General features: G+C 50.9%; 48 protein-coding genes and 1 tRNA gene (1 of these 49 running past the window's edge). 39 read left to right on the plus strand and 10 right to left on the minus strand.

What is annotated here, in order from left to right; translation table 11 throughout:
- Positions 1-1,623 (plus strand): ATP-binding protein (locus tag NNL21_RS30705; protein ID WP_256555593.1); only part of this gene is annotated, 1,623 nt, incomplete at its 5' end.
- Between the two features lie 26 nt (positions 1,624-1,649).
- Here NNL21_RS30705 and NNL21_RS30710 read toward each other — a convergent pair.
- On the minus strand, positions 1,650-2,690 hold the full coding sequence (locus NNL21_RS30710) for a YkvI family membrane protein (RefSeq protein WP_204819009.1): 1,041 nt from the start codon (positions 2,688-2,690) through the stop codon (positions 1,650-1,652).
- A gap of 181 nt (positions 2,691-2,871) precedes the next feature.
- Here NNL21_RS30710 and NNL21_RS30715 point away from each other — a divergent pair, with 181 nt between their 5' ends.
- The gene (locus tag NNL21_RS30715) at positions 2,872-2,997 is read left to right on the plus strand and encodes a hypothetical protein (RefSeq protein ID WP_256555594.1); all 126 of its coding nucleotides are present in this window, start codon (positions 2,872-2,874) and stop codon (positions 2,995-2,997) included.
- 105 nt (positions 2,998-3,102) lie between these two features.
- Here NNL21_RS30715 and NNL21_RS30720 read toward each other — a convergent pair whose 3' ends face one another.
- Positions 3,103-3,822 carry a hypothetical protein gene (locus NNL21_RS30720; RefSeq protein WP_204819010.1) on the minus strand — a complete coding sequence of 240 codons (720 nt, stop codon included), beginning with the start codon at positions 3,820-3,822 and terminating at the stop codon, positions 3,103-3,105.
- 190 nt (positions 3,823-4,012) lie between these two features.
- Here NNL21_RS30720 and NNL21_RS30725 point away from each other — a divergent pair, with 190 nt between their 5' ends.
- The 5 genes from NNL21_RS30725 to NNL21_RS30745 all read left to right on the plus strand — a co-directional run bounded on the left by NNL21_RS30725 (position 4,013) and on the right by NNL21_RS30745 (position 6,188).
- A complete protein-coding gene (locus NNL21_RS30725; RefSeq protein ID WP_204819011.1) occupies positions 4,013-4,582 on the plus strand; it encodes a xanthine phosphoribosyltransferase in 570 nt (189 codons plus the stop codon).
- 92 nt (positions 4,583-4,674) lie between these two features.
- Positions 4,675-4,995 carry a hypothetical protein gene (locus NNL21_RS30730; protein ID WP_204819012.1) on the plus strand — a complete coding sequence of 107 codons (321 nt, stop codon included), beginning with the start codon at positions 4,675-4,677 and terminating at the stop codon, positions 4,993-4,995.
- Between the two features lie 113 nt (positions 4,996-5,108).
- Entirely contained in the window at positions 5,109-5,339 is a 231-nt protein-coding gene (locus tag NNL21_RS30735; RefSeq protein WP_204819013.1) for a hypothetical protein, read from the plus strand.
- Positions 5,340-5,507: 168 nt separating this feature from the next.
- On the plus strand, positions 5,508-5,948 hold the full coding sequence (locus tag NNL21_RS36650; protein WP_204819014.1) for a zf-TFIIB domain-containing protein: 441 nt from the start codon (positions 5,508-5,510) through the stop codon (positions 5,946-5,948).
- 152 nt (positions 5,949-6,100) lie between these two features.
- Positions 6,101-6,188 (plus strand) — tRNA-Leu (locus NNL21_RS30745).
- A gap of 158 nt (positions 6,189-6,346) precedes the next feature.
- On the opposite strand, the gene NNL21_RS30750 is transcribed toward NNL21_RS30745, so the two are convergent.
- Entirely contained in the window at positions 6,347-6,850 is a 504-nt protein-coding gene (locus tag NNL21_RS30750; RefSeq protein WP_256555595.1) for a hypothetical protein, read from the minus strand.
- A gap of 329 nt (positions 6,851-7,179) precedes the next feature.
- Here NNL21_RS30750 and NNL21_RS30755 point away from each other — a divergent pair, with 329 nt between their 5' ends.
- The 22 genes from NNL21_RS30755 (at position 7,180) to NNL21_RS30860 (ending at position 35,760) form a co-directional block, all read left to right on the plus strand.
- Positions 7,180-8,241 carry a Gfo/Idh/MocA family protein gene (locus NNL21_RS30755; RefSeq protein WP_204819015.1) on the plus strand — a complete coding sequence of 354 codons (1,062 nt, stop codon included), beginning with the start codon at positions 7,180-7,182 and terminating at the stop codon, positions 8,239-8,241.
- 202 nt (positions 8,242-8,443) lie between these two features.
- Positions 8,444-9,355 carry a helix-turn-helix domain-containing protein gene (locus NNL21_RS30760; RefSeq protein ID WP_204819016.1) on the plus strand — a complete coding sequence of 304 codons (912 nt, stop codon included), beginning with the start codon at positions 8,444-8,446 and terminating at the stop codon, positions 9,353-9,355.
- Between the two features lie 281 nt (positions 9,356-9,636).
- Complete coding sequence (locus NNL21_RS30765) at positions 9,637-12,108, plus strand: alpha-glucuronidase family glycosyl hydrolase (RefSeq protein WP_204819017.1); 2,472 nt, start codon at positions 9,637-9,639, stop codon at positions 12,106-12,108.
- A gap of 17 nt (positions 12,109-12,125) precedes the next feature.
- Positions 12,126-13,316, plus strand: coding sequence for an ROK family transcriptional regulator (locus tag NNL21_RS30770; protein WP_204819018.1), 1,191 nt, complete (start codon positions 12,126-12,128; stop codon positions 13,314-13,316).
- Positions 13,317-13,541: 225 nt separating this feature from the next.
- Positions 13,542-14,591: a zinc-binding dehydrogenase gene (locus NNL21_RS30775; protein WP_204819019.1), complete on the plus strand. Its 1,050-nt coding sequence runs from the start codon at positions 13,542-13,544 to the stop codon at positions 14,589-14,591.
- 17 nt (positions 14,592-14,608) lie between these two features.
- Positions 14,609-15,283: an orotidine 5'-phosphate decarboxylase / HUMPS family protein gene (locus NNL21_RS30780; RefSeq protein ID WP_204819020.1), complete on the plus strand. Its 675-nt coding sequence runs from the start codon at positions 14,609-14,611 to the stop codon at positions 15,281-15,283.
- Between the two features lie 16 nt (positions 15,284-15,299).
- The gene (locus NNL21_RS30785) at positions 15,300-16,223 is read left to right on the plus strand and encodes a sugar phosphate isomerase/epimerase family protein (protein ID WP_204819021.1); all 924 of its coding nucleotides are present in this window, start codon (positions 15,300-15,302) and stop codon (positions 16,221-16,223) included.
- 24 nt (positions 16,224-16,247) lie between these two features.
- Complete coding sequence (locus NNL21_RS30790) at positions 16,248-17,279, plus strand: zinc-dependent alcohol dehydrogenase (RefSeq protein WP_204819022.1); 1,032 nt, start codon at positions 16,248-16,250, stop codon at positions 17,277-17,279.
- A 569-nt stretch (positions 17,280-17,848) separates the two neighbouring features.
- The gene (locus NNL21_RS30795) at positions 17,849-18,736 is read left to right on the plus strand and encodes a dihydrodipicolinate synthase family protein (protein WP_204819023.1); all 888 of its coding nucleotides are present in this window, start codon (positions 17,849-17,851) and stop codon (positions 18,734-18,736) included.
- Positions 18,737-18,867: 131 nt separating this feature from the next.
- Positions 18,868-21,825, plus strand: coding sequence for an extracellular solute-binding protein (locus tag NNL21_RS30800; protein ID WP_256555601.1), 2,958 nt, complete (start codon positions 18,868-18,870; stop codon positions 21,823-21,825).
- Positions 21,822-22,775 (plus strand): carbohydrate ABC transporter permease, encoded by a 954-nt coding sequence (locus tag NNL21_RS30805; protein WP_204819025.1) that lies wholly within the window; start codon positions 21,822-21,824, stop codon positions 22,773-22,775. The genes NNL21_RS30800 and NNL21_RS30805 overlap by 4 nt, the downstream gene beginning before the upstream one ends.
- A gap of 6 nt (positions 22,776-22,781) precedes the next feature.
- Positions 22,782-23,648 (plus strand): carbohydrate ABC transporter permease, encoded by an 867-nt coding sequence (locus NNL21_RS30810; protein ID WP_204819026.1) that lies wholly within the window; start codon positions 22,782-22,784, stop codon positions 23,646-23,648.
- Between the two features lie 11 nt (positions 23,649-23,659).
- Complete coding sequence (locus NNL21_RS30815; protein ID WP_204819027.1) at positions 23,660-25,141, plus strand: NHL repeat-containing protein; 1,482 nt, start codon at positions 23,660-23,662, stop codon at positions 25,139-25,141.
- Positions 25,141-25,755, plus strand: a complete 615-nt coding sequence (locus tag NNL21_RS30820; protein ID WP_204819028.1) for a YIP1 family protein — start codon at positions 25,141-25,143, stop codon at positions 25,753-25,755. Before NNL21_RS30815 ends, NNL21_RS30820 begins: the two co-directional genes overlap by 1 nt.
- Before the next feature lie 10 nt (positions 25,756-25,765).
- Positions 25,766-28,069 carry a DUF5696 domain-containing protein gene (locus NNL21_RS30825; protein ID WP_204819029.1) on the plus strand — a complete coding sequence of 768 codons (2,304 nt, stop codon included), beginning with the start codon at positions 25,766-25,768 and terminating at the stop codon, positions 28,067-28,069.
- 311 nt (positions 28,070-28,380) lie between these two features.
- Positions 28,381-28,941 carry a carbohydrate ABC transporter permease gene (locus tag NNL21_RS36895; protein WP_373567615.1) on the plus strand — a complete coding sequence of 187 codons (561 nt, stop codon included), beginning with the start codon at positions 28,381-28,383 and terminating at the stop codon, positions 28,939-28,941.
- 5 nt (positions 28,942-28,946) lie between these two features.
- Positions 28,947-29,942 carry a carbohydrate ABC transporter permease gene (locus NNL21_RS30835; RefSeq protein ID WP_204819031.1) on the plus strand — a complete coding sequence of 332 codons (996 nt, stop codon included), beginning with the start codon at positions 28,947-28,949 and terminating at the stop codon, positions 29,940-29,942.
- Positions 29,943-30,078: 136 nt separating this feature from the next.
- Complete coding sequence (locus NNL21_RS30840; protein ID WP_204819032.1) at positions 30,079-31,179, plus strand: Gfo/Idh/MocA family protein; 1,101 nt, start codon at positions 30,079-30,081, stop codon at positions 31,177-31,179.
- The gene (locus NNL21_RS30845; protein ID WP_204819033.1) at positions 31,176-32,048 is read left to right on the plus strand and encodes a sugar phosphate isomerase/epimerase family protein; all 873 of its coding nucleotides are present in this window, start codon (positions 31,176-31,178) and stop codon (positions 32,046-32,048) included. The genes NNL21_RS30840 and NNL21_RS30845 overlap by 4 nt, the downstream gene beginning before the upstream one ends.
- A gap of 90 nt (positions 32,049-32,138) precedes the next feature.
- Complete coding sequence (locus tag NNL21_RS30850) at positions 32,139-33,530, plus strand: ABC transporter substrate-binding protein (protein WP_204819034.1); 1,392 nt, start codon at positions 32,139-32,141, stop codon at positions 33,528-33,530.
- A complete protein-coding gene (locus NNL21_RS30855; protein WP_204819035.1) occupies positions 33,527-34,576 on the plus strand; it encodes a glycoside hydrolase family 88/105 protein in 1,050 nt (349 codons plus the stop codon). Before NNL21_RS30850 ends, NNL21_RS30855 begins: the two co-directional genes overlap by 4 nt.
- 140 nt (positions 34,577-34,716) lie before the next feature.
- Positions 34,717-35,760 (plus strand): beta-propeller domain-containing protein, encoded by a 1,044-nt coding sequence (locus NNL21_RS30860; protein WP_204819036.1) that lies wholly within the window; start codon positions 34,717-34,719, stop codon positions 35,758-35,760.
- A gap of 56 nt (positions 35,761-35,816) precedes the next feature.
- On the opposite strand, the gene NNL21_RS30865 is transcribed toward NNL21_RS30860, so the two are convergent.
- Positions 35,817-36,578 carry an AAA family ATPase gene (locus tag NNL21_RS30865; RefSeq protein ID WP_204819037.1) on the minus strand — a complete coding sequence of 254 codons (762 nt, stop codon included), beginning with the start codon at positions 36,576-36,578 and terminating at the stop codon, positions 35,817-35,819.
- A gap of 232 nt (positions 36,579-36,810) precedes the next feature.
- Here NNL21_RS30865 and NNL21_RS30870 point away from each other — a divergent pair, with 232 nt between their 5' ends.
- From NNL21_RS30870 to NNL21_RS30880, 3 genes are all read left to right on the plus strand, one after another.
- Positions 36,811-37,767 (plus strand): MraY family glycosyltransferase, encoded by a 957-nt coding sequence (locus NNL21_RS30870; protein ID WP_204819038.1) that lies wholly within the window; start codon positions 36,811-36,813, stop codon positions 37,765-37,767.
- A 387-nt stretch (positions 37,768-38,154) separates the two neighbouring features.
- Positions 38,155-38,571, plus strand: coding sequence for a tellurite resistance TerB family protein (locus tag NNL21_RS30875; RefSeq protein WP_256555596.1), 417 nt, complete (start codon positions 38,155-38,157; stop codon positions 38,569-38,571).
- Positions 38,572-38,698: 127 nt separating this feature from the next.
- Entirely contained in the window at positions 38,699-39,511 is an 813-nt protein-coding gene (locus tag NNL21_RS30880) for a divergent polysaccharide deacetylase family protein (RefSeq protein ID WP_204819039.1), read from the plus strand.
- Here NNL21_RS30880 and NNL21_RS30885 read toward each other — a convergent pair.
- Positions 39,467-40,234 (minus strand): N-acetylmuramoyl-L-alanine amidase family protein, encoded by a 768-nt coding sequence (locus NNL21_RS30885; RefSeq protein ID WP_256555597.1) that lies wholly within the window; start codon positions 40,232-40,234, stop codon positions 39,467-39,469. The genes NNL21_RS30880 and NNL21_RS30885 overlap by 45 nt on opposite strands.
- Before the next feature lie 127 nt (positions 40,235-40,361).
- On the opposite strand from NNL21_RS30885, the gene NNL21_RS30890 reads away from it, so the two are divergent.
- A complete protein-coding gene (locus NNL21_RS30890) occupies positions 40,362-40,553 on the plus strand; it encodes a YqzE family protein (protein ID WP_204819040.1) in 192 nt (63 codons plus the stop codon).
- Positions 40,554-40,570: 17 nt separating this feature from the next.
- On the opposite strand, the gene NNL21_RS30895 is transcribed toward NNL21_RS30890, so the two are convergent.
- The 3 genes from NNL21_RS30895 to NNL21_RS30905 all read right to left on the minus strand — a co-directional run bounded on the left by NNL21_RS30895 (position 40,571) and on the right by NNL21_RS30905 (position 44,479).
- Positions 40,571-41,461 (minus strand): hypothetical protein, encoded by an 891-nt coding sequence (locus NNL21_RS30895; RefSeq protein ID WP_204819041.1) that lies wholly within the window; start codon positions 41,459-41,461, stop codon positions 40,571-40,573.
- A 157-nt stretch (positions 41,462-41,618) separates the two neighbouring features.
- Positions 41,619-42,671 carry a YqhG family protein gene (locus tag NNL21_RS30900; protein ID WP_204819042.1) on the minus strand — a complete coding sequence of 351 codons (1,053 nt, stop codon included), beginning with the start codon at positions 42,669-42,671 and terminating at the stop codon, positions 41,619-41,621.
- The gene (locus NNL21_RS30905; RefSeq protein WP_204819043.1) at positions 42,668-44,479 is read right to left on the minus strand and encodes a DEAD/DEAH box helicase; all 1,812 of its coding nucleotides are present in this window, start codon (positions 44,477-44,479) and stop codon (positions 42,668-42,670) included. Before NNL21_RS30905 ends, NNL21_RS30900 begins: the two co-directional genes overlap by 4 nt.
- Positions 44,480-44,769: 290 nt before the next feature.
- Here NNL21_RS30905 and NNL21_RS30910 point away from each other — a divergent pair, with 290 nt between their 5' ends.
- Positions 44,770-47,400 carry an adenosylcobalamin-dependent ribonucleoside-diphosphate reductase gene (locus NNL21_RS30910; RefSeq protein WP_204819044.1) on the plus strand — a complete coding sequence of 877 codons (2,631 nt, stop codon included), beginning with the start codon at positions 44,770-44,772 and terminating at the stop codon, positions 47,398-47,400.
- Positions 47,401-47,793: 393 nt separating this feature from the next.
- On the plus strand, positions 47,794-48,306 hold the full coding sequence (locus tag NNL21_RS30915; protein ID WP_256555599.1) for a discoidin domain-containing protein: 513 nt from the start codon (positions 47,794-47,796) through the stop codon (positions 48,304-48,306).
- A 263-nt stretch (positions 48,307-48,569) separates the two neighbouring features.
- On the opposite strand, the gene NNL21_RS30920 is transcribed toward NNL21_RS30915, so the two are convergent.
- The gene (locus NNL21_RS30920; RefSeq protein WP_204819045.1) at positions 48,570-50,219 is read right to left on the minus strand and encodes a response regulator; all 1,650 of its coding nucleotides are present in this window, start codon (positions 50,217-50,219) and stop codon (positions 48,570-48,572) included.
- Entirely contained in the window at positions 50,207-51,970 is a 1,764-nt protein-coding gene (locus NNL21_RS30925; RefSeq protein WP_204819046.1) for a sensor histidine kinase, read from the minus strand. The genes NNL21_RS30920 and NNL21_RS30925 overlap by 13 nt, the downstream gene beginning before the upstream one ends.
- Positions 51,971-52,161: 191 nt before the next feature.
- Here NNL21_RS30925 and NNL21_RS30930 point away from each other — a divergent pair, with 191 nt between their 5' ends.
- The 4 genes from NNL21_RS30930 to NNL21_RS30945 form a co-directional block, all read left to right on the plus strand.
- On the plus strand, positions 52,162-53,865 hold the full coding sequence (locus tag NNL21_RS30930) for an extracellular solute-binding protein (RefSeq protein ID WP_204819047.1): 1,704 nt from the start codon (positions 52,162-52,164) through the stop codon (positions 53,863-53,865).
- Positions 53,866-53,965: 100 nt separating this feature from the next.
- On the plus strand, positions 53,966-54,862 hold the full coding sequence (locus NNL21_RS30935; RefSeq protein WP_204819048.1) for an ABC transporter permease: 897 nt from the start codon (positions 53,966-53,968) through the stop codon (positions 54,860-54,862).
- A 26-nt stretch (positions 54,863-54,888) separates the two neighbouring features.
- Positions 54,889-55,773, plus strand: coding sequence for a carbohydrate ABC transporter permease (locus NNL21_RS30940; RefSeq protein WP_256555600.1), 885 nt, complete (start codon positions 54,889-54,891; stop codon positions 55,771-55,773).
- Positions 55,774-55,808: 35 nt separating this feature from the next.
- Positions 55,809-57,671, plus strand: partial view of a hypothetical protein gene (locus NNL21_RS30945; protein WP_204819049.1) — the 5' portion only. The gene runs 162 nt beyond the window's last position; the window shows 1,863 of its 2,025 coding nt (coding positions 1-1,863); the start codon lies at positions 55,809-55,811; its stop codon lies off the right edge, out of view.

Consider the following 57,671-nt stretch of genomic DNA (forward strand, 5'->3'; position numbering starts at 1 on the left):
CACGCCGCCGGCGCGCCGCAGCCGCGGCCGCATGCGGGTGCCGCCGCTGCGGCTGCGAGCCTGGCGGCCGCTGAGCGACGTGTCGCGGCTGCGCTGCGGGCGCTCGTGCGCGAGCCGGAGGCTGTGCTCGGCGCCCTGTCCGCTGCGCATGCGCGAAGCCGCCGCGGCGGATTAGCGGCAGGCTATGCCTACGGCGAAGTCGCTGCAGCATCAGAAGTGGGGCCTGGTCGTTCTCTGCGGGAGGATCTGCTGGCAGCCGTCGATGCCCGGCTTGAAGCCTTGCGGGGAGATGAGAGAAGCCGGGAACGGAAGCAGGAGCTTGGGAGCCGTTTGAACCGTCTGCAGAAGCAGAAGGAAGATGCAGAAGCAGCGCTTCATGAGGCGGTGCAAAGGGAGAAGGCCATTAGCCAAGTCTGGCAGGAGTGGCTGCTGCAGCAAGGCTTGCCGGATTCGTTATCACCCGAAGCCGCTCTGGAAACCGTTGATTTGGCTGAGCAAGCGCTGCATCGGCAGCAAGCACGCGAGAGAGTCGTCGCGAAAGCGGAAGCGATTGATGTGCGCCTAGAGGAGTTTCATGCAGCGGTAACCGCTATTGCGAACGAATTTAAGGTGGGTGGTACCGGCCGTCAAAGTGATTCCATAGTAACGATTAGACTGCTGCATGCGGAGTCGATAAAACAAATTGCCATCCAGGAAGAAGCGGCTGCGCTTCAAGCGAAGTTGGCGGAGCAGGAACAGCGAATGAATGAACTGCTGCCGGAGATCGCCCGCTTAACGGCACAACGGGATGAATGGTTCCAGGCGGCGAATGCGGAGAGCGAGCTTGCGTTTCTGGATGCGCTCACCTCCTCCGAGCGTCTGCGCGAGGTTGAGAACGAGCTATATAAGCTGCAGGCCGAACTGGAAGCGGGTATGTCGCAGAATCAATTGAAGCAGCTGATGCAGTGGTATACGGATGAGGGCTTGCAGCAATTGCTTGCCATGAAATCGGAGGCCGAGGATCAACTGCGCGATGAAGAGCAGCTTGGCCGCCAGCGTCTTGAGAAGCTTGGACGGCACCGGCACGCACGGGATCAACTGATGCATGAGTCGGTTCGGCAGAAGCTGACCATGCAGCGCGAGTCTTCTTCGGCTGCCCTGGAGGAGCTGGTCTTCCGGTATGCGGTTCTATCCCATGGCTTGACGATGATCAATCGGACCAAGAGAGTCATGGAGGAACAACGCCAGCCGGCCGTTCTTCGCGATGCTTCGCGTTACATGTCCCTCTTATCGAATGGAAAATATAAACGGATCGCCGTTCCGGAGGGACTGGAGACGATCCGATTGGAAACGGCCGATAATCGCATCGTGGAAAGCGTATATTTGAGCAGAGGGACCGCGGAGCAGCTGTATCTTGCCATGCGCTTCGCCTTGGCGGATGAAGCGGCGACGACCGTGGAGCTGCCGATGATTCTCGATGATTTGTTCGTCAACTTCGATGCGGCCCGCTTGGAAGCGGCTGCTGATCTGCTGAGAGAGATATCCGGCCGCAGACAGCTTGTGCTGCTGACTTGCCACGATCATGTGCGCGATTTATTGATGAGCAAGTTGCCGGGCGCAAAGCTTGTGGAGTTATCCGGCTAGGCGCGTTGTTCAGCTCCGGCTCTTGGTCAACTGCCCTGTGGAGAACGTATCCGAATGAGCAGAATGAGCCATCCGAGACTGATCAAGCCGAACAATGGATAGAGCGTGGACAGCAGTGGACCGAAACCGATCTGGCTGGCCATATAGCAAATGAAGAGAATTGTTAACGTGAGTAGTGTACGGGATACCTTGATTCGTTCTTGGAGCTGAAGCGTCAAGCCGTATACATCCGCGACCAGGGTTGTGAAAATTTCGGCGAAGATGAGGAAGATATAAATCCATTGGACGCCTTGTCCCAGCTCGCGGGCTATACCGCCCATCGGGATCGCAAATTGCTGAATGCCGGGCATATACACCGATAAGGCGATATGACCGGTAAGCAGCATAAAACCAATTCCGATCCCGCCGATCCATGCGCCGTAGATGATGGTCTTCCGGTCTTTCATCTCCGCTCCCAGCGGAACGAGCACGGCTTGAGACATGGATAGATTGAATGCGGCATAGAGGAATGGGGAAGCCCATGCGGCCCATGGTGAATGATCGCTCGAGAGCATCATCCACCGGTCGGCGCCCGGCGTTTGGATCGTATCGATAATGATGAGCACGGTGAATAGCAGCATGATCGGGACGACGATGGTATTGAGGGTCAGGATCGCCTTCATACCTTTGCGCAGAAGAAGGAAGCATGCGCATAACGTAATGAGAAGTCCGGATTGATAGGAAATATTCCAATGCTCATTGAAGATAGATCCGGCGCCGGCAAGCATGACCGCGGTGACGCCAAGCAGGACGATCAGCATGAAATGGCTGACCCAGCTGCCTATACGGTCACCGAAGAGCACTTTGTTGACGGCTTCATATGATTTTGCCGAAACCTCGCTCGCAATAAGCATCATCTTGGCGCCCAGCCATATGAACATAGCGGTAGACAACAAGATCGTAAGGGCGCCCAAGTATCCGAATCTTGTGAAGAATTGCAATATTTCTTGGCCTGTCGCGAAGCCCGCTCCTACGATCGTTCCCATGTAAGTGAAGGCAATTTGCATCACTTTACCGGTTCTTTTCATATGACGTCTGCCTGCCTTTCGTTCCACCTTTGTTACTAAGGTATGTCCGAGAGTGGACAGGCATGACATATTTTGATGCAGGATGCAGTTAAATGGCACGTGGGTTGTATAGTTTGATGAAGATCGTTTATTAAAGGGGTTTGGTTTCAGAGAGGGAGTAACGCAGGGAGGCGCCGAAGCTGTGTCCATAACCAGCTTCGGTGATCAAGGAACAGGGGGAGTCACGTTTAACTTGGTGCAGATCGGGCTCATGAATCTGCGCGATAGCTATCAGCCGGCAGGTCTCTTGCTTCCCTGCGCCGACTGATAGCTTCTCTGCCGTGATGGTATAGGAATCGGTTGAAGGGAATATACAAAGTACGGAACAGTTCCCACATTCCACCTTCTAGCCGTAGTACTGATCATGCCCGGATTAACTGGCTTCATGAAAGAGCTTGATGGAGATAATCGTGCCGGTTTTAGGCTCCAGATCGATTTTGAGCAGCGCTTTAGCCGCTTTATAAGCGAGTACGCTGGACGTATTGGTATCAGGCTTTCCTAGTGCTTTAACAGCAGCGTCTTTGTTATCGCCAATATGCAGTCCGTTCAGCTCGGCAGACGCTTCCGCTTTGTAAACTTCAACGAACTTGACTTTGTTGTCCGCACCAAAGCCGACCGCAAAACCGTCGTACTCTTTCACATGCAGCTTCTCGGTCTCGTCCTCTAAATCGTAGCTGTCACTTGGTTTACCGAGCTTCCGGTCAAGAGCCGTTTCATTATCGCCTAATGCGATACCGTGAAGCTTCGGTGCTTTGGGATCCCATTTCTTCTCTTCCTTGACGGGAACGACATCCGGCTTGTTGTCCTTCTTGCCGGCTGACGATTGGGTTACCGCATCGGGCTGATCGGTCTTGTCCTTGTCCGAGATGGCATTGGCAACAGGAACGTCCCCTGAGTTCGATGCGCCATTGTATGTTTTTTGCGGGCTGTCGGGATTTGGTGACGGGTCAGGCTGTGACGGTCCATTAGCTTCAGCGCTCGTACCTGGTACGGGCGGGGGATCGTTCAGATCAGTCTGGCAGCCTGCAACAATAACGGATAGAAGGAGGACTGCAGACGTCTTGGCTGCAATTCTTGATGAGTAGCGTAACAACGGCGATGACACCTCCTAATGGTAAGAAGTCAGATATTGCGAGTATTCTCTTCCCTATATAGACGCCTATCACTTGGAAAAAGTTGCATGATTCTGGTGTGAAGCCGCATCTTTTTCAGGATTCCGGTTGCGAAGCCCGCCTACCTTATGGTACGTTTTACGAAAAAGATTTTTTCTGGAGGGAACGCGGGTGGATATACTAAAAGAGCGCATATTACGCGAGGCTTCCGTAATTAATAGCGATGTTCTGAAGTTGGATGCACTTCTCAATCATCAGGTGGATCCAGTACTTACAATGGAAATGGGCAAAGAATTCGCACGCCGCTTCGCGGAACAATCCGTTACGAAGGTGATTACCGTCGAATCGTCTGGAATCCCGGTCGCATTCGCGACTGCACTGGCACTGGACGTGCCGCTTGTATTTGCAAGACGCAAGAAAACATTGATTGCCGATCCGGATGCACTGACAGAGAGGGTTCCTTCCTTTACGAAAGGGATTGTGACGGACATCATGGTTTCGAAGCAGTTTCTTAGTTCCGATGATAACGTGCTGTTCATCGACGATATTATTGCGAACGGGGACGCGGCGCGAGGCTTAATTAAAATTATTGAGCGATCCGGCGCGCAGCTGGCAGGACTGGGTATCGTTGTGGAAAAATCTTTTCAGGCCGGCGCACGCACCATCCGCGAGCAAGGAATTGTCGTGGAATCGCTGGTTAAAGTGGCCTCATTGGAGGATGGAATCATCCGTTTCGAATAGGGTGACGTATAAAGTTTCCACAATCAGTCCCTTTTCGGGGTAATCTTTTTGTCTTATAATGTTCATAAGTGACCAAGGGGAGGCACAAGAACATGGGGAAATTTTCTGCTGATTATTTGCAATCCAAATTGTCCGACGCCAAAGTCCATTTCGAGCGTGCGCTCGACTGTAAACATACGGAATTCGATGATCTATATCCTTACATGATTGAGCACCCACAATTTTTCTGGTATAAACGATACGTAGCTTGGTCAGAATTGTTAACGATCGTTAAACTTTGCGGGGAGCTTGAGGTTGATTGGCTTCAGATGTTTACGGAGAAGCAAGCTGAGTATATTACCAGCCGTGTCATGTCCTCGCGCGTGTTAGACGAGTGGTATGAGACGAATGATTCGAAGGAGCATGTCGGCTAATCCTTATCATCGACTGCAGCTGAAGCTGGAATAAAGACCTCAATGAGTGCGATTAACGCGGCATTGAGGTCTTTTGTTATTGGCTCAACGAAACGAGGAGGTCCTGCATAATCATGATTACAGAGGAACAGCTTAATACATACAGACTGGAAGGGACCAAGCTAAGAGTCATACGGGATGCTCTTGAAATGAACGATGTCATTGGCATTGTCGTGGCATGGGATGAGGACAGCGTCGTGATTCGAAAGCACAATCGAAGGGTAGTGAAGTTAGGCAGGCAGTATATTTATGAGCTTGCCTCAGAGCCGCGTTCGGTTGCGACGGAAACCTCAGAAGGTGAATGACGATGTCAATCGGATGTACGTGCCGTAAGAAATAAGCGCTAAAGTGAAACGAAATCGGCCGAAACTCGTATTGAATAATAACGCTGGCTTATGGTTCCTAAGCGCGAAGAGCATATATTCACTCTTATTGAAACCAATAAGCATATCCAATCAAGGAGGGATTCGTTCATGAAATGTCCGGTTTGCGAAGGAGTTCGGATGCGGGAAGTAGAAAAGGATGGCGTACTGATCGATGTATGTCCGGATTGCAAGGGAGTATGGCTGGATCGGGGCGAGCTGGATAAGCTCATGCAGGGGATGCGTCAGATGCAGGACGATTACGACCGGTTGGAGCAGCAGTATTACGAAGGAGGTACTCGTGGCGGGAACACCCAAGCGCCTTCGGTACCGCCAGCAGGGGGTTATGGACAAGCTCCTCAGGGGGGATACGCGCCACAGCAGCATTCCCAGCCACCACAAGGCAGCTACGGGCAACAGCCGAACTACAATGGCAATTACGGTCAACATGGGAATGCTCATCACGGCAACGGCAAATACGGTTACGACAAATATGGCAGACCGAAGAAGAAGAAGACCATGTTAGACGTATTTGGCGACCTCTTCGACTAATTCGACCAGGTTAACTAAGCGTATGATTAGTAAATATATTTAAAATTTAAAACCTCTGTTTTGTTTCTTGACTTTAGTAGCTATCAGATGTTAATATGAAACACGTGATTGCGAAATGCACTAGCGATAACGCAATTCACTGCCAGCAAGATGCGGTCGTGGCGGAATTGGCAGACGCGCACGGTTCAGGTCCGTGTGGGCTAACCCCCCGTGGAGGTTCGAGTCCTCTCGACCGCACCAACTTATAAATTGAACGGCTCGTATATTCACCTTTACGGTGATATACGAGCTTTTTTTGTATGCAGAAAATTACAAGTTGTACACCTTACTTCAGCCGAAAGCAGCTCCTATTCATGATTGGATTGTGGCAGCAATCACTCTCACATTATGTCCTGCATTCATCGGCGTCCACGGAAGGTTCGGCGCAAGTCCTCAACCCACTGGTCCGGAACTTCCCAAGGAATGAAGTGTCCACCACGTGCGTGAGCGGTGATGTTGACGTGGTTATACCAAGGCGCGCGATCGCTGTTGAGAAAGTTCTGTACACGATTGTCCGTTGTGATACCCGGCGGATTCTCGTAGCCCACGAAGGTTATACCTGTTGGCGCTTCAATGACAGGCGAGCGATTATGGGCGGGTGTCCATGGATAACGGTTGGCGTTCGCATAGACGCGCATTGAGGTCTCGATGGCGTTGTTGACCCAGAAGATTGTCGCGTGTGTAAGGATGTCATCCTTCGAAAAGACGTTCTCGATGTTACCGTTATTGTCACTCCAACTGGCCCATCGTTCCAAGATCCATGCGAGCATTCCTACTGGCGAGTCGCTCAGTCCGTAGGCGAGTGTGCCGGGATCAAGAACATGTACGGCGAGATGTGAGGCGAAACGACGATCAAAATTCATAATCTCCGTACGGATTCGCTCAGGGATGTTGTCGGGTATGGGGCGGCCTCCGGCGAGATCCCAAGCACGATCCCCGTTGAATAAGCTCAGTTTTGAGCTGACCCGATATGAATGGCATAGAGCTCATCATGATATTTGTGTCCCAACTGACCGGTCACGAGAGCCCCTACATCGTTTATCGGTTAACCGGCGCAGTGAGCGTGTTCTCGCTGCCCATTTCGCAAAAAAGGAACAATACATGAACAAAAAGGGTTAAAGAGACTTGCCTGGATAGTTTGTTAAGATAGTACACGATTTACGAACAAAGCATATCAGGGAGGTTAATTAATATGACAACATCGCTGCGTATTGCCGTGATTGGCGCTGGCTCGATTTCATCTGTACATCTGCAAGCCTATGCGAATAATCCCGAAGCGAAGCTCGTCGCAGTATGCGACAAGAATGAAGCCCGTGCCCGGGAGAAAGCCGAGAGGTTCGGGGCTGCCCAAGTGTATACGGATTACAAGGAGCTGCTCGCAGATCCGAACATTGACGCGGTCAGCATCTGCACGTGGAATAATACACATGCGGAGATCAGCATTGCTGCGCTCGATGCAGGTAAGCATGTGCTCTGCGAGAAACCGCTATGCAAGACTGTGGCCGAAGCGAAGCTTGTGGAGGAAGCCGTTAGACGGTCAGGTAAGGTTCTTCAGGTTGGCTTTGTTAGACGTTATGCGGACAATACTCAAATCCTTCGCAAGTTTATCGAGGCGGGTGAGCTTGGCGATATTTATTATGCCAAAGCCTCCTGTTTGCGGCGTTTGGGCAATCCTGGCGGGTGGTTCTCCGATATTGAGAAATCAGGAGGAGGACCTCTTATCGATCTGGGGGTCCATGTCATTGATATTTGCTGGTATCTGATGGGCAAGCCGAAGGTGAAATCCGTTAGCGGGAACACCTATCGCAAGCTCGGAAACCGGGCGAATATTCAAAACTTAGCCTATTACCAAGCGGCGGATTACGATCCTACGCTAAACAATGTAGAGGATTTCTCCAATGCGCTCATCCGATTCGAGAACGGTGCCTCTCTTGCCGTTGAAGTTAGCTTCACCCTGCATGCCCTCAAGGATGAAATCGGTGTGAAAATTTATGGTGACAAGGGCGGGGCAGAGATTGAGCCTGAGCTGCAGATCATAACTGAAAAATATGATACGATCCTCAATGTGACACCACAGGTGGATCAGCTCGGTTTCGATGTCGTGAAGGGTTTCAGCAATGAAATCGCGCATTTCGTCAGCAGCTGCCAAGGTAACACCGAGACGCTGAGTCCGGTTGAGGACGGTCTGGAGATGATGAAAATTCTTTGTGGGATTTACGAATCAGCTGCCAAAGGGATGGAAGTGCAATTTTAGCGGATGTGAATCATTCGTTTGGTTAAAAGATAAGGAGACATACAAATGAACCGATTTGTATGTCTTTTTCTTGCTTGGGCGGCTGGATGATTCGATTCGGAAGCGGTAATCGGCTATATTTTCTTAATGATTGTCACATAAGGTTCTCATCCGTATACTGTTGATTATGACTGAAGCTTACATTCCTTGGAGGACGGTAATCGTGGAGATTAATCGTACGGAAGCTCAAAGTGTGAGACCGAATAAATTCCATTTTGATAATAAATACGCCAATAACCCACAGATCTATGAATCTATCATTCTGTATCAGATTGGTGATTTATGCTGCGAGAGTAATTATAGTATTAGTGAACATTTGCAGTACTGCTATGAAATCAGTTATGTGGTTTCAGGCAAAGGAGTCTTCTATACCAATGGCAAAGCCTTCCCGGTGCAGGAGGGAGATGTTTTTCTCAGCCTGCCGGGAGAGCTCCATGATGGTAAAGCGGATGCTTCGGAGCCTTTTCGTTTTTTTTACGTGGGCTTTAACTTTGATGCCGAGACCGATGAGCAGGGTGAAATGACTCATGTCCGTAAAATGTTTGATCAAATCGGCAACTCTCTGACTCCGGACAGTTTGGGCATGGAGGCTCCTTTCATTCATATTTTCAATGAGTTGATCAATCTGAAGAGTTATTCGACGCTCATGATCAATACCTATCTGCATCAGATCATCGTGCTGGCTTACCGCAACTTCTATGATAGCTGGGAGAGAGAATACGCATCGCTGCAGAAGAACGATGAGACGAAGAGGATCGTATATGAAATCATCAATTACATTGATGTCAACCTGCATAAGATTACGGAGCTCCCCCAGATCGCTGCAGAGCTGCACTATAGCTATTCACATCTGTCGCGTATCTTTTCCAAGGAAGTGGGGCTCACCATCAAGGATTACTACAACCGGAAGCGCTTTGAGAAGGCGATCGAGTGGTTGAAGAATGCGGAATTGAATGTTACCCAGATTTCCGAGAAGCTTCAGTACCAATCCATCCACACGTTCAGTAAGGCGTTCCGCAAGAACTTCGGATTTTCCCCAACCGAATACCAAACACTGTTCTTGAACCGGGAATAAAATTCAATGAAATCCATGAACAACAGCGATCGTAGGAATCCGCTCCATGTGCAGCGGGTTGGTTCCAAAGTGAGGAGTGATCCATGTAAAGTGGATCACTTCTTTTTTGCATTCTCAAATCGCAAACCATGTCATATTACGACTTCAGCAGATGTAAATATTTGATAAAAATATGGTTTACAATTTGGGCTTCTTTGATTATCATAGATATAAGTTAATCATTAAGTTAATGGTCGGCTTGATCAGTTTGGTGCTTAGTATCAGCGGGTGGAGGGTGCGGCATGGCGGACATAGGAATCGGCAGCCCCATGAGTACACAGGCGATAGATCTCACAAGAGCTGTAGTGCTCAGCGCCTCAGGGGCTGCTGGAGCGGAAGCGAAAGCGATTGAAGTACTGATTGAAGAGGTTGCCAAGCGTTCGGGCGTTATTTACCGGCGCATGCATGAGCTTCCGGGAGCAGCAAGCGGCAATGATCCGATCATCGTTGCAGGTTCTCGGGAATCGCTTCTTCCGCTGATGGGTTCGGATGGGAATCTTGTCGAAGCGGCCAATCTGTCTCCAGAGGGTTATATACTGCGTACCTCCGAGCTCAGGGGACATTCAGCGGTAATGGTCATTGGAGCTGACGCCCGCGGGGTCCTGTATGGAATTGGTAAGCTGCTGCGGCAAGTGTCTTTCAGGAGATGTTCGATTCAGTTGAGCGAAGAGCTGAATATCGTGACTTCTCCGCGGTTTGAACTGCGTGGGCATCAGCTCGGCTACCGCCCGAAAACGAATGCCTATGATGCTTGGACGCTCGAGCAGTACGATCAATACATACGGGAATTAGCCCTGTTCGGAGCGAACTGTATCGAAATATTACCTCCCCGCACTGACGATGCGAAGTCGGGGCCTCTCATGAAGGCCGATCCGCTAACCATGATGGTTCAGCTGTCGGAGACGATCCATTCTTATGGACTCGATACTTGGGTCTGGTATCCGAATATCGGTAATGATTATGTCAATCCGGCTTCGAGGGCCGAGGAGCTGGCGGAGCGGGAGGAAATTTTCCGTCTCGTACCGCACATCCAAGCGGTATTTATTCCAGGCAGCGATCCCGGGGATATGGAGCCGGATTTACTGTTTGAATGGACAGGACATATTGCAAGCATCCTAAGCCACTATCATCCGGAGGCGAAAATTTGGTTGTCCCCACAGGTTATGATGCATGAATCGCGGCCTTGGCTGGATTCGTTCTATGCGCATGTGGAGCGGGAGCCGGAATGGTTGGGCGGAATCGTATTCGGTCCGCATGTGGATGATCCTCTGCCCGAATTGCGGCGGCGAATACCTGCGAAATATCCAATCCGCCGGTATGAGGACATCACGCATAATTTCATCTGCCAGTATCCGGTCGCCGACTGGGATGTCGCCTTCGCCTTAACGCTCGGGCGTGAGTGCTACAATCCAAGGCCGCTCGCGCAGAAGCAGATCCACAATGTCATTGCATCGCATGCAAACGGCAGCATTTGCTATTCGGAAGGCATTAATGATGACGTCAATAAATTTATTTGGCTGGATCAGGACTGGAATCCAAGCACATCCGTTATGGAGACGCTGCGCGATTATGCAAGGGTTTTCATTGGCCCTGATTACGCGGATTCAATCGCATGCGGTCTAATGGCTCAGGAGGAAAACTGGGCCTTGCCGCTCGCGGTTAATGATCAAGTGGAAATTACGCTTCAGCAGTGGAGGCAGATGGAACGGCATGCTAATACGCATGTGCTCGGCAATTATCGTTTCCAAATGGGATTGCTTCGCGCCTATTACGACGCCTACACAAAACGGCGCCTGATCTACGAGACGGAGCTGGAATACCGTGCTAAGGATGCCCTGCGTATGGCGGATCAGAATGGCAGTCTAGCCGCATTGGAGAAGATGGAGCGTATTCTGGGGCTTGCAAGAGCTGAACCGGTCGCGCCAGATTATCAGCTTCGCTGTCAGCAGCTGGCTGACGAGCTATTCGCGGGCATCGGGTCGCAGTTGACGGTGAGCCGGCATTATGCAAGCCATCCGGAACGGGGAGCTTTCATCGAAGCGATCGACTTTCCGCTCAATGATATCAGGTGGCTGCGGCAGCAAAGTGAGATCATTCGCGAGGAGCCATCGGAAGCGGAGAGGCTGGTGCTCATCGAGCAGCTGCTCGACCGGACGAATCCCGGACCGGGAGGTTACTACGACAATCTGGGCTCACCGCGCAGCGCGAGCCGTATTGAATCGGGAACTCTTTGGGAGAATGATCCCGGTTACCTGAGCTCACCGCGAATTGCGCATATGCCGGGCATGATGATGATGATTAGCGATAAGCGGCAAAAGGAGCTTGGCGGGGTACCGCTTGCTTGGGAGAATACGGCGAACATCATGCTGGATACGCCGCTTACACTCAGCTATGATCATCTCTCACCCGGATGCCGCTATGCCGTGAAGATCACATACATTGGGGAGTCCAGAGGGGACGGATACTGGGTTACATTGACGGCGAATGACGAGCAGATCGTCCATGAAAACCTGCACATTCCCGCTGCATCGGTGATGACAGTACAGTCGGAAATACCGCCGTATGCGACGGCTAACGGCAAGCTGCAGCTCACGTTTCGGAGGGCAAAGGGGTTCAAGCGGCTGCACGTAGCGGAAATATGGCTTATTGTTGCAGCGGGGCACGAACCCCTTCAGGCACGCGGCTGCGAAGACAATTATCAATTGCGTTCATAATGACAAAGCATAATGGAGTGAAAGTTATCAATACGAATAAACAAGCCTACCTTCAGCAAGTTAAGCAGCAAAACATATCAACTGTGCTGAACGTGATTTGGGAGCAGCAGTCGATTTCGCGAGTAGAAATTATTGAGAAGACGGGTCTGACATCAGGGACGATTTCTAATTTGACGAAGGAACTGATTCAGCTCGGCATTATTCGTGAGTACGAAACGGTGTCCGGCGCGGTTGGACGCAGAAGGATAATGCTCGGCTTCAACCCGGATCCGTACCGGATTATCGGCATCGACATTGGACGATCGACTATTGAGGTAGTGCTGACGGATCTTACGGGCAATGTCTTACTCTCGGTAGAGGAGAACACGGCTCATTTGCGAGGACCCGATCAAATATTGGCGGTTATTGCTCCACATGTGAATCGAATGAAGGAGAAGGCGGCGGCGAGCGGAGGGCGAGTGCTCGGAATCGGCACCGCTGTACCGGGTCCGATGGATTTGGAGAAGGGGATCATTCTGAGTCCGCCTAATTTCCCGGGCTGGGACGGGTATCCGCTTCGGGAAGAATTAACGGAACGCTTCTCGCTTCCAACGCATATAGAAGACGATTCCTGTACCTGTGCGCTCGCGGAAAGATGGTACGGGGTCGGGAGGAACAGCAGGGATCTCGTATTCATCACGATGGGGATGGGAATCGGCGGAGGGGTTGTGACGAATGGCGAGCTCGTACGGGGAACGAATGGCCTCTACGCACAGGTGGGTCATATGTCCATCGTTCCACGCGGCGAAACTTGCGTTTGCGGAAACTACGGCTGCTGGGAAACGGTAGGAACCATTCAAGCGATTCTTAAGCGTTCAGGCGGAGCGAGGACGATGGACGAGTTGAAGCGGCTCGTTCGCGAAGGGAATCCTGAGGCAACCCGATGCATGGAGGATACGCTGGCTTATTTGGAAATGGCGATTATCAATGTGTTCGCTATGTACGATCCGGAGCAAGTCGTGCTCGGCGGGCGGTTGTATCCCTATCTGTCCGATTATATCGTGGAATTAAGGCAGCGGGTAAGACAGCGGACCTTCTCATTCGTCAAGGATCGGGTTCAGATCACGTCTGCTACATTCGGAACGTCTCAGAGCGTAATCGGGGCTGCCGCCGTTGTGTTCGGAAAGCTGCTGGCCGCGCCTCTTGATACACTCTTCGATGAACGATGATCCTTGTGCTATGACTCCGGTTGACGTTAAGGCGACTAAGCCAGCGTCAACTGGCAGCCAACGGCAGGGATAGGGTTATGCCGCGCAATTAACTTAATCATTGGTTAAATAAATTCAACGTCCAGCATATACTGAGTTGTGCCCGTTGAAGACTGGAAGTCTCTTCCTAAGAGACTTCTAAGATAGAACAGGATTACATAATGAAATGATGTGGGAGGAATAGAAATGAAAGCGGTTGTCAACTATCAATCCGGAGCTGGAAGCGTTGAGGTTCGTGACGTTCCGGTTCCGTCCGAGCTGGGGCCCAAGGACGTCTTAATTCAAGTGAGAGCTGCAGGCATTTGCGGCAGCGATCTGCATATGTACCACGACATTCAAGGGTTTCCGGTCAAACGGCCGGTGACGCTGGGCCATGAATATGCCGGAGTCGTAGCCGATGTCGGTTCGGAGGTGACTCTCTTCAAGAAAGGGGATCGCGTCGTAAGCGAGACCCCTGCCTATATATGCGAAACCTGCATTTACTGCCGGTCCGGTCAGTATAATCTATGCCCGGATCGAAGAGGCTTCGGTGTTCTCGAAGATGGCGCCATGGCAGAATACGTGAAAACCCGTGAAGCCATCGTTCATAAAGTGCCGGATAATGTTTCCTTCGAGAAAGCGGCCATGACCGAACCGACTTGCGTAGCATACAATGCGGTTGCCCATCATTCCCGCATTCGTCCAGGCGATTACGTTGTCGTATTCGGACCGGGCCCCATCGGATTGATGTGTGTGCAGATGGCTAAATTATTTTCCCCTGGAAAATTAACGATCGTCGGAACCAGCAAGGACAAGAACCGGCTTGAGATCGCCAAGCAATTCGGTGCGGATACGGTCATCATTGGCGATGAACAGGATGTGGTTCAAGAGATACTTTCTCATGGAGATGGATTCGGTCCTGATCTGGTGCTCGACGCGGTAGGCATATCCATTACACTGAAGCAGAGCATCGACGTCGTTCGCCCGGCCGGCCAAATTACCAAGATCGGATGGGGACCGGCTCCGGTTGGATTCACGCTCGATCCGTTGATTCAAAAGGCGGCCCGTCTGCAAGGATCCTTCAGCCATAATTATCCGATGTGGGAGAAAGTGCTGCTCATGATGGGTAAAGGCGAGATCGATCCGCTGCCGATGACGAAGTCCTATGATATCGATCAATGGAAAGCAGCCTTCGATGAAATGGATTCTCTGGCCATTGCCAAGTCGATTATTCTGCCCCATTCACCAAAAAATTGAGCGCGGGAGTGATAGATATGAAACCGATTGTACAAATTTCATTGGATTTAACCAATATCAAGGAAGCGCTCGAAATGGCTGAAATCGCCGTAGAGGCAGGAATCGATTGGATCGAAGCGGGAACTCCCCTGCTGCTTGGCGAAGGACTTCATGCCGTTGCGGCATTGCGTGAAGCATTTCCGAGCCATCCTATCGTTGCGGACTTGAAAACAATGGACGGCGGCTATCTGGAAGCGGAAATGATGGCGAAGGCTGGCGCGACCCATGTCGTTGTCATGGGCGTGGCACACCAGGCCACCATTCGAGCCGTAGTGAAAGCAGCAAGGGATTATAATATCAAGGTAATGGGAGATATTATGGCTTCCGCAGATCCCGTTGCATGCGCCAAAATGCTCGAAGCCAACGGGGTCGATTATATTATTGTTCATACCGGATTCGACGAAAGAGGTGAAGATCCGCAGCGGACTCCTTTCGACCATCTGCATGAGGTTGTCCAAGCGGTCTCCATTCCCGTCCAGGCTGTAGGAGGTTTGTCGGTCGCGCAGGCAGCAGAAATGCCTAAACACGGCGCCCCGCTGGTCGTTGTCGGAGCACCGCTCGTTATTGATCAGAAGGAGTTTCGCCCAAGCACGGACAAATCCGAACTAAAAGCCGTCCTGCAGGATCTAGTAGCACAAGTAAAGAGTGCCTAGGAAGAGGGGTTAGCGCATGAATACGAACAAAGGTGCCAGAATAGCCGTATTTCCGAAAGGATATATCGAAGAATTATCAGATGGAAGAATGGCATTGGAAGAGTGGATTGAAATGGCCGGAACGTTGGGTGCGGATGGATTGGAGCTATATCCATTGTTTCTGAAGCAGCTGGACGAAGCCTATTTGCAAAGCGTGAAGGAAGCGGCGCATAAACAAGGTTTGGAAATCCCCATGATGTGTGCTTCGCCGGATTTCACTCATCCGGATGCTGCTTTCCGGGCACAGGAAATTGTGAAAATGAAGCAAATGATTGACGTGATGGCTTATTTGGGACCGGAACCATTCCGAAGCTGCCGGGTACTATCCGGGCAGAAACGGCCGGAAGTATCCATAGAAGACGGGATACGCTGGACGGTGGAGTGCATCGAGACGCTGCTTCCATATGCCGAGGAGAAACAGGTCCATCTGGTCATGGAGAATCACTATAAGGACGGATTCTGGATTCATCCCGAGTTTGCCCAGCAATCCAACATCTATTTGGCTATCATACGGCAAATATCCTCCCCTTGGTTCGGTGTGAATTATGACCCTTCTAACGCGATCTTCGCAGGGGAAAATCCATTAGAGCTATTAAGTGAAGTCAAGGATAGAGTGATTACAATGCATGCCAGTGACCGTTATTTGAAGGATGGCTATTCCTTGGAGGACTTGAAGAATTATTCCTTGCAGGGGTACTCCGAAGCGCTGGCACACGGTGTAATCGGCAGGGGCATGAATGATTACGATACGATCTTCGCGGAGCTTGCGAGCGTTCATTTTCGGGGATGGATTTCGATCGAGGATGGCGTAAACGGCCTTGGGGATTTGCGCGAATCTGTTATTTTCTTAAGGGGAAAAGTAACGGAATATTTGGAAGACTCCCTCGAATCGACCAAGTAACGGTAATAGAAAAGGAGAATGACCTTGAAGGCATTTATGATCCATGAGCCCCATAATTACTCCGTTGTCGATATTCCCGTTGCCGAGCCAGAGGAGGGGCAGGTGCTTGTCCGCTCCATGTATGCCGGCATATGTGGGACGGATCTAGAACTGGTTAAAGGAATGGTACGCGCAGATGCGGTGAGCTATCCATGTATCCCCGGACATGAGTGGAGCGGTATCGTCGAGAAAGTCGGTCCTGGCGTAACGGGTCTCAAGCAAGGGGACAGAGTGGTTTCCGAAGGCGTCCAGCACTGCGGGCATTGCAGGTTCTGCAGACAGGGAGAAACCAACCTATGCGAGCACATGAAGGAGCTAGGCTTCACCATGCCAGGCGGATTATCCGAGTACGTGGTTGTCAATGCGAAAATGATTCACCGCTTGCCGGATAATTTCCCGCTGGATATGGCCGCATTAATTGAGCCGACTGCCGTAGTTACCCGGGGGGTATGGCGTGCGAAGCCGAAACCGGGCGAGACGATTGCGGTGATCGGTCCGGGAACCGTCGGTCTTCTAGCGATCATGATTTCCAAGCTGTTCTCTCCTCGTAAAATGATTCTGATCGGAGTCACTGAGGAGTCGTTATCGCTTGGCCTAAGTCTTGGAGCTACGGACATCGTCAATGTGACCAAGGAGGAAGCTGCCGGCAGAGTCGCTGAACTGACGGATGGATTCGGAGCAGATATCGTGATCGAGTGCGCTGGGAAGAGCAGTGCCGTTGATATGGCATTCTCCATCGTTCGCAGAGGCGGTAAAGTCGTCTTATTGGGGGCGGCCGGCAAGGATGCAACCATGGAGCTATACAGTGATATCTTCCATGTGAAGGACCTTGAAATTCACGGTATTCTATCTTACACCAAAGAGACTTGGCAGGATGCCGTCAATCTCGTTACCAACCGCTTGATTCCGGTAGAGAAATTGATTCGTTATCGATTTTCTCTGGATGAGGTTGATCAGGCGCTGGATGTGCTGGATTCCGGCAAAGGCGTAGGGAAATCGCTGATTGAGCTTCCCTAGCAAGAAGGAGAGAGCAAGGCTGAGAAACTTGCAAGTGCTGGCTTGAAGCTGCGGCGGGACATCGGAGCTGATGATCTTGGCATATGTTCATCCTCCGATGGACCGCCAAATGTTCAGGCAGAGTATGGTTTTCATTTTATTTAATCAATGATTAAACACTTCGCATATCGGATTCCTCTATATCCGGAAATCGGCGCGGGAGCTGGTATTTCCAGTTATCGATACCGGTTATTTCACCATACACTCCAACCCACAATGAATATACGACATAAGCCCGCAGAACCCCATCAAGAAACACTAGACATACATCCCATGAAGTGACAGAATTTTCGGATTCGCATCGAAATTAGTCGAAAAATATGACATAAAATACTAAATATAGAAATTGACGAGAGTTATCTAATGGGTTAAGATGGAATTAGCTTAATCAATAAGGATATAAAAGGAAGTTACTCCTTGTTACGTGATCAATGGAATTTGAAGCGGCGGAGACGATCCGACGCTTACAAAGGCACTCAGCGGTAATGAAGAATGTAATCGATTACAGGAAGTGGAGTGATCTCGTGTCAATGATTCATTCAAGTGGACCCAATGAACGGTTTGCCGGTGTTTACGCCTTACTGTTATCTCCCTTTACCGAGGATGGAGCACTGGATTGGAACGCTTATGACCGCTATGTGGATTGGCAGCTATCGATGCGCCCGCACGGATTGTTTGCCGTGTGCGGCAGCAGTGAGATGGGGCTCCTTACTGTGGAAGAACGAATTGCCTTAGCAAAACGAGCGGTAGAACGCGCAGGGAGCATCCCGGTGATCGCCACGGCAAACGTCGACGTCAATATCGACAATCATGTTCAGGAAATGCAGCGTATGGCAGAAACCGGCGTACAGGCGATCGTCCTCATTCCTCCGAGAGATATGGGGGTAAACCAGGAGCGCCTTGAGGAATACTTTGCCAACCTTGCGGACCGCTCGCCATTGCCTGTCCTCTTATACGAATGTCCGCTCTATAAGCCGCATCTTATCGATGCGAAGGTATACAGCAGCTTAGTTCACAACCACGGTATCGTCGGGATCAAAGACACGACCTGCACGGTAGAAGGGATTCAGGCGAAGATAACGGCTGCACCGGACGGGATTGTCTATCAGGCGAACACGGCGCTGATGCTTGAAGCGCTTCGTATGGGCGCACGCGGCATTATGGCTATTACGGCTACAGCTGCAGTGGATGTTGTCCTTCAGCTGTGGAATAGTGCTGCTTCCAGCTCCGATGATGCCACAGCAATCCATCAGAGTCTTATTCAATTAAACATAAGCTTGGAGATGGGCTATACCGCTACGGCGAAGTACCTTGCTTCTCTGCGCGGTGTACCTATGAGCTATGAGACGAGGTCGGGCAGGAAGCTGAGTCCGGAGGCTGCGGCTGCGATCCAGGCCTGGCATCGGTCCAACTGCTAAGCTAGCGGAAATACAGGCATGAAGCCCAAGCTACCCTCATGACAGAATGGAAGCGCATTCATGTTGTGGCGTTTCGCAAGAAAATGCCTGTATGCATGAAGGGCACGAAAGGAGGACTTATTTTGATTCGAGTGCTTCGCAAACACGTCCTTACAATCCTTATATTCATAGTTCTCATCATTGTTGTGGTGAACTGGATGAATTCCAGAGGGTTTAATGATACGGCAATGGCCGGGATTCCGACGTACAGCAATGTCGATGAGCAGTCTCTGCTGACGAACGTCAACTTTAAATTCCAGCAAGAATCCACTTATTTGCAATACCTGGACGATTTGCAGAAGAAGGGAATCACAGACACAAGCGGAGTACGAATCGCGATCGCAGGCAATCAATATTCGGCAATTAGCGCGTCCGGCGCTCACATAGAGCGGGACTTGGGAGACCGCAAAGGGGACGTTCTCGTCTTGAACGAGGAGAACAGCTGGGTGGAATATGCAGTGGAAATTCCAAGTGAAGGCTTCTATCAGATGGGGATTAGCTATTATGCCCTTGAAGGCAAGAGCGGGGCGATCCAGCGAAGCGTACAGGTCGATGGGGAATACCCGTTTGCACAGGCGAAACGCCAGACCTTCTCAAGAATGTGGCGGGAATCCGGACCAACCACACGCGACGATATGGGCAATGAGATGAACCCGGGCCATGATGAAGTGTTTGGCTGGCAGTACAGCGAGTTCCGCGATCCGGAAGCGAAGGTGGAGGAGCCGTTGCGCTTTTACTTGAAGCCCGGCAAGCATACGATACGGATCAACTTTCTGCGTGAACCTGCGGCCATAGGCGAATTGAATGTGTTTTCACCGGTTGTGTTACCTGATTATACGCAGGTGTCCGGAGAATACGGCAGTAAAGGTTATCCGGTTACGAAGGGCTTCTATCAAGAGTTCCAGGCGGAAGAAGCGGTGCTTAAATCCGGGCCTTCCATGCGCCGGCTGGAGAACCGCGATCCGGCAACCCAGCCCTATGACAGAGATGCGATCGCCTTGAATACGATCGGCGGCGATCCTTGGCGCGATGGAGGACAATGGTTGGAATGGGAGATCGAAGTCCCGGAATCCGGGCTGTACAATATCGGCACGCGTTTTCTGGCCAAATGGTTAAATCATGTTGCCGTTCAGCGGATGGTATACATAGACGGCCGGATCCCGTTTAAGGAAATGAACAAGGCTTCCTTCGCTTACTCGCTGACTTGGAAGGTCGGCGGGCTAGGAAATACGGAGAATCCGTATCTGTTTTATTTGGAGAAGGGCAAACACCGGATCCGGATGGAAGTGCAGGTCGGGGATTTGGGGAAGGTGTTTGAAGGGGTTCAAGTGGCCACGGGTAAAATGTCTCTGCTGGCCAGGGAAGTGTTGATGATAACCGGCTCTAATCCGGACCCGAACTATCAATGGGAGCTGGTGGAGAACATCCCGAATATTGTGCCTCGCCTTCATCTGATCGCTCGCGACCTTGATACCGCGATCAAGCGGATGTACGCCCTTGGCATCGAGAAGGGGAGCTCGGAAGTCGCGATCCTGGCTGCAGCGCGGGACCAGATGATCGACATGGCGGCTAAACCGGACAGCATTCCGAAGCGTCTGGACAATTTGTCGAGCACACAGTCTAGCCTGGGGTCTTGGATTACCGGTTTTTCGAGACATCGGCTGCAGCTTGATTACTTGATCATCAAGTCGCCGGAGCAGTCTTGGCCGGATGCCTCCTCGGGATTTGCGAAGAAGCTGTCCGCGAACGTCTATGACTTTTTCTCCTCGTTTACGAGAGATTATCGAGCAATCGGCAAAACCGAGCAGGACGATGAGAGAACCCTTGATGTGTGGGTTGCCCGTGGACGGGATTGGGTCCAGGTTCTGAAACAAATGATCGATAACGATTTCACCGCGAATACCGGAATTAAGGTGAACGTCAATCTCATTCCGGCGAATGCGATGAATCTGTTCATGCTGGCAATTTCGTCCGGCAATGCGCCAGATGTCGCGCTCGGTGTCGATCAGCAAGTACCGATCGACTTTGCGCTGCGGGGCGGGCTGCAGGATTTGGGCATCTTCCCTGATTATGCCGAAGTGGCCAGCCGATTCAAGCAGGGTGCGCTCACTCCTTATCGATTCGACGGCGGAAATTATGCTTTGCCGGAGACGCAAAATTTCAATATGATGTTTTACCGGAAAGATGTACTGCAGGAGATCGGCATCGATGAGCTGCCTGAAACCTGGCAGGAGGTATTCGATATTATTCCGATTCTGCAGCAGAAGGGTCTCGATTTCTACTTCACTCCAGATCTCAGCACGTTCTCCTCCTTCCTCTTTCAATTAAGCGGGGAATTTTACCGGGATCACGGGAAGGCTTCCAACCTCGATACGCCTGAAGGGCTGAAGGCGATGAAGATGTGGACGGGATTGTACACCAACTACAAGATATCGAAGGAAGCCAACTTCTATAACCGGTTCAGAACCGGGGAAATACCGATCGGCGTGGCCGATTATACCATGTATCTGCAGTTAATGACGGCGGCGCCTGAGCTGACGGGCTTATGGGAAATGCGACCAATGCCTGGGATTACACAGGAGGATGGCCAGATCAACCGCTCGATGGGCGGAGCCGGTCAATCGGCCGTTATCTTCAAGGATTCCAAGCTGAAGGACGAGGCTTGGGAGTTCGTGAAGTGGTGGACCAGCCAGCAGTCACAGGAGAGATACGGGGCGGATATCGAGATGTCATTGGGTTCTGCGGCTCGCTGGAACACAGCTAATGTTGAAGCGTTGAAGGATTTGCCGTGGGCGAAGAAGGATGTCGATGCGATTCTGGAGCAGTGGGAATGGTTTAAAGAACGCGAAATCGTACCGGGCGATTACTATACAACTCGTTATATCACGAACATCTGGAGCGAGATCGTGTTGAACGGAAAAAATATACGCGAGGCTCTTGAAGAGGGCGTTAAGGAAATTAATAAAGAAATCAGGAAGAAGCGGACAGAGTTCAATCTAGACGTTGAACCGGCTGCAAATTCATCTTCTAAAGGAGGGAGCGGAAAATGAGCGAGGTGATTGCCCGCACGAGTACCGGGAAGAAACAGAAGGCGGCCAGTCTAAAGCCGGGGTTATGGGCACAAATCGTCAGGTACCGGATGTCCTACCTGTTTCTCGCTCCCTTCATGCTGCTGTTCATCATGTTTACGGTCGTTCCGGTGTTTACCGCGATCGGGCTCAGCTTTACGTATTACAACATCCTGGAGTCTCCCCGCTGGGTGGGCTTGCTGAATTACAAGACGCTGTTCGTCAATGACGATATCTTCCTGAAAGCAGTCGGCAATACATTGAAATTTGCCGTGATTACCGGGCCGGTCGGCTATTGCATGTCGTTCGTGCTGGCCTGGTTAATCCACCAAATCCCGCATAAATACCGTTTCTTCTATACGTTGTGCTTCTACACGCCAGCGATTACGAGCGGGACGGCTGTAGCGGTCGTCTGGGCTTATCTCTTCTCAGGGGACCGTTATGGGATGATCAACAGCTGGGCCATCCGCTTAGGCATACTCGATGAACCCTGGCTTTGGCTCAAGGATGTAAAGACGATCCTGCCTGTGTTGATTCTCGTCTCGCTCTGGATGAGTATGGGGGTTGGGTTCCTGGCCTTTCTGGCCGGTCTTGCCAATGTATCACGGGAAATGTACGAAGCGGCAACCATTGACGGGGTGAAATACCGCTGGCAGGAGCTGTGGTATGTCACGCTGCCCGCCATGAAGCCGCAGCTGTTATTCGGCGCTGTACTGACGATCGTAAGCTCGCTGCAGGTGTTCGATATCAGCGTCGCGCTTGCCGGGAATCCGAGTACGCTGTACGCCGGTCATGTCATTATGACCCACTTGAACGATTATGCGTTTGTCCGATTCGAAATGGGATATGCCGCTGCCATAGCCGTCGTCCTGTTTCTATTGATGGTTGGGCTGAACCGGTTCATCTTCAACATACTCGGAGACAAGGAGTGAGCAACGTTGAACGAAAGCTCGATCGTCAGACGGAATGATTGGAGCGGCCGAATTCTGTTTCTTTTGCTCACCCTATTCGGTTTGCTGATGCTGGCCCCGCTAGTTTACCTGACATCGACGGCATTTAAGCCCAAAGCGGAATTGTTCTTATTCCCGCCTCGTTTCTTCGTTATGAATCCGACCCTGTTGAATTTTACCGATCTGCTTTCTGTGACGGAATCATCACTCGTGCCGTTCTCCCGGTATATTTTCAACAGCATCATTGTTGCAGGGTCTGTGGTGATCGGCGGGATCGCCATCGGCTCGATGGCTGCGTATCCGTTAAGCAAACATAAAGGCATGCCGTTCGGCAGATTGATCTTCAAGATGATCATTCTGGCCCTTATGTTTGCCCCGGCGGTTACGCAAATTCCCCAGTATCTGGTCATGACGGAGCTCGGCATGATGAATACCTACTGGGCGCTTATCCTGCCTGGCTTGGCTTCTCCGATCGGTTTGTTCCTGATGAAGCAGTTTCTCGATCAAATACCGGACGCACTGCTCGAAGCGGCCCGCATTGACGGGGCGAACGAAGTGCACACATTCCGTAAAATTATATTTCCGCTCCTGCAGCCTGCGGTTGCCACTTACGCCTTGTTCAGCTTCATAGCGGCATGGAACGATTCATGGTCAGCATCGGTATTCACCACCTCCGATCAGATGAAAACCCTTCCATTCGCCATTATGTCGATCAGCGGGGGTGTGAACGATATTGCGCGTGCCGGCGCGATGGCCGCATCCAGCTTCTTGATGATCATCCCGACATTAGTCGTGTTTATCGTCACGCAGCGCAAAGTCATGGAAACGATGGCCCATTCAGGAATTAAAGGATAAGGGGGAGCGCTGTGAGAACGAAAGGACGGTTGGGGGTCGTGCTTGCGGTGACAGCAGCGTTACTGCTGACGCTGCCGATGACCGCCTTTGCCGAAATTCCATATGCCGGTTATACGTACAATAACAAACAGAATTCGGTTCCTTCGATCAATGGTTATGTGTATGCCGATTCGATCGACGGCTTCGAGAGCACGGCTGGCGCTTTTCAAGATATCCAGGATATCTTCATCGCCAAGGACGATACGCTCTACATCGTGGACAGCGCGAATAACCGGATCATCCATTACGATAAGAACAAGCAGCTGCTCGGAATCATCGGGGATACAGAGGGTAAAGGTCAGCTGAATATGCCAAAGGGCGTATTCGTGACAGATGATGACAAGGTATACGTAGCCGACACCAAAAACAACCGAATCGCGGTGTTTGACAAGGATGGCGAGTTTGTCCGGGAGTTTCTTGATCCTAAGAGCAAGCTGCTGGGCAGCAACTTTATGTACCTGCCATCCAAGGTGATCGTGGACAAGAACGGAAACATGTTTATCGTCTGCGACGGTTTGTACAGGGGGCTGCTGCAGCTGAACGCCAACGGGGAGTTTGCAGGCTTGTTCGGAGCGAACCATGTCGAGTTCAGTCTGACGAAGCTCATATCCAACCTCATCTCAACAGAGGAGCAGAAGAAACAGATCGCAGGCGAGAAGCCGCCGGAGTTTTCCAATCTGTTCTTAAATGAGGAAGGGTTCATCTACACGACAACGCTGGGCATTCGTCAGGAGCAGATTAAACGATTAAGCTCCGTCGGCAAGGACACGTTGAATGAGCAAAGCTCTTTAAAGGATAAGCATTATGGCGACTTTAACATGAGAGGCGGCAGAATGATCTATGAAGCCTTTGTCGATTTGAGCGTAGATCGGCAAGGCTTCATAACCACAGTCGATCAGACGACAGGAAAATTATTTCAATATGACAGCCTGGGCAATCCGCTGTTCATATTCGGAGGCCTTGGCACACAGAATGGGCTGTTCATTACGCCAAGCAGCGTTGCGCAGACATCGGACGGCGTCATCTATGTCGCCGATAAATCGCGTAATCGGATCGACCGGTTCCGTATTACGCCGTTCGGAGAGCTCGTTCATAAAGCGTCGGTGCTTTATGTCGATGGCCTCTATGAGGAAGCGCAGGAGCCGTGGCAGGAAGTGCTGGAGTTAAACGGAAACTTCGATATGGCTTATTTTGCAATCGGTAAGTCCTTATATAAGCAGGAGCGTTACAAAGAAGCGATGACCTATTTCAAAACCGCCCGCGCCAGCGATGAATATTCCAAAGCGTTTCTCGAATACCGCAAAGGCTACATCCAAGATCATTTTGCTGTCCTATTCGCCGGAGTAATTGGGCTTTATATTCTATTTCAGTTGACCAAGATGCTGTACCGAAGACGAAAGAGAGCGAGAAGGAATGGAAGATTTGTTTCGAAGGCAGAAGGGGGAGAAGCGTAATGGAAACGCTCAAGATGGCGAAAAACATGCTGCTTCATCCAATAGACTTTTTCTATGACCTGCAGGATGCCGGGCGTGCGCGCGTCAGCCGTGGATTCATCATGATCGGAGTCGTCATCGTCATCCGGCTGTTGTCCTTATCGATATCCGGATTCTTGTTTCAACCGAGAGAAGCTTATATGATTTCCCCGTTCACAGAGGCGCTTACCATTCTCATCCTGTGGCTCTCCTGGTCCATCGCCAACTGGGGAGTCAGCTCCATGCAGGAGGGGGAGGGCAAATTCAAAGAAATATTGGTCGGGAGCGCATACGCCTTGACCCCCTATATTGTCCTTACCATTCCGCTATCGCTGCTCACCAACCTGCTGTCGAAGTCGGAAAAGTCCGTTTATCTGTTTTTCTTCTTCGGCATGATCGTGTGGGTGGCTCTGCTGCTGCTCATGCAAATTAAAATCTTGCATGACTATGAGCTGCCAAAATTGGTGCTGGTGACATTCTTAACGATCGTGGGGATGCTGATCATCTGGTTCGTCATCATTATGGTATACGGTCTGGCTAATCAAGCGGTCAACTTTGCGCTCGGATTAATCAAGGAGATCAACTATCGGATCTAGGAGGGATCGAATGAATAAGAGATTGGCTTTCGGTTTCGTCCTGGCGGCTGCACTGATTGTTGCGATCATTCCTCTCTTGAGTGCAACCGAAGCCTCTACTGCGGAGCCGCAAAAGCAGGAGACGAAGTCAGACTCCAAGGATATGGCTTCGATTGAGGAAGGCGGCAACGTACTGTACGAAAATGCCACGAAAGACAAGACGGAGATTGCCGCCATACCGGTTGCCGAGAATGAGACGTTCCGAATGTTTGTGGAAGGCAAGGGTCTTGTTTATGTCGTTAACAAGAAGAACGGGAAAGTCTGGTACAGCTATCCCGCAGATCGATCCCGATTGAAGGGTTCCCAGAAGGATTTGATCGAAAATCCAGTCATCATCAAATATACGCAAGCAGGGAGTGCGCCTGCCCCCACTTATCCGGGCAAGGAGGAGGGGAAGGTTACCGCTTCCGAAATCGATGGAGGGGTACGGATCTCCTACGATTTAGCTTCGATCGAATTGAAATTCGCCATCGAGTATCGATTGACAAGCGATGGGATGACGCTTAAAGTGCCGTTTGGCCTTATCCAAGAAAATGTGAAAAACAGGCTGATCAGCTTGGAGCTGCTTCCCTATTTCGATGCAGCCCATGCCACAGAGCAAGGCTATCTGTTTATCCCGGATGGATCAGGAGCGTTAATTAACTTCAAAGCAGCTCATTTGAATTATTTCGACCGTTATTCGCAGCCGGTCTATGGAGGAGATACGGCATTCACCTCCCAGGTTCTGGAACAGTCAGCCAAGATTCCCGCGGGTTACTTGTATCCGAGTCCCAAAGAGAAGATCGCTCTTCCGGTATTTGGCATGCAACGCGGTGATCAAGGATATGCAGCGTTCATTACGGAGGGCGATCACGATGCGAGAATTAACGCTTCTCCGTCGGGATACCAGAATCAAGATTATTATCGGTCTTCGGTTGAATTCATCTATCGGAATAACGACTCGATCTACATCGGGGATTCCGGAGAAGTCCCGCTAACGCAAGGGAGGATTATTGAAGGTGACCGTTCCGTAAAGTATGTCTTGCTCGAGGATGAGCAGGTGAGTTATGTCGGTATGGCGCAGGTTTACCGCAGCTATTTGACTAATGAACGTGACATTAAGCCGGTAAGCAGCAGCCAGCCGGCATTCCAGCTGAGCTTGTTTGGCGGCGTTAAGCGCGATGAGATGATTGGCTCTACCTTTATTACGATGACAACCTTCAAGCAAGCGAGGGAGATCATCGACGTTTTCGCGGGCAGAGGGATTCAATCGATTGAGCTGACCTATGAAGGTTGGTCGATCGAAGGGATATACGGCAAGCAGCCCAAGCACTTCCCGGCCGAACGAAGCCTGGGAGGGGAGAAGGAGCTTAAGCGTCTGATCGCTTATGCCAAGTCCAAGGGGGTCAGCATCTATTTAACCGCCAACTATGTGAAGCCGTTTGCCGAGAATGCATCCTTTCGGCCATCGAAAAACGCCGTCCGCGGCATAGGGCGAGAAGTCATGTCCCTGTATGATTCGCATCTGGCTACGAGGCAGACGATCCTCAGCCGGGAGTATTACATGATCAAACCGAATTACGTTATCGACAAATACTTGTCGAAGGAAATCGGCGAGTATACGGAATTGGGGGCTTCAGGCCTCAAATTGGATTACGTAGGGGATTTGCTTTACTCCGATCAGGACTTGAAAAACACGTTCAGCCGGAAACAAACGATGGGCGCTTGGACGCAGCTGCTCGACTATACGCGCAGTAAAGTCGGCCACGCAGCAGTAGATTACGGGTTTGCCTACACGCTTGGTCATGTCGACCGGATCGATAACGCGCCGACCGACAGCAGCCACTTCGTCTTCGAGGACGAGACGGTTCCCTTCTATCAGCTCGTCGTAGGCGGACTTGTTCCGATGAGCGGGGAGCCTAGCAATCTGCGCGATGATGCGGTGAAGGATGCGCTCCGATTAATCGAGTATGGCGTTGCTCCATCCTATTATTTGACGTATGAGGATACGTCGGAGATTAAGAGGTCGTTATATGCCATGCTGTTTAGTTCGGTCTACAAGGATTGGCTGGACAAAGCCATTGCTGAGTTCGATGGTGCGAAGCAGCTGTTTCAAGAAATTGCGGGGCAGCCGCTTATCGATCACCGCAAGCTCGAGGATCACGCCTACATGTCGACCTATGCCAATGGAACGCAGGTAATCGTCAATTACAGCTCTTCTCCTATAACGTATGAGAACCACACGATAGAAGCTTTGCGTTTCGCACTCGTGAAGAAAGGGGACGGCAGAGAATGAAGAAGCTTCGTCTCACAGTTCGAACGAGAAGTTTTGTAGAAGGGTACTTCTTTATCTCATTATGGATTGCCGGGTTCTTTCTCTTTATGGCGGTTCCGCTCGGCCGTTCGATCTATTACTCCTTTCAGGAATTGAAGATGAACACGGGCCGAATGACAGCAGAATTTGTCGGGCTCGAGCATTACCGGTACGCATTCACCGTGGACATTGATTTCATGCCCATATTGATCAGCACGATCAAAACCGTGCTCATCCAAGTGCCTCTGATTCTCATATTCGCCATGTTTTGCGCCCTTCTTCTTAATAAACCGATGCGTGGACGGCTGTTCTTTCGCGGGGTGTACTTCCTGCCGGTTATCGTTGCATCGGGTAACTCGCTCAAGAGGCTGACAGAGCAGGGGGCTGCGACGCTGCCCATATTCAAGCAATACGACTTATATACCATCATGCTGAATTACATACCGGAGCAGCTGCTCACACCGCTGCTTACGATGATGGATTCGCTCATGATCGTGATGTGGGGCTCCGGTGTGCAAATCATTATCTTCATGGCTGGTCTTCAATCGATCCCGGTCTCGCTGTACGAAGCGGCCAAATGTGACGGTGCCACGCCGTGGGAGGTCTTCTGGAAAATAACGTTCCCGATGATGATGCCGATGATCTTGGTCAGCACCTTATTCACAATCGTGGATTCGTTCACGAAAGTCGACAATCAAATGATCAAGTACAATTGGACCCTGATGTTTAACAAGCTGAGCTTTGGCTATGCATCGGCCATCGGTTGGATCTACTTCGCCTTTGTTTTCTTGGTCATCTTCATCGTTCTGTTCATGTTCCGAAATACATCCGCTCTGGCGCAGGAAAGGAGGTAATGGCGGTGAAGGAAGTGCATAATCCGGCCCTGCAAGGCGGCCGATTGACCTTATTCCGGTGGATGGGCGCAACAGACTCCTGGCAGAACGCGATGGTCAAACGGGGAAACGAGCTCTTGTGGAAGGTGTTCCGGTATGTCGTTGTGTTCAGTCTTGCCTTCGTGTTCATCTATCCGATGCTGTTCTTGGTCAGCCAATCGCTGATGCGGGCGGAGGATATCTCGGATGCGACGGTGCAGTGGATACCAAAGGGGTTTTCATTGGAGAATTTCATCTTCGCGATTAACGCGATGGGGTATTGGTCGCATCTCAAAAACAGCGTCCTGATGGCATTCGGAGGCGCATTTCTCCAGCTGATCGGCTGTTCGATCGCCGGCTATGGATTCGCCCGTTACAACTTTCCGGGCTATCGAATTTGGATTTCCTTGCTGCTGCTTACGTTTCTTGTTCCGCCGCAGTCGATTATCGTACCGCTGTTCCTGTTCTTTAGCGACCTGAACTGGAGAGATACCTATTATCCGTTTCTCGTCCCGGCACTGTTCGGGCACGGCTTGCGGGGATCGTTGTTTGTCCTTGTGTTCATGCAGACCTTCCGGGGTCTTCCTCATCAACTGGAGGAGGCGGCAAGAATTGACGGAGCGGGAGCATTTCGCACATTCGTTTCCGTTATGCTGCCACTTGCCCGCCCCGCGATCTTGGTCGTGTTTCTATTCTCGATCGTATGGCATTGGAACGATACCTTCTTCCCGGATTTTTACTTGAATCAGGATAAGGATTATACGCTCAATCAGAAGCTCGGCTATCTGGCCATTACCAATCAAATCGATAGCACGGGTGAAGAAGCGCAGAAGAGCGATGATGCCATTGCCCAGCTGCCGACCAATTATCAAAAAATAATGGCCGGTGCGCTTATAACCATTTTACCGCTGCTCATTCTCTATCTGTTTACTCAACGATATTTTGTCGAGAGCGTGGAACGCACCGGAATTGCCGGAGATTAGTGAAAGGGGGAGGCCCGTGAATCATGATGCATAGGAAGGGAGGTGATTCGCCCCGCGTTCATCATGGATATCATAACGCTCTGGCATGTAGGGCTTTCATTTGACAAATAAACCATTTATGAAGGAGAGAGTTCGAATGACAACAACAATTCGTGTAGGGATCATCGGCAGCGGAGGAGTGGCAAGAGCACACGCAGCTAATTACAAAGCGCTTCCCGGAGTGGAGATTATCGGGGTAGCGGATATTGTTCCCGGCAAGGCTAAGGAGTTTATTGAGGCTTGGCAGCTGGACGGGGCCAAAGCATTCGAGTATCATCTTGATCTGTTGAATGAAGACATCGATGCGGTTAGTGTCTGTACGCCTCACGTCGCTCACCATCGCACAACCGTCGATGCGCTTCTCGCGGGTAAACACGTGCTCGTGGAGAAGCCTATGTGCTCCTCGCTCGACCAAGCGATCGAAATGGTGGAAGCGGGTAAGAAATCCGGGAAAATCTTGACGGTCGGCTTCCAGCCCCGTTACGACCCTAACCATCAAGCGATGAAAGAAATCGTGGACTCGGGGCAGCTCGGCAAGATTTATTATGTACAGACGGGTGCGGGGCGCAGGCGGGGGATGGCCGGCGGAACGTTCATCAGCAAAGAGATATCCGGTGCAGGTGCTATATTCGATATCGGCTGCTATTCGCTCGACATGGCACTCAACACGATCGGTTACCCGAAACCGCTGACGGTATCGGCCTATACGTCGAATTATTTCGGTACAAACCCGAAATATCACAGCCAATGGGATAAATTTGAAGTCGACGACTTCGGCGTTGCCATGATTCGTCTCGAGGGCGACATCCTGCTTAACTTCAAAATTTCATGGGCGATGCATGCGGAATCCTTCGGACCGACGCTGTTTCTCGGGACGGACGGCGGATTGGAAGCGAACCCTACGGGTCAAACATGGGATAGCCCTGTTGCGAATATGAAGATCTATCACGATATGCTCGGCCATCAGATCACGACCGAGATTCCCGTCAAAGCTCATAAGCTGGACGTCTTTCATGAGAAAGTGCGCGATTTTATAGCGGCTATCCGGGAGAATCGTCCTGCTCCGATTCCAGGCGAGCAAATTTTGATCAATCAAGCGATTCTGGACGGCATTCTCCGTTCTTCTGAACTGGGCAAGGAAGTGGAAGTGCATATCCCTTCCTTCCATTCCGCTAGAGAGGATATGATGAGCAAATGAATTGGAAAATAGGCATGCGCGTCCCAAGAAAAATCGGGGAACAAGGCTTCGACAATACCGCCAAATGGGCTGCAAGCGTCGGACTGGAAGTATTGGATGTCGGAGGCCCTCATCTGGCCGAAATGAAGGAAACCTGCGACCGGTACGGTCTCGAAATCGGGTCTGTCGACGCCGATCTTGTCGGTCATCTGCTGAGTGTAGACGACAGCAAGAGAGAGAATGCGCTCGTCTCCGTCAAGAAGCAGATGGATGACATGGCTTCCATCGGCGCGAGTGTCATGTTCATGTGCCTCGTGCCTGATGACCGTAAGATGCCCCGCCGTGAAACATTCGCGATCTGGAAGGATACTTTCCCCGAAGTCGTCCGGTATGCGGAGCAGAAGGGCGTGTATATCGCCATTAAAGGCTGGCCGGGTCCGGGTCCCGAGCTACCGACGATCGGCTGTACGCCGGAAATGTGGCGCGCGATGTTCGAGGCGATCCCATCCAAGCATTTTGGCTTAAATTACGATCCTTCGCATCTGGTGTGGCTGCGCATCGACTACTTGCGTGCACTGTCGGAGTTCGGAGAACGGGTCAATCACTGCCACGGTAAGGACACCGAGATCTTATACGAAGAGCTGTATGAAAGCGGCGTGATCGCGCCGACCTTCGGCTCGAAATACCATGATTGCGGCGGCTCCTGGCGGTATACGATTCCCGGTCACGGTATTGTCGAATGGGATAAAATAGCGGTTCGTCTGGATCGCTTCGGCTACCAGGGCTCCGTCTGCATTGAATTGGAAGATCACCGCTTCCGCGGTACGGCGGAGAACGAACAGCAGGGAATAGTGAAGGCCTACGAGCATCTGGCAAAATACTTTAAGTAATTCCGCTGCACACCACCGGATAAGTCGATCCCAGCAGCCGTTTTTTCATACTTATGTACCGCATCAATTCCACCCGAAGGAGTGCATATCATGAAAAAAAGTCCAATTCTTCTATTAGCCATGGTACTCATATGTTCGCTTCTATTAAACGCCTGCAGCTCAGGCTCAAATACGGGCAACGAACCGGCTAACAAGCCAGCTGACACGCCCACGAATACGACTACGGATGAGGTCACACCAGCAGAGGGAACGGGTGAAACGGTCGAAGTTAAAGACCCGAAGGATTACTCCGGAACGATTTCGCTGATGACCCCATGGGGAGAGTTTAATCCCAAAATCATCGAAGCGTTCAATAAAAAATATCCGAACATCAAAGTGGAATCTGCAGGCGGCGGCGACAATTGGGCGGATAAATTGATGACCTCTTTATCGACGGGTACGGGCGCACCGGATGTCGTGCAGGTTCACGAAGTATTCTACGACCGCTTCAAAGCCATTGACGGTCTAGAGGATTTACTCTTGCCCCCGTACGATGCCGGCAAGTACAAGAAAGATTTCACCGATAATGTGTGGAGCTTGAGCACCTCGCTCGACAACAAGAGATTGTTTGGATTCCCCTATTATTTGAATCCGTATGTCACCTTTTACCGGGCGGATGTGATGGAGGAGAACGGTTATCCATCCGATCCAAAGGAATTAGGCGAATATATCGCGGATCCGGATCAATTTTTCACGATGGCCAAAACATTAGCTTCGAAAGGGTATGTCTTCTTCCGTTGGCCGGGAGAAATTACCGATATCTCGCATAACGGAACCGGCTTCTACGATCATAATCTGAATTATTTGCGGAATACGGAAGAATTCGTTAAGGCGATCGATTATGCGAAGCGTTCCCTGCAGCTTGGATTGCTGACGAACGAGGATATACGCGGCGAGAAGGCCGACCAGGTTGTCAAGAACGGCAAGCTGGCGATGTATCATAACCCGCCTAGCGCGATTAACTTCCTGCAAGGTCGGGATACGACGAACCAATGGCGTGTGACTTCGCTTCCGTTCGGCAACCATCCGGCCAGGGGGATGTCGACCTTCCTCATCCCTTCGCAGAGCAAGAATAAAGAACTGTCGTGGGAATTCATCAAATTCGTAACGATGGATCAAACCGCGCTCGAGATTTATATGGAGCTTGGCGACTCGGTGCCTGCATTCTTGCCGGCCAGAGATTTCCCGATCGTCAAGTCGCTTGAAAATGAATATTTGGGCGGACAAAAAGCGCTCGAATTCTACTTCTCGCAGGTGGATTTAATCAAGAATCCAATCGGATCCCCTTTGGATTTTGACGCGAACGTCGTATGGAGAGAAGCGCTCTCGGAAGCTTTGACCAAAAACAAGGATTCTCAGACGGCACTGAATGAAATCATGGATGCGATCGAGAAGAAGGTTTCCGTTCAGAAGCATGATTTGATGAAGCAGCTCGGTCAATGATCATGCGTTCGAAGGAGCAAATCGAGCAGGCAGCCAGCAGCGTATACGCGTATATGATTCGTAATCACGACGGTAACTGGGGAATGGATCTGAATCAATGGGACTGGGTGCCTGGAGTAGGGATCAACGCCATCCACAGCTATGGCGTAAGCAGTGAACGGGAGGATGTGAAGCAGTTTGTAGCTGCCTGGCTGGAACGTAACGGGCGTAAAGCGGAGCGGGTTAAAGTGATCAATGCGATGGCGCCGTTCGTGATATTCCCGGATATGTTCCGCTTGACCGGCGATGACGGTTACAAGCAGACTGCTGTACGCATCGCAGATTGGATGATCCATGAAGCACCTCGCACAAGAGAGCGGGCGTTCGAGCATACGGTCACAGAAAACGCCAGCTTTCCCGAGCAGGTGTGGGCGGATACGATCTTCATGGCTGTCTTATTCCTCGCCCGAACAGCACGCCTGACGGAACGTACCGACTATGCCGAGGAAGCGGTGAATCAGCTGCTCGTGCATATGCGGCTGCTGCAAGATCCGGCAACGGGCATATTGTTTCACGGATGGAATTGCGGAACCGGTAATCATATGTCCGGTGCCCGATGGACGCGAGGCAATGGATGGGTCGTTATTGGTATGCCCGAGATCTTGGGAGAACTGAATGGCCTCGTTGAACTGCCGGATGAACTGTTCGAGCGCTACCGCAAGCTGGCCGACGGGCTGCTTCACTACCAGACCGCCGACGGACTGTGGCATACGGTCATGGATCAGCCGTATTTCTATCAAGAAACCTCGGGGAGCGCCGCCATAGCTTGCGGTCTAAGGAAGGCGGTCCGCTCGGGTCTGCTGGATGCATCGTATCGGATGGCGGCAGAGCGAGGGCTTGAAGGCGTCATGAGGAAAATTGCTTATAATGGCGAAGTAACGGGCGTGTCCAGTGGAACCCCTGTCAAAGACACCATCGATGATTATCAAGGAATTCCACTTATTCCAACACTGTATGGGCAAGGCCTGACGCTTATGCTGTTATCGGAGTGGTTGAGAGATTCATAAGGTACAGCTGCAGCTATTGGGGGCGGGCGTTTCTCATGGAACGCCCGTTTGTTTCGACTATAGGGCGTGCGTGAGTAATCTTCACTCGCACGCCGGTTCTTGGATTGGAATTCTCGAATAGGAAGGGAGAATCGGGAAATATGCTTACCATGCGATTATTTCAGGATATGAAAACAGGCCGTACCATACAGGCGATCGGTGAGCCGGGTACGGATACGGGCCGCCATTATTTTACGGCGATGTCGTGGATGTCGGACAACCGTCATATTGTGCTCAATGCCAAGCTCGGCACCTTCCAATGCCAGTATGTCAAGTTCGATACCGTAAGCGGAACGACCACGGTGCTGGCTGAAGACGAGCAGTGGGCGGCGGGAGCCGTATCCCCGGATGATAAGCTGTATTATATAAGAGGAAACGAGATTATGGTCATTGATTTGACTACGATGGAAAAAAATGTATGTTATAGGGCGGAGCAAGGAAAGGACTTTCATGGTCCGCTTTCGTTCACGAATGACGGCCAAACATTGGGTACGTACATGTATGATCCCAATGGCATTTGCTCACTTGGTACGATCGATCTTGCCTCAGGCCTACTCCATGTGGCAGCTATCCCGCAGTTTGTGAAACCGTACAGCGTAGCTAATCATGCGATGGTCAATCCGGTGAACCCGAACCTCGTCTATTACGCCCATGAAGGGAAAACGGAATTTATCCCCGACCGGCTCTGGGTGGCGGACATGCGTACGGGGGAAGTGAAGAATATCTACCGCCAGAAGCGTCTGGAGGACGGCACGCTAGTCGAATACTGCGGTCATGAGATGTGGGCTTCCAATGGGGAGGGGATGTACTTTGTCAAGTATAGTCCAAGTCCGCTCAAGCCGACCGGGGTTTTCTTTGCAGACTACCGGGGAGAGAATTGGGCGTTTATTAACGGGGATTATGCGTATTGGCATGCATGCGTGAGCCCGGATGGCCGCTATATTGTCGCAGATACGCATGAGTTGATTACAAAGATCGTATTAATCGACCTGCAGACGAAGACATCGGAGCTCCTGTGCGAGCAGCAAATGTGGTGGGATCATCCGGGGCACCCGCATCCTTCCTTCAGCCCGGACAGCAGGAAAGTCTCCTTTACGTTCGCCGACGAGGACAACCGCCTGTGGGCGGGCATCATTGAATTATGACAATGATAACAGGCTCGAGAGCCCCTTTAGTATAAGACTCTCGAGCCTGGCTGCGCTCATTGATCCTGGAGCAGTTCATCCAGGAGCTTATCCTTATTGTTCAGAAACTGCTTATAGATGATAAAGTGCTCCGTTTCTTCCAGAGGCTTCTCGGTAATCCCCTCGGCCGTCAACTCGTATATCTTCGCATCCGGGTAAGCCATCAGGATGGGGGAATGAGTTGAGATAATAAACTGAGCGTTCTGCTGGATAAGCTGATGCATGCGCGAGATCATGGCCATCTGCCGAAAGGGGGACAGGGCGGCCTCCGGCTCATCCATGATGTATAGGCCATTGCCGCGGAAGCGGTGGAGAAAGGCGGCGAAGAAGGATTCGCCATGCGATTGCTCATGAAGCGATTTGCCGCCATAAGAATCGATAATCGGAGGGCCGAAGGAAGGCTCGCGATCCATTCTGTCGATATTCGTTGCCAGATTATAGTAGCTTTCCGCGCGGAAGAAGAAGCCATCCCGGGCTCTTAAGGGGCCGCGAACGAGCCGGATATGCTGATACAGCTCGGAATGGGTGGCTTCGGTGGAGAAGTTGAAGTTCATCGTGCCGCCCTCGGCATTGAAGCCCCAAGCAACCGCGATCGCTTCCAGCAGCGTTGACTTCCCCATCCCGTTCTCGCCGACAATATAGGTGACGTTCGGATGAAAGTCCAGACGTTCCAGATGCTGGATTGCGTCCAGTGAATACGGATACTTGTCGAAATTCTCGACTTTGTCTCTCAACAGCTGCATGCTTCGCAAGAATGCTCCCCGTCCATTTGTTCGCATTCCGATTCTACACCTCCAAAGCTTTATTCTCGCCCTGCAATTCACTATTAGTAGTATACTTAATCCCGATTAGGGATGCCATGCTCATGTCGGTTTGCCGGGAAAAACGATGTCGCTTATACGCGGTTCGGGTCGCAATAATTACCACTCGACAGAAAACGCCCGTTGACAATGCAAATCGTTTCTGCCTACAATCATACATATACACATTCGAGCAGGAAGGGAGTCGACGATGAATTATCTGATCGCTTTTATGCTTTCCTTTGGTATTGTAGTGGCCTTAATTCCTCCTTTGAAAAGAGCGGCGCTCCGAATCGGCTTTGTAGACAAGCCCCGGAAAGACAGCGCTAGAAAAATACATAGAGATCCGATCCCGCTTACGGCCGGTATCGCCATCTTTATCGGCTTCGTCGCAGTATACCTGATATTCGTCCGGGATACTTGGGCACAGTCGGGCGCTATTCTCGGCGGCGGACTGCTTATTCTGCTGATTGGAATCGTGGATGACTGGTACAAAACCCATGGTAAGGAATTCCCGGCGCTGCCGAAATTTCTCGTTCAAATATCGGCAGCGGTGCTTGTGTACGCATCGGGAATCGTCTTCGCCGGGTTCGAGAATCCGCTGAATGGCACTTATATCGTTCTTCCAGTATGGCTGTCGTTCCTCTTTACGGTCATGTGGATCTTCGGCGTCACGACGGTGATTAATTTCACCGACGGAATGGATGGCCTGGCGGGCGGCTTGTCCGCTATATCCGGCGGAACGCTGCTTGTTGTCGCCCTTGTGATGGGACAGCAGGGCTCAGCCATGATGGCAGTCATTACGGTTGGCGTATCGGTCGGTTATCTGTTGTTTAACCGTCCCCCGGCCAAGGTATTCATGGGTGATGCGGGTGCGACCTTCCTCGGGTTCATACTCGGCGTTGTAGCGCTCGACGGGGCCTTCAAGCAGGCGACAATGCTGTCGTTATTTATTCCGATTCTCGCATTAGGCGTACCGATTCTGGATAATCTTCGCGTCGTCATCGCACGGATGATGAAGGGCGTGCCGGTCTATCAAGCGGATGCCTCGCAAGTGCATTACCGGCTGTTGGCTACCGGAATGAAGCCGGTTCAAGTCGTCTCCTTCTTATATTTGGTGAACATTTGCTTCGGCCTGTTTTCCATCGTATTGCTGCTCGCTCAGTAGATCTAATTCAGCAAGCAGACTTAAACTCCAGAGAGTTCTCTGGAGTTTTTTTATGGTTTTTGATAGCTGCTCAAGAGGGTTGGTCAACTGTGTATTCCTCTAAGGTCCGCGGGACAGCAGTAACACCGTAATTTGCCGTTACAGGTTCAGGTCAGACGGGCAGGACTGCCAAATTGGCTGCAGACAAGATGAGATGTCCAGGAGCGCGCGTTCGGTACAATATGATCAACAGTGACCATGCAGCGTCACACCGTGCTTTGGAGCTACATCCGGTGAAAGAGATTTTGGTTATGTGAATTTTGCCTTTTTGCTTCAAAAATGAAATAATCAAGACTGTATGGATTGCCCATTGAACTTAACATATCGTGATACCTAACAGGAGAGTGAATGAATTTGTTTCTTCATTTTTTACAGACGAAAGAGGATAAAGAAGCATTTCTGGAATTGGCCCATGTCGTGGCACAAGCCGACGGATTTGTGAACAGTAAAGAACGGGGATACTTGCGCTCTTACATGGCGGAGATGAACTTGCACGAGTCTGAGTACAACTTTTCGGAAGCTAGGGAATTATCGGCTATTATTGGCGAATTGAAGGTTGAACAGGTGAAAAATATTTTCTTCGTCGAGATCCTGCTGCTCATGTTCGCAGATGGCGACTACAACGAAGAAGAGAAACAGATCGTCATGGACTTGAAGCGATTATTCGGATACTCCGACGAAACCTATGAATCGTACAAGAATTGGGTCATTCGCATGGATAAGCATAAGATTGAGGGTGTCAAGCTTATACTGAATCCTTCCTGAACTCATCTTCCACAAGTGTAGTAACGCATGTCAAGAAACCATCGCTCCCGCAGAGCGGTGGTTTTTTGCTTGCATATTTTACTACCTACCCACAAACAATGAGAGTATCGCATGAAAAGGAGTGGAAATGATGAAAAGATTTGGTTGCGTTGCAGCAGCTATATTGATGATTCTGATCAGCAGTGTAGGGGGACGAACGGGGTACGCTCAAGAGGAGCCGCGAGAAATCAAACAGGTAGCTATCGTCATTGATGATTTCGGCAATAACATGACGGGGACAGCGGAGATGTTCGACCTTCCTGTTCATATTACGGCTGCGGTTATGCCGTTCATGCCGACGACGAAGCAGGATGCGGAGCAGGCCCACAAGAAGGGGCATGACGTGATCGTACATATGCCAATGGAACCGAATCAGGGCAAGAAGGAGTGGCTGGGACCTGGCGCAATTACGACGAGCATGGATGATGCGGAAATTCGCAAGCGCGTCGAGGAAGCCATACGGGACGTTCCCCATGCCATTGGGATGAATAATCATATGGGCTCCAAGATAACGGCTGACGAACGAGCCATGCGTATTGTATTGTCCGTTGTGAAGGAGAATAATATGTTCTTCCTTGACAGCCGTACGACCTATAAGACGGTTGTGCCAAAGATTGCCGCGGAGCTTGGCGTACCGTTATTGTCTAATCATGTGTTCCTTGACGATGTTTATACCATGCAGCATATTTCAGCCCAAATCGGGGTGCTTAAGAAGCTTCTGGAATCGAATGTCGAGTGCGTGGCCATCGGACACGTCGGAGCACCAGGCAAAAAAACAGCCGCGGTGCTTAAAGACGCGATACCGCGGCTGAAGGAGAGGGTAAGCTTCGTTAAGCTGTCGGAGATGGTGGTGGCATCAGCGGAGAAGGATATAGTTCCGAATCCCGGACGCGATCGCTGAAGCGGTCTGAAGCTGATAACGCGGGTCGGTCAGCATCCTGCGGTCTTCTTCATTGCTGATGAAGCCCATCTCTACGATAACCGCCGGCTGCTTGACGACGTTGAGTAAGTAGAAGGGCTTACCCATTTTGGGAAGCTTACGGGTGTTCTGCTGCCGATTGAGGGCATCTTGGATACAGTAGGCAAGCAGAGCGCTTTGTCCTTCATTCTGATGAAGAACGAGCGGCCCCCGAACGGATTTGTTCTTGCCCCAGTTGACATGAAGGCTGACAACCGTGCCCGCTTGAATTTCCTTGCTTAACTGGGATCGTTGGGATAAATCCCGCTTATGTCTGGAACGGCTGGAGAACCAGCGGTTGTCGTCACTAAGCGCATAATCCCCGTTTCGGTTCAATACCACTCGAACGCCGCTGCTGCTTAAGAGTAAATATAATTTTTTGGCAACCGCCAGGTTAATGTCTTTCTCCAGAATGTCGCCCTGGAATGCGCCGCCGTCAATACCGCCATGACCGGCGTCAATAATGATTTCGGCCGTTGGCAGCGCGCGCTGATAATCCGGGTCGCCATCGGGCTCCGTTTCCGCATGCGCAGGAGCGGGCGTAGTGTGTTTGCTTTGTTCCGGTACGAATGCTCCAACCGGACTCGCATACATGAAGCAAAGCATAATTATCGTTCCAACGCCAAAATAACGCGCGAGCCTTCGCATCTGTCCGTTCTTAAACATGCCTTTCATTCCTCCATTCAAAAGCCTTCGCCTTATCGTGGCACATACAGTCCCAACTCATTCATGTTTGAACGATGAAGGAAGAGGAAACACTGATAAACGAAATGATGAACGGAGGTGCATCAGGGTGGCGAGCCGGGATGAGTTAATCAAATATATGACACAGCAATTGGTCACTTATATGGAAACACCGCTAGAACAGCGTAAACAGAAACGCGAAGCAGCCAAAGCTGCAAAAGAGCCTTGGCTGACACGTTGGTTCGGTATTGCTCCGCTTGGGATCGCACTATGGTGGCGCAAACGGCGAAGCCGGTTATAGCTGGTTAGCTTAAGACGTTATTTATAGAAGCTTCCGTCTGCAGACAAGGCGTTCATCGGCAGATATCGAGTTCCAAGCTGTTCGAAAGCGACGAATAACGTTTCGTCATTCCACTGGTGATAACCGATCGCCGGCCAGACGAACAGGACGTTCTTATCGAACAGCTCTGCCGTGAATCGAATTTGCGCTTTACGATCCAGGAGGCTTGAGAGCTGCTTCACTTGATTGCCAGACAGCGGTGTCTGAGTAAGCCAAGGCATTCTCTCGTACGGATCGAATGAACGGTTCATATGGGATACGGATAGACGCAGCGGCGTATCGATCGCCGGGGATTCGCTAGTTATTTGCTTCATCCCGGATTGCCACTGCTTGTCATTGATCGGCAGGACATCTCCGGTCCACGCGTCCAAATAATGGGTTTCCCCGCTTGGGGCACTCCACTTCCACACGGCTAGCAAAGGATGGACGTACATGCGTTCCAGCTTGAGCGGCTTTTTTATGATGTCTGAATAAGAAGATATGAGTTCCTGCCGTACCATAGCCTGGTACAGCGTATTCGGATCGAAGATCGGATGGCTGCCGGCGCCATACTCGCCTAGCGCAAAGCCGCCTTCTTCTAATGCATTGACGATCATGTAGCCAACAGGCTGCTGATTGGCACGGAACGTCACGAGCCATCCATGCTGGCCGGGGCCGATGGGTACTATTGTAGAACGGGCAGTCTTCCAAGCCTGAAATTCAGGCTGCGCGGATAAGCTGTTTACCCATTGTTGAACCTGTGCGGTTAAAGCAGTTCCGGCTCCGCCTGTTTCCGTTGAGCTTGTCCCAGCCGCTGAGCTGGAATGGTTACCGGCGACCATATGAATTAATAGTAATGCCGCATACAGCGGGACCCATTTTCTGCGCATGATTATCCACCTGCTTCTTCCTCGGATTTGGCGTAACGCCATTGTATCGCAGCTAACACGAGAAGGTTGTAGGAACCTGTCGCGGAAAAGCGGACAAGCTCCCTTCTATTTTTGCCGTTTTCTTGCGAATGAACGGTCAAAACCCTTCTTATTGTCGTTACCCAATTCCTTGCAAATAGAAAATGCCGCAGTTAATGGCGGATACCGTCACGCGGGGTTCATACTGCCAGCGAATCTCATCTTGCCTTCGTTTGAATTGCTCGGCAACTGCTCTGCGAACCTCCTCATCGGGCGATTCCAGAAGGGGCTCATAATAATGCTGGATCGTTGCCAGCTCAAGTTGAAGCCTGTCTGCGGCTGCGTCCGCCCATTCATAATCGTAGCTCCTCAGCTTGCGTTCAAGCGTCTGCTCGGCGATGGCGGTCGCTTTGTTCAGCGTCAATCCATTCTTCGCCGTATGAACGTTCGGAGGAAGTCGGGGAGTCATACGAAGCGACTGCAGCCGATCGTAGAATTGCTCCGCACATTGGCCGGTAGCCAAAGATACGCCGAAGGAATGCAGCTCCTCCCGTTTCATATCGCAGGCGAATTCTACTTTATAATTCACTCCAAGCCAAGCGGTGTAAGCAGTGGATTGAAGCGGATGCGAATTTTTCTTGTCAGGCTCTTGGAACAAACAGAGGTAGCTGCCATTTGCTTTGGCCGATTCGAACAATTGCTCGAGCTTTCGGGATCCGTAATGCAAATCCTCGCGGGGGACACGGACGTTTGTGTTCAACGTGCCGTGGATGAATCCCATCGAGCGGCCGATTGCAGCTTCCGCAGCGCCAGCAATACCGCCTGCTGGCTGAGTCGCGCCGGATGGCCCGGACGCGCCGGGGGTGGCTTGAATCCCTGACGGATTCACCGCAGGCTGCGTGGTCACCGCTCCCGTAATGACGCCTCCGCGGGAGGAAGCGACTGATGCTCCCTTCTCGCTTGCCTTCGACTCGTCGTATTTGTTCTTGTCAGTGACAAGGAGCATGGACATTGTTTCCGGTTCTGCGCCAGTACGATCTACAAAACCCCAATAAAAAGGACGGTTGGTCAGATCGCGATCGGCCTTCGGCGACAGCTTGACAAGAAAATGCGCGGGAGATTTCTCCATGATCCGGCATTCCGTCGTTTCCAAATAACGTTGGACAAATTTATGAACTTGACGGTCGTTCACGGTCTCACCTCCACCGATTGGCCAACAGCATCCATCATGGCGCCGATTGGGGTCGTGATATGCAGCGGTTCCTCGGATTCGACTTCGCTTCGTATACGCGTTAATGAATTGCCCAGATCATCGATTTTTTTGCGCAGCTCCGACGAATCACCTGACTCGAGCATGGCTTTGGATAAGCGCTGCTCCAGCGTTTCGCCCTTCTCGAAACGTTCGATAATATGATCGAGCTCGCCTATTACAAGCTCGAACAGATTGATTTTTTCGTGAAGCAGACTGACGATATGCTCTTCGATCGTGCCGAGCGTGCAGAGGTTGTAGATATGAACGTCGCTCTCCTGGCCGAGCCGATGGACGCGGCCAATGCGCTGCTCGACTCGCATCGGATTCCATGGCAGGTCGAAATTGATGATGTTATGGCAGAATTGGAGGTTGATGCCTTCACCGCCGGCTTCAGTAGCGATAAGCACCTGTGCCCGGCCGCGGAACAAATCCATCATCCAATCCTTCTTGCCCCGGTTCATCCCGCCCCGATAGGGTACGGCAACCAGATTGTGCGAACGAAAATACTGCAGCAGATATTCCTGCGTTGCCCGGTATTCGGTAAACACGATGACTTTGTCGTTCATCTCGCGGATGAGCTCCATCGTTTTCTCCGCTTTCGTATTCGCTTGAATGTTGCGAATGAACTCGACAAGCTCCCATATCTTAGGGCGGAGAGGCGAATCCTCGGCCGTTTTCTTGAACAGGTTCACGAGCGTCAGAAAAACGGCATCCCTGCTGGAACAAACTTCCCGCTGCAGCGTAATGAGTGAGAGCATGCTGGTCCAATCGCCGCCGCTTTCGTCATATCGCTGGCGTACGAATCCGGTAACGGCATCATAGAGAGCCTGCTCTTCTGCAGAGAGGGTAAGCTCGATGTTCTTCACGATGCGCTTCGTGAATTGAATGCCGCCGTCGCCGCGCCGGTTGCGGATCATGACGCTGGACAAAGCTTCCTGCAGCTGGTCTTCGTTCTTGGGAAGGCGCTTGTCCACGACGAAATTAGCGGAGAATTCGCTTTGTCCCCCTAGCTGACCGGGCTTGAGCAGCGTAATGAGGTTATAGAGCTCATCCAGATCATTCTGCACCGGTGTTGCCGTGAGCAAAAGGCAATATTTTTTGCGCAGCTGGCCGACGAATTGGTAATTGGTCGTCTTCTTGTTCTTCAGCTTATGTGCTTCGTCGATGATGAGCATGTCGTAGTCCTGCGCCAGCAGAATGTCCCGGTGAGGATCGCGCTTAGCTGTATCCATAGAAGCGACAACGACATCGTACTGCCACATATATTCTTTCTTCTGGGCGACAGCGGGAATGCCGAACTTCTGATTCAGCTCGCGTACCCATTGCAGTACGAGAGAGGCGGGAACGAGAATCAGGACGCGGCGTACCAGTCCGCGGACCAAATACTCTTTGAGCACGAGACCGGCTTCTATCGTTTTGCCGAGTCCGACTTCATCGGCGAGTATGGCACGGCCGCTCATCTCGTTGAGCACCTTGCGGGCGGTGCTCATTTGATGCGGCATAGGCTCTAGGTTTGGCAGGCTGCGCATGCACTGCAGCTCGTCAAAGCTGCCGATCAGCTTCGACTGCTCAGCCTCAACGGCGAGCTGGTACATGGTCCAGTCATCCCAGGGGCCGTTGCGGTCGATGCGCTGCTGCAGTTCGTTATACCAGGTGCGGTCCAAATGCAGGTCGACGCTGGCGTTCAGCTTACGGATAACGAGGGAAGTAGGTCCTTCGCCTCGGTTTTGTTCGATCGGCGGCTGCATGGAAGAGCTCCTTTCCAAGGAAGGGATTGGCTTTATCTCATCTAGTATGGCCTTGACACGTAAAAATCATAAGAACGCAAGACGAAAAAAGGCGCATTTTTCGGTGATGTAGGAAAAAATAGCGTATCTTAACGTATGATGGTGAATCAGTGAGATCAGATAGGATTGCTTGTTCCTAATCGGTATTTTGAAGTTTCCTCGTCCATATATTGTGTGTTACAATGAATAGTATAAATGGTTAAATACTATATGTGGTATATGATGTTTGAATGTGGGAGGCGCGGAATCGGATGGAAACGAAGAAAATAGGTAAGCTAGAGGGATTAAGCGAGAAAATTTTTCTGGATCGCTATGCATGGAAGAACGCGGATTCGAAGGAAGCCAAGGTAGGCGATACCGTGCTCGTCTTAACGAAGGATGACCCGAAATTTCCGACGAAGGAGGTCGGTGAGGTCATCAGACGGGAAGGCCGGCAGGTTACGATTCAGCTGCGCAGCGGAGAGACGGTCGATTCGGATGTCGAGAAGCTGACCCTGACGGTGGAGAAGACGCCGGATGAATTGTGGGAACGGCTCTCGAAAGCTATCGCTTCTGTCGAAGACAGCGAGGAGAAGCGGCAGCTCTGGCAGGAGCGCTTCCGTTATATTCTAGATGATTGGAAGCTTGTTCCGGGCGGCCGGATTGCAGCAGGTGCGGGGGCGAGCGAAGAGCTCACCTTGTTTAACTGTTATGTGATCCCTTCCCCGCATGACAGCAGAGGCGGCATTATGAAGACCCTGACCGAGATGACGGAGGTTATGGCAAGAGGCGGCGGTGTTGGGATCAATCTGTCCTCGCTGCGCCCGCGCCGTGCAGTCGTTGCAGGTGTTAATGGTTCCTCAAGCGGCGCTGTTTCATGGGGCGGACTGTTCAGCTACACGACCGGATTGATTGAGCAGGGCGGATCGAGGCGGGGGGCATTGATGCTGATGATGCATGACTGGCATCCCGACGTGCTCGATTTCATTACCGTCAAACAGACGATGGGACAAGTGACGAACGCGAATTTGTCCGTATGCGTCAGCAATGACTTCATGCGGGCGGTGAAAGAGGATCTCGATTGGGAGCTTGTCTTCCCCGATACGAAGGATCCCGATTACGATGCTTTGTGGGACGGAGACTTGGAGGCTTGGCGTCAACGGGGGAAACGGGTCATTCCGTACAAAACCGTCTCGGCACGGGACATTTGGCATACGATCATTGAATCGGCTTGGAAGTCCGCCGAGCCTGGCGTTGTCTTCATGGAGCATTACAACCAAATGTCCAACAGCTGGTATTTCAATCCGTTGATCGCGACGAATCCTTGTGGAGAGCAAGGGCTGCCGGCGTGGGGTGTATGCAATCTATCGGCCATCAACTTATCGAAGTTCTATGATGCGGCAAACCATGATGTGGCATGGGATGAGTTGGCGAAGGTAACGCGTTACTCGGTGCGGTTCCTGGACAATGTCATTGATGCGACGCCGTACCATTTTGAAGAGAATGAGCGCAATCAGAAGCTGGAGCGCCGGATCGGCCTCGGATCGATGGGTCTTGCGGAGCTGATGATTAAGCTCGGCATTCGTTACGGAAGTCCGGAATCGCTTGAGTTTCTGGAACGGATCTATGCCTTCATCGCCAAAGAATCCTATCTGGCCTCGACTGAAATCGCGGCGGAGAAAGGCTCCTTCCAGGCATTCGATGCCGATAAGTTCCTGCAGAGCGGATTTATGCGCCATATGACCGATGCCTTTCCTCAGGTCGGCGAAGCGGTTCAGAAGCGGGGCATGCGGAATGTTACCGTGCTGACGCAAGCGCCGACAGGCAGTACGGGAACGATGGTAGGGACTTCGACAGGTATTGAGCCTTATTTCGCCTTCGAATATTATCGTCAGAGCCGCCTTGGCTACGACAAGCAGCTTGTTCCGATCGCGCAAGCATGGAAGGACGAGCACCCGGGCGAAGATCTGCCTGATTTCTTCGTTACGTCGATGTCGCTATCGGCAGAGGATCATATCCGCGTTCAAGCGGCTATTCAGCGGTGGGTAGACAGCTCAATCTCCAAGACGGCGAATTGCCCGAACGACTTTACCGTTGAAGAGACCAAGCGTCTCTATGAGCTCGCCTTCGAGCTCGGCTGCAAGGGTGTGACGATTTATCGCGACGGAAGCCGTGATGTGCAGGTGTTGTCAACGAAGAAGGAAGAGACGGAGGGCGAAGAGAACGCGGCTAACGCATCCGAAGCAGCTTCCGAGAAGGCGCTAGAAATATCTCAGCCGAAGGATGCTATCGCGGAAACCGTTCCCGCACAAGCTAACACTGTGGCTGCAGCTGCACCGCGGGAAGAATCGATTATCGATAAGCAATACAAACGCCGTCCATCCGTGCTGCGCGGCGCAACCTACAAAATCAACACGCCGTTCGGCATGGCCTACATTACGATCAATGATATCGACGGGACACCGGCCGAAATCTTCCTGAACGTCGGCAAGGCCGGTTCGGATGTGTTCGCCATGGCGGAAGCGCTGGGACGCGTGTGCTCGTTGTTCCTCCGTTACGGCGATCATGGCAATAAAGTGAAGCTGCTCGTGAAGCATTTGAAGGGGATCGGCGGCTCCGGAGCGATTGGCTTTGGCGCGAACCGCGTCGAATCCATTGCGGACGCCGTTGCCAAATCGTTAGAGCTTCACATGATCGGCAACGACGATAATGAGACCGCTGCGGCTCATGACTCCGTCGTTCCGGATGCTGAAGCGGATACGATCATGGCTTCGCTCAAGATGCCATTCCCTGGCAGCGAGACGGTCACGAAGGACCTCTGTCCATCCTGCGGCAGCGCCTCGCTGATTCACGTGGAAGGCTGCAGAACCTGTGCGGGCTGTGGATATAGCCGCTGTACGTAAGATAAATTACGACGCTAAGATCATTTCAGGGATGTCGATTTCTGAAGTAAAATTCTCAGTAACGTACGCCAAAATTTCATACAAGTGAAAAACGAAAAGTGGCACAAGGAGTTATCCTTAGTGCCACTTTTTCTAAACGATGAAACTGATTCGAAAAAACTCGTTACATCACTCAATCGTCCGAATGGAGCGTTGTACCGGCTTCCCTTACCTCGAATGAGCAAATACAAGAGAAATCCCAGCAGGTGGATGATGGCGAATTCGCTAAGCGATTCGATTCAAAGGACCGCGATCTTGGAAACAGAGAAATCATTCGTAAGGAGAGTGAGCTAATCTGGTATCCAGCGGAAGTGAATACATCGATTCTCCCAGGATGGTTCTATCACGCTTCAAGTGTATTACGGCTCTGTTGGCGGAAATGCGACCTTTCTGCTGAACTTGCCGCCGGATAAGCGGGGCCTCATTCATGAGAATGACCGGGCTCGTCTGAGCGAGTTGGGTGAAGCGATTCGAAATACGTTCAGAACGAATCTGGCCGAAGGGTCTTCGGCCCAGGCATCAGGGACGATGAGCGGTCATCAAGTTGACTCTATATTTGACGGGAATCCTGATACTTACTGGTGCCCTGAAGAGGGGACGGAGCAAGTAACAATTGAAGTTGACCTGAAGGCTGAGACTGAATTCAACCTTGTCGTTCTGCAGGAGCATCGATATAGTCAACGGATCGAGAAGTTAGAGCTCGAAGTTCAGCAGGATGGGGAATGGAAGCCGCTCTGGATAGGAACCGTTGTTGGCTACAAGCGTATATGCTGGTTCGACAAAGTGACTTCACGATATATTCGGTTTAAGATTACAGAATCCAGATGGTGTCCGAGGATTTCAGTCTTTGAAGTGTTTTGCGGATAATAGAATTAAAGTAAACGAGAAGGGCTTTGAATTCTACCGCTAAATAACATGAAGAACAAGGAATACCCCAAAAAAGATGCTCAGGAGCTTGGTTTTTTTGCAATATCGATGTAAAATAGCATACTTCGTATGCCCAGGCTGTCGAGAAAGTCTCGACAGCTTTCTTTATATCCATTTAATTTAACATACCACCGGGTTGATTTGATATAATATTTTGTATTATACCAACGGACGGTGTCGCAATGCTACGTTCTCCATTCGTCTTATAAGTTTCGATATCCCTGCGGGGTCATGTTCATCTGTTTTTTGAAAAATCGAATAAAGCTCAGCACGGAATCGTAACCGACCATGCCAGCGATTTCATAAATTTTGTAGTGGGTGTTTTTGAGCAAATCTTTCGATTTCTCCAACCGGCACATGTTCACATAGTCTGAGATGCCGATTCCTGTTGCCTGTATATACAGGCGAGACAAATAGACCGGATTCAAATGGACTGCATCGGCCAGTCGCGCCAGCGATAAATCTTCGGCTAAATGTTTCTCGATGTAGTCGTTTAGCCATAGCGTGATGTTATATTTGCCCGGCTCTTTCGTTTCCCCTTTATGTTCGAAAATGTGCGCGGCCATCACGGCAAAGAAAGCTTTGATCTCCCCCCAAGACAAGTCTTGGGGGGGTGCTTGCGTCAACTTCCCTAACTCAACCTTCACCATAAAATCGGGTGTCGGAGGATGGAGGCGGAAGTACGACAGAAATATGGAAGCGAGGCTGTGATAAAATTCCAACTTTAATAAGCCGGAGACGTCTCTCCGGGCAGTGTTGCCCATAATTTCATCGTACTGCGTTTCGAATTCCGCCATCGTTCCATTTTCCAAGTAATGACCGAGCAGCTCGATTTTTTTAATCGCGAAGCTTTGCATTTTATGCCGGGTAGTGGCAGCAGTCAGGCCTCCCGTATTTGAAATGTTTTGATCCGTTAGTCGAAGCTCCTTGCCTGCGCCTTCATGCCCCAAGAACAGCGAGCGCAGACGCTCGAACGCTTCCGGAAGCTGACCGAGCATGACCGGTTTTTTACCAAGCGAAAAAGATAACGACAGTTTGAGCAAGTCGCGGTAGGTAGATTGTATCGATGGAAGAGACTCGAACACAAACGCAAAAGTTCGCTCCAACGTGTCGTCCGACCATTCGCTGTCGTACGCCTTCGGCTGGATGAGACAAACAAACCGGGATTCGTCCACCGTCACCGATGCCATGACGACCGATATGTTCAGCAACTCTTCGGTCACATTCCGTGCGGCATACAGCAGCAGCTTGCGGTCGGTTGTCCCAGTAATCGCAGACCAATCGTCCACCCTGCCGATAAGGAGATGAATTGGCGAAACGACATGCAGCGGGATGCCTAGCTCGAGGAACTTCTGCTGGCTGTGGTGAGAATCCCCTTTGGCGTATAGCAAATTGTGCAGAATCTGCTCTTGCAGCAGCGGCATCGCCTGCCTCTTCTGCATTTGAGCTTCATGAAGCTGCTTCATTGCGGCGTACTCGTCGTCCAGTGCCGAGACGGCTTTGGAGATGGCGTTAACGATGACATCGTCGTCCTCGAACTTCAGAATAAAATCGAATCCGCCGCCTGAAATCGCGCTTTTGGCATAATGAAATTCGTCATGGCTCGTCAAGAAAATGACTTTGCATTTCGGCCAATATTGGCGAATTTCATGAAGCAGCTCAATCCCTTCCATCCCCGGCATTTTAATATCGGTCAGCACGATATCAATCTTGATTTTCTTCAGAATATCGATCGCTTCATAGGCCGAGTACGCTTTGTATAATTCAAGCTCCAATTGTTCGCGCTCTTCAAACAATCTTACGAGACGATTCACAATAATCGGGAGATCGTCCACAACGATCATTCGGTACATGCTGTTTCCTCCGCATCGTCTTGTTGTCTGATCTTGATCATCGCGCACAAACCGCCCAACTGCGATCTGCTTAAAGATAAGCCGCAGTCCGGACCGAACATCAATTGCAAACGGCGATGAACATTGATTAAGCCGGTCGGTTCATCACGCCCGGCAACCGTCGTTTCGAGCTGCGTAGATAATGCAGCGAGTTGCGCATCGTCTACACCGTTACCATTATCCTCTATGAGAATGGTCAAGCAAACGTCCTCGACGTGGTAGTGAATCCATAATTCTGCTTGTCCAATGTGATTGACAAGCGCATATTTATAGGCGTTCTCGATGATTGGCTGGACGATCAACCGGGGAACGAGCACTTTGCCCCAACGATCGGGAAACGGTTCCCACTCGACGTCGATCCGTTCTCCATAACAGATCGTTTGAATATCCACGTACGTCTGCGCATGTTTTATTTCTTCTGATAGCGGGATCAAATCTTCGGCGTTTTTCGTGATGAACCGGTAATAATCGCGCAAGTAATGAACGAATCCATACGCCTTGCCATATTCCTTATCGGTAATCAAGCCGCCCATAATAAAAAAGCAATTATACAGGAAGTGCGGATTAATTTGCGCCTGCAGCCGTTTTAATTCCGATCTTTGCGAGCTGATTTCTTTCTCGTACACTTCATGGATCAAGACGTTCAATCGGGACACCATGCGGTTAAAACCGTCAAACAAATAGCTAAACTCGTCTCTCGCCGCTTTTACCGCAACAGGGGAGAAACGGCCCTGCTCCACTTTGCGAAAAGCAGAAACAAGCTTACGAAGGGGATCGTGCATCATTTTGTACAGCGTTAAAGCAAGCAGAATAATGACGGCAACCGACATGACGACAATGCCCCACACCCACTTCTCATAGCTCTGCAAATCGCCCAGCACTTTCTCTTCCGGGATATAAACAAACAGAGACAGCTTCAACTGCGCGGATGTGACATAAGATTCCCAATACGTTGTGTTCCCCAGCTTGACGGAGTCGGCCCCGGATTCGGACAGCGTATTCTCGGCTCTGTTTTTGGCGGACAATGATTTGATTTGCTCCAAATGCTGGTCGTCGACCGCGTTGGAAAGCATCCATTTCTCCGTCGCATGGACAAGCAGGAAATCGTCTTGCTGCGCACTGACGATATTTTGCAAGCTGGCTTTGATCTGATCGGCGGAAAGCTCCAGCATGACAATAAACAAAGGAGGGCGTTTGAAATCGGTATTTACCGGGTAACGCAAACTCAAAAACAAGCGGCCGTCCTGCAATTGGAAAATTCGGTTGGGGTCAACGTTTCGGGACAGCCGTTCAACCTCATCAGGGTCCTTTTGCTTGTTATAATCGGCTACACCGCTCGGCGTAATCGTTCTGTTCATAAGAGGAAAATAAATCATCGGATTATTGACGTAAATGCTCGATGCTTTAACCATTTGCAATCGCTTTTGCAACGTTTTCACTTTATCCTGAAGTGCTGTCGCTTGAAGATCTTCCGATACGCCGATCAGCATTGGATCTTTGTCCACGATGAGTTCATACATAAGCTGGGATAACCGTTTGACTTCCTGTTCGAGATTTTGCATGTAAAATGCGTCGCGGCTGTTAACCGTATGGGTAATCTCTCGGCGAATGCTTTGCGAGCCTTTCACGTTCAAATACAGCGTCATCGCGTAGAAAGGCAGCAAAATACCTAAAAAGGCGAAGATCAGCTTGGTAAAAATCGTCTTTCGCATGATGGTGCCCCCTGCCGTTCCTGGATAGAACCTATCATAGCATGATTCACAGTTGCCCGAAATCATGATAATACCGAAGTCGTATACAAACGTATATAAAAGTTAAGAAATGCTTATAGTGGCTCGATTGGAACGACTGTATAGTAAAAGTCAGGCAAGCGATTCAACAACGACACGAGGGGGAAAAAGAAATGAGTTCCAGCAAAACGAAGAAGTTTGCACTTTCTTGTATACTCGCCTTGCTGCCGGTAATGGCGGCATGCAGCAACACAAATGGGGAAAAGCAGGATCAGGGCACTGGGACAACGGCACCGACAGCATCGGCTCCAGCAACTGAGGAGACAGGCAATACGAACGGTAAATTCGACCCGCCGGTCACGGTAACGACGATCAGAGCTGTGGATGCTGCCAGTATGCTTTATGATGATGAAACGATGGACAAGAATGCAATATACGATGCCTATGAGAAGGATTTTGGAATCAAAATCAAAAATAACTGGGTCGTGGACAACAAGGAATACAACAACAAACTTAAAGTCAGCATTGCATCCAATGACTTGCCGGATTTCTTTAAGGTAACGCGCGAGGATTTGCCGCAGCTGATTGAGTCCGATATGGTAATGGATTTAACCGATGTGTACGAGAAGTATGCTAGCGAGAAAACGAAGAAACTGTTGACCGCCGATAGCGGCAAACAAATGAAGTCCGCTACTTTCGACGGGAAGCTGATGGCCATTCCACGAACGAATAGTCCGTTCAACAGTTCACAGTTCGTCTGGCTGCGCAAGGATTGGCTGAAGGAAATGAACTTGCCGGAACCGAAGACGGTGCAGGATTTGTTGACCATTTCCCAAGCTTTTGCAACGAGAGATTCGGGAGGTAAAGGGAAGGTATTCGGCCTTGGACTGGATAAGGACAGTATTGGTTACCCAAGCGGTTTCCTTAACGGTTACCATGCGTATCCTCAGCAATGGGTGAAAGATAGCTCGGGCAAACTCGTTTATGGCAGCATACAGCCGGAAGTGAAAACAGCATTAAAGCAATTGCAGGATCTATATAAGGCGGGACAGATCGACCCTGAAGCGGCTGTTAATGACAATTCGAAAGTTGTAGAACTGATAGCTAATAATCGCTTGGGCATGCTCTTCAATCAGTTCTGGTACAGTGCCGCTATGCAAGAAGCTGTCGTGAAGGACGGCAAAGTGACACAGGAGTGGGGCGTATATACGATTCCTTCCGTCGATAATGAGCCTGCGATGACGCAAGTGTCGGCAGGTGTCAGCGAGTATTATGTTCTGAATAAAAATGCGAAATACCCGGAAGCGGTTTTCAAATTATTGAATCAGTGGGTCGAGGTATTGACCGGAGGGCAACTCAAAGAAGATAGTCCGCTAGCCGTCTATGCTAACGGCAAAGCGCTGAAGGACGTCGGTAAAGTTGCTTCCTACGAAGTTAACCCCTTCACTGTCCTTTTTCAGGATCTTTATGTCCAGGGTGGAGCGGAGATCATGAAAGCGCTGCAAACGAATGATACTTCGGCAATCGACTTTAGCGGCGACCTGCTCAACCGTTACAACCAACTTAAGCAATTCCAGTCGGGCGACACGAGCGTCTGGTATCAAGTTGGTATTGCAGGCGAAGGCGGCGCTTTCGAAAGAATGTATGAGTACTTTAGGCAGAACCGGTACCATTACGACGAATTTTTTGGCGCCGCCACTCCGACGATGGCCGAGCGGGGCGATTTGTTAAAGACGAAAGAACAAGAAACGTTTACGAAGATTATCACTGGCAGCGCCTCCATTGATGAGTTCGACAAGTTCGTTACGGATTGGAAGAAGCTCGGAGGCGACAAGATTACGGAAGAAGTGAACGATTGGTACGCGACGATGAAGTAATGGCGTAGGGAATGACAATCGGGATGGGCGAGAAGATGCTGATAAACATTCTTCTCGCCCATCTGATTGCAGTACACACAACAGGAAAGGAGACAGAGAAATGGTGTCCGCAATACGGAAATATTGGCCGTTCCATCTGATGATTTTGCCTGGTTTTTTGCTGGTACTCGTGTATAGCTACGGTCCGATGGCCGGCCTGGTTATCGCGTTTAAGAAGTTTATGCCGTCCAAAGGTATTTGGGGCTCGCCTTGGCTCGGGATGGATAATTTCAATTTTGTCATGTCTCTCCCGGACACTTCGCAAGTGATTCGCAATACGATCATTATTGCTTTAATGAAGATGGTTGTCGGATTAATCGTACCGATTACGATCGCCATTCTGCTTAACGAGGTTCGCAAAGCGGCTTTCAAGCGTACAGTTCAGACATTGATTTATTTACCCCATTTTTTATCGTGGATTATTTTGGGCGGCATTCTAATCGATATTTTGTCTCCCTCTCAGGGGATTGTAAACAAGCTTTTGGGGTTGTTCGGCTTCGATCCGATTTTCTTTCTCGGCGATAACAGATGGTTCCGGTTTACATTGGTATTCTCCGACGTATGGAAGGAATTCGGCTTCAGTACAATCGTGTATTTAGCTGCTCTGACGAGCATTAATCCGGTACTGTACGAGGCCGCGGAAATAGATGGGGCAAATCGTTGGCGCCAGACGTGGCACGTCACATTGCCTGGCATGCTGCCGATCATTGTGTTGCTGGGTACGCTCAGTCTCGGCAACGTGCTTAACGCAGGCTTCGATCAAGTGTTCAATTTGTATAGCGTGCCCGTGTACGAGACAGGGGACATTATTGATACGTACGTATACCGAATCGGCATCGAGAAAGCGCAGTATGGCATTGCTACGGCGGTCGGCCTGTTTAAGTCGGTCGTGTCGTTCATTTTCATATCGTTGTCCTATTTCCTTGCCTACCGATTCGCGAATTATCGCATATTCTAGAACCGCATGATTAGGAGGTAGTTACAGTGGCTGTTAAAATGTCAAGCGGTTACCGCCTGTTTTCTATGATTAACACTTGTTTTCTGCTGCTGTTGGGCGTTGCGTGCATCCTTCCTCTGCTCCATATTCTGGCCCTGTCCTTCAGTTCCGCTTCCGCCGTAACCGCCGGAGAAGTGACATTCTGGCCTGTCGATTGGACGACTGCCGCCTACGAGAATGTATTTGGGAAAAAAGAATATTTGGTTGCTTTCTGGGTTTCCATCCAACGGGTTGTGATCGGCGTATCCATCAACATGCTGCTGACGATTCTGATTGCTTACCCGCTGTCGAAGGAAAACAGCCAGTTTCCCGGAAGAACGCTTTATGCTTGGTATTTCGTATTCACGATGCTGTTCAGCGGTGGCTTAATCCCGTGGTATATGACAATCAAGGCTACAGGGCTGCTGGATACGATCTGGGCGCTTGTCATTCCTTCCGCTGTCCCGATTTTTAATGTTATTGTGCTGCTCAACTTTTTCCGCGGCTTGCCCAAAGAGCTTGAAGAATCTGCCAAGCTGGACGGCGCCGGCCCGTTCACCGTGCTGTGGCGAATTTTCGTACCGCTCTCCATGCCGTCGATCGCTACGTTGCTGCTGTTCGCAATCGTCGGCCATTGGAACAGCTGGTTCGATGGCCTTATTCTCGCGAATCACACAGAAAATTATCCGCTGCAAAGCTTCCTGCAGACCATTATTATCAAGCTGGATCCCGCCTATCTGACACCGAGGGATGCGGAATTGCACGCGCTTGTGAACAACCGGACGAGCCGGGCCGCGCAAATCTTCATAGCGGCGCTTCCGATCTTGATGGTTTATCCATTTTTGCAACGGTACTTTGTTAAGGGCATTGTACTGGGCAGCGTAAAGGAATAAGACGAGAAGCTGGGATAGAGGAGAGACAACGAGCCATGAAAGAGTTAAATATGCAGCCGGAGAAAGTACAGTATATTTTGCGTCCATTATTTCCGATTTTGCAAGATGATGCGTTATGGGATGACTTCATGACCTATGCCAAGAACATTCGCGCTGATGCCGTTATGGCATTCAGCACGCATCTGGAAGCGAATCATCCCGACTTGAATACCCTTCGCGAGCGGCTGCCTTTGTTCGCCAAGCGGTTCGCCGAAGTCCGTGCTGCCGGGATAAGCCCGATGGTCAACTATTACGTGACGATGGGCCACGCCAATATGCTGCCTGCCGAACATGCCAAGACATTTACGGATATGGTCGATGGGAACGGGAGAGTGGAGAGCGGGTGTCCTTGTCCGTTATGTCCGGAATTTAAGCAATATATCGTGGACGGGTACGCGCTGTTTGCTTCGCTCGATGTCGATGGGGTTTGGATCGACGACGATTTTCGCTTGTTTGGACGCGCTGTAACGAGTTCGTTCCTATGCTTCTGCGATCGGCATTTGGAGGCATTTGCCGCACGGACGGGGACTGCGTACGGCCGAGAAGAGATTAACGTAACGTTGCTGAAAGATCCATTAAGCTGTACAACTGCGGAACTGCAGCTTCGTCGCGACTGGCGGGCGTTCCAGGAGGATGTTCTCGTCGGGCTGGCTGTCTCGCTCCGCGAAGCTTGCGAATCGGTCAATCCGAATATCCATATGGGACTAATGACCAATACGATTGAAATGATGCAGCGCCACGGTCGTCATTTGGACGCCGAGATCAGGGCGCTCAGGACGGTCAGTCATCCGCAGCCGTATGTCAGGATCGGCGGCGCAAGTTATACCGACGAGCATCTGCCCGGCATTCTCGATCGTTGCGTGACATTCGATGCGATGGCCGCCACGATCACGGAGCCGTGCCAGGTGGGTTCCGAAATCGAGCAATTCCCATGGACAATCGGCGGCAAGTCCGCTCGGGGACTCGCATTGGAACTGTATACGCTCACTGTCAGCTTTAGCCCGTTGCTGACGTTAAGCATCAACGATGGATTTCTCGGTTTTCACGATTACTCCGGCAGTTATCAGAGGACGTTGGGGCCTTTGAAGCCTTATTTGCAGGCTGTCACGGATGCGTTGTCCGGCAAGAAGCGAAGAGGCGCTTCATTGCCATTCTCGAGCGATCCGGGAGTGTCGGCTGGCATGAATTTAAGCGGCGAACCGTCGATGCGGATGAATCATTCGCTCACCCGCATCGGGATTCCTGTTGCGCCCGGCGTTCAGACGCCGACGCTGATTACGATGAAGGAAGCAATGGCTTATACGGAGGCAACGATCGTCGGATGGCTGGAAAAAGGGGCGATCGTCACGTCGGAAGCCTATTATCATCTGTGCGAACGGGGAATGATGCCAGGTAGTCCCATCCAAGTCGAGAAAGGCGATATGTCGCATCGCACCGCAGTCGAGCGTATCGTTGCTCCTCAAGCGCCGGATTGGTTGCATCATAAAGACGTCGTATCTTGGCTGTATATCCCGGTGCATGCGGGATATATTGTTTCGGCGGGCGAAGGGGCCGAAGTCTGGTCGGAAATATACGATAACCTCGGGAATCGGCAATCGGCAGGTGTCGTTGTCACGAAGGAACCGTATCCGATGGCGGTTGTTGCCCATACGGGAGATTTACTTAAAGAAACAGGCAGGCAATGGCTGTATCAACACATCCTGTCCTATCTCACGAATGGCGAATACCCGGCGATGGTAGAGTTCGGGGTCAATATTTATCCTGTCTGGTGGGAAGACGATACGGAAGCGCTGCTCGGATTGACCAATTTCAGCATGGAGACGTACCCGTCACTTTCGCTTTGGATTCCGACAAGTCGG

It is taken from the genome of Paenibacillus mendelii (assembly GCF_024498075.1).
Taxonomy (GTDB): Bacteria; Bacillota; Bacilli; order Paenibacillales; family Paenibacillaceae; genus Paenibacillus_Z; species Paenibacillus_Z mendelii.

What these genes read in the sequence shown, in the direction of transcription:
- NNL21_RS30865 (WP_204819037.1), bottom strand. Translation starts at nt 36,578, where the DNA reads ATGCGAACAAATGGACGGGGAGCATTCTTGCGAAGCATGCAGCTGTTG.
- NNL21_RS30870 (WP_204819038.1), top strand. Translation starts at nt 36,811, where the DNA reads ATGAATTATCTGATCGCTTTTATGCTTTCCTTTGGTATTGTAGTGGCC.
- NNL21_RS30925 (WP_204819046.1), bottom strand. Translation starts at nt 51,970, where the DNA reads ATGCGAAAGACGATTTTTACCAAGCTGATCTTCGCCTTTTTAGGTATT.
- NNL21_RS30780 (WP_204819020.1), top strand. Translation starts at nt 14,609, where the DNA reads ATGAAACCGATTGTACAAATTTCATTGGATTTAACCAATATCAAGGAA.
- NNL21_RS30795 (WP_204819023.1), top strand. Translation starts at nt 17,849, where the DNA reads ATGATTCATTCAAGTGGACCCAATGAACGGTTTGCCGGTGTTTACGCC.
- NNL21_RS30855 (WP_204819035.1), top strand. Translation starts at nt 33,527, where the DNA reads ATGATCATGCGTTCGAAGGAGCAAATCGAGCAGGCAGCCAGCAGCGTA.
- NNL21_RS30840 (WP_204819032.1), top strand. Translation starts at nt 30,079, where the DNA reads ATGACAACAACAATTCGTGTAGGGATCATCGGCAGCGGAGGAGTGGCA.
- NNL21_RS30750 (WP_256555595.1), bottom strand. Translation starts at nt 6,850, where the DNA reads ATGAATTTTGATCGTCGTTTCGCCTCACATCTCGCCGTACATGTTCTT.
- NNL21_RS30880 (WP_204819039.1), top strand. Translation starts at nt 38,699, where the DNA reads ATGATGAAAAGATTTGGTTGCGTTGCAGCAGCTATATTGATGATTCTG.
- NNL21_RS30710 (WP_204819009.1), bottom strand. Translation starts at nt 2,690, where the DNA reads ATGAAAAGAACCGGTAAAGTGATGCAAATTGCCTTCACTTACATGGGA.
- NNL21_RS30735 (WP_204819013.1), top strand. Translation starts at nt 5,109, where the DNA reads ATGATTACAGAGGAACAGCTTAATACATACAGACTGGAAGGGACCAAG.
- NNL21_RS30785 (WP_204819021.1), top strand. Translation starts at nt 15,300, where the DNA reads ATGAATACGAACAAAGGTGCCAGAATAGCCGTATTTCCGAAAGGATAT.
- NNL21_RS30775 (WP_204819019.1), top strand. Translation starts at nt 13,542, where the DNA reads ATGAAAGCGGTTGTCAACTATCAATCCGGAGCTGGAAGCGTTGAGGTT.
- NNL21_RS30935 (WP_204819048.1), top strand. Translation starts at nt 53,966, where the DNA reads ATGGTGTCCGCAATACGGAAATATTGGCCGTTCCATCTGATGATTTTG.
- NNL21_RS30920 (WP_204819045.1), bottom strand. Translation starts at nt 50,219, where the DNA reads ATGTACCGAATGATCGTTGTGGACGATCTCCCGATTATTGTGAATCGT.
- NNL21_RS30895 (WP_204819041.1), bottom strand. Translation starts at nt 41,461, where the DNA reads ATGCGCAGAAAATGGGTCCCGCTGTATGCGGCATTACTATTAATTCAT.
- NNL21_RS30820 (WP_204819028.1), top strand. Translation starts at nt 25,141, where the DNA reads ATGGAAACGCTCAAGATGGCGAAAAACATGCTGCTTCATCCAATAGAC.
- NNL21_RS30885 (WP_256555597.1), bottom strand. Translation starts at nt 40,234, where the DNA reads ATGTTTAAGAACGGACAGATGCGAAGGCTCGCGCGTTATTTTGGCGTT.
- NNL21_RS36895 (WP_373567615.1), top strand. Translation starts at nt 28,381, where the DNA reads ATGCGTGGACGGCTGTTCTTTCGCGGGGTGTACTTCCTGCCGGTTATC.
- NNL21_RS30875 (WP_256555596.1), top strand. Translation starts at nt 38,155, where the DNA reads ATGAATTTGTTTCTTCATTTTTTACAGACGAAAGAGGATAAAGAAGCA.
- NNL21_RS36650 (WP_204819014.1), top strand. Translation starts at nt 5,508, where the DNA reads ATGAAATGTCCGGTTTGCGAAGGAGTTCGGATGCGGGAAGTAGAAAAG.
- NNL21_RS30730 (WP_204819012.1), top strand. Translation starts at nt 4,675, where the DNA reads ATGGGGAAATTTTCTGCTGATTATTTGCAATCCAAATTGTCCGACGCC.
- NNL21_RS30905 (WP_204819043.1), bottom strand. Translation starts at nt 44,479, where the DNA reads ATGCAGCCGCCGATCGAACAAAACCGAGGCGAAGGACCTACTTCCCTC.
- NNL21_RS30910 (WP_204819044.1), top strand. Translation starts at nt 44,770, where the DNA reads ATGGAAACGAAGAAAATAGGTAAGCTAGAGGGATTAAGCGAGAAAATT.
- NNL21_RS30930 (WP_204819047.1), top strand. Translation starts at nt 52,162, where the DNA reads ATGAGTTCCAGCAAAACGAAGAAGTTTGCACTTTCTTGTATACTCGCC.
- NNL21_RS30755 (WP_204819015.1), top strand. Translation starts at nt 7,180, where the DNA reads ATGACAACATCGCTGCGTATTGCCGTGATTGGCGCTGGCTCGATTTCA.
- NNL21_RS30825 (WP_204819029.1), top strand. Translation starts at nt 25,766, where the DNA reads ATGAATAAGAGATTGGCTTTCGGTTTCGTCCTGGCGGCTGCACTGATT.
- NNL21_RS30845 (WP_204819033.1), top strand. Translation starts at nt 31,176, where the DNA reads ATGAATTGGAAAATAGGCATGCGCGTCCCAAGAAAAATCGGGGAACAA.
- NNL21_RS30765 (WP_204819017.1), top strand. Translation starts at nt 9,637, where the DNA reads ATGGCGGACATAGGAATCGGCAGCCCCATGAGTACACAGGCGATAGAT.
- NNL21_RS30850 (WP_204819034.1), top strand. Translation starts at nt 32,139, where the DNA reads ATGAAAAAAAGTCCAATTCTTCTATTAGCCATGGTACTCATATGTTCG.
- NNL21_RS30860 (WP_204819036.1), top strand. Translation starts at nt 34,717, where the DNA reads ATGCTTACCATGCGATTATTTCAGGATATGAAAACAGGCCGTACCATA.
- NNL21_RS30805 (WP_204819025.1), top strand. Translation starts at nt 21,822, where the DNA reads ATGAGCGAGGTGATTGCCCGCACGAGTACCGGGAAGAAACAGAAGGCG.